We start from the raw sequence: 57,671 nt of genomic DNA, 5'->3' as shown, positions 1-57,671 counted from the left end.
GCGAAGACGCGCTGATCGTGTACGACGATCTGTCCAAGCAGGCCGTCGCCTACCGCCAGATCTCGCTGCTGCTCAAGCGCCCGCCGGGCCGCGAAGCCTACCCGGGCGACGTGTTCTACCTGCACTCGCGCCTGCTCGAGCGCGCCGCGCGCGTCTCGGAGGAGTACGTCGAGAAGTTCACCAATGGTGAAGTGAAGGGCAAGACCGGTTCGCTCACCGCGCTGCCGATCATCGAAACGCAGGCCGGCGACGTCTCGGCGTTCGTGCCGACCAACGTGATCTCGATCACCGACGGCCAGATCTTCCTGGAAACCGACCTGTTCAACGCCGGCATCCGCCCGGCCGTGAACGCCGGCATCTCGGTGTCGCGCGTCGGTGGTGCGGCCCAGACCAAGATCATCAAGAAGCTGTCGGGCGGCATCCGCATCGCGCTCGCCCAGTACCGTGAGCTGGCGGCGTTCGCGCAGTTCGCCTCCGACCTGGACGAAGCCACCCGCAAGCAGCTCGAGCGCGGCCAGCGCGTCACCGAGCTGATGAAGCAGAAGCAGTACGCGCCGATGTCGATCGCGCTGCAGGCGCTGTCGATCTACGCCGTCAACGAGGGTTACCTCGACGACGTGCCGGTCAACAAGATCCTCGCGTTCGAAGAGGGCCTGCACGCCCACTTCGTCAACACGCAGGGCGAGCTGATCAACACGATCAACGGCACCGGCAACTGGAACGACGAGATCGAGGCGACCTTCAAGAAGGGCATCGCCGAGTTCAAGCAGACGGGTACCTGGTAAGCAGGGAATCGATCGACGAGAGTCGGGAATCGTAGAAGCAGGCGCTCTCACGGTTCCCCATTCCCGGTTCCCCATTCCCGAAGCGAGCGAAGCGAGTAGAGCATGGCAGGCGGACGCGAAATCAAATCCAAGATCAAGAGCGTGCAGAACACCCGCAAGGTGACGCGCGCGCTCGAGATGGTCTCGGCTTCCAAGATCCGCAAGGCGCAGGAACGCATGAAGGTCTCGCGTCCGTACGCTCGCGTGATGAAGCAGGTGATCGGCCACCTGGCGCAGGCCAATTCCGATTACCAGCATCCGTACCTAGTCGAGCGCCAGGACGTGAAGCGCGTCGGCTACATCATCGTGTCGTCCGATCGCGGCCTCGCCGGCGGCCTCAACAACAACCTGTTCCGCAAGCTGCTGGGCGAATTCCGCAAGTGGCAGGAGCAGGGCGTCGAGATCGACGTGGTCACCATCGGCCAGAAGGCCTCGGTGTTCTTCCGTCGCATCAAGGTCAACATGGTCGGTTCGGTCACCCACCTGGGCGACCAGCCGAAGCTGGAGCAACTGGTCGGCGTCATCAAGGTGATGCTCGACGGCTACAGCGCCGGCAATCTCGACCGCGTGTTCGTCTGCTACAACGACTTCGTCAACACGATGACGCAGCGTGCGGCGTTCGACCAGCTGCTGCCGCTGCCGCCGGCGGAGACGCAGGTCGCCAAGCACGACTGGGACTACATCTACGAACCCGATGCGGCGACCGTGCTCGACCACGTGCTCAACCGCTACATCGAGTCGCTGGTGTACCAGGCGGTGCTCGAGAACGTCGCGTCGGAACATGCCGCGCGCATGGTCGCGATGAAGGCCGCCTCCGACAACGCCACCAAGCTGATCGGCACGCTGAACCTGGTCTACAACAAGGCCCGCCAGGCGGCGATCACGCAGGAAATCTCGGAAATCGTCGGCGGCGCCGCGGCGGTCTGACCGCGCAGAACACACAAACCGCGCGGGCGCGACATTCCGCGACCGCACAACAGATTCAAGTTAGAGGAAACCACCATGAGTCAGGGCAAGATCGTTCAGATCATCGGCGCCGTCGTCGACGTCGAGTTCCCGCGCGAGTCCGTGCCGAAGGTGTACGACGCGCTGAAGGTCGACAACACCGCCATCACGCTCGAAGTCCAGCAGCAGCTCGGTGACGGCGTCGTCCGCACCATCGCCCTGGGCTCCACCGACGGCCTGAAGCGCAACCTGGTCGCCACCAACACCGGTCGCGCGATCGCGGTGCCGGTCGGCGCCGGTACGCTGGGCCGCATCATGGACGTGCTGGGCAACGCCATCGACGAAGCCGGCCCGGTGCAGGCTGCGGACCATTGGGAAATCCACCGCGCGGCCCCGACGTACGAAGACCAGTCCTCGGCCAACGAGCTGCTGGAAACCGGCATCAAGGTCATCGACCTGATGTGCCCGTTCGCGAAGGGCGGCAAGGTCGGCCTGTTCGGCGGCGCCGGCGTGGGCAAGACCGTCAACATGATGGAGCTCATCAACAACATCGCGAAGGCGCACTCGGGTCTGTCCGTGTTCGCCGGCGTGGGCGAGCGTACCCGCGAGGGCAACGACTTCTACCACGAGATGAAGGACTCCAACGTCCTGGACAAGGTCGCGATGGTGTACGGCCAGATGAACGAGCCGCCGGGCAACCGCCTGCGCGTCGCGCTGACCGGCCTGACCATGGCCGAGTACTTCCGCGACGAGAAGGACGCCTCGGGCAAGGGCCGTGACGTGCTGCTGTTCGTGGACAACATCTACCGCTACACGCTGGCCGGTACCGAAGTGTCGGCGCTGCTGGGCCGCATGCCGTCGGCCGTGGGTTACCAGCCGACGCTGGCCGAGGAAATGGGCGTCCTGCAGGAGCGCATCACCTCGACCAAGACCGGTTCGATCACCTCGATCCAGGCCGTGTACGTGCCCGCGGACGACCTGACCGACCCGTCGCCGGCGACCACCTTCGCCCACCTCGACGCCACCGTCGTGCTGTCGCGAAACATCGCCTCGCTGGGCATCTACCCGGCCGTCGACCCGCTCGACTCCACCTCGCGCCAGCTCGATCCGAACGTGATCGGCCTGGAGCACTACGAGGTCGCGCGCAAGGTCCAGTCGACGCTCCAGAAGTACAAGGAGCTCAAGGACATCATCGCGATCCTCGGCATGGACGAGCTGTCCGAAGAAGACAAGCAGGCCGTGTCGCGCGCCCGCAAGATCGAGCGCTTCTTCTCGCAGCCGTTCCACGTGGCCGAAGTCTTCACCGGTTCGCCGGGCAAGTACGTGTCGCTGAAGGACACCATCCGCGGCTTCAAGGGCATCGTCGAAGGCGAGTACGACCACCTGCCGGAGCAGGCGTTCTACATGGTCGGCGGCATCGAGGAAGCGGTCGAGAAGGCCAAGAAGATCACGGGCTGATCCGTCGGTCTTGCTCCCTCTCTCGCGTGCGGGAGAGGGTCAGGATGAGGGCCCGGCCCGCATCCGCATTCCAACCCTCCGTCGCGCGCGGCGGAGGGGGACAAAGTACAAAGGCGTTACTACATGGCATCCACGATTCGTTGCGACATCGTCAGCGCCGAGCAGGAAATCTTCCACGGCGAGGCCGAGCTGGTGGTCGCCACCGGTGAGATCGGCGAGCTCGGCATCGCGCCGAAGCACGCGCCGCTGATCACCCGCCTCAAGCCGGGCAAGGTCGTGGTGACCCTGCCGGGTGGCGAGCAACTCGACTTCGCGATCTCGGGCGGCATCCTCGAAGTGCAGCCGACGGTGGTCACCGTGCTGGCCGACACCGCCGTGCGCGCCCAGGACATCGACGAAGCCGCCGTTCGCGCCGCGAAGGAAGAGGCCGAGCGCATCCTGTCGAAGAAGGACCCGCAGATGAGCATGGAAGAAGCCCAGGCCCAGCTGGCCATGAGCATCGCCCAGCTCAGCGCGCTGGAGCGTCTGCGCAAGAACATGAAGCACTAAACGCGGGAGCGGAGTCGCGATTCGGGATTCGATATTCGAAGAGCGAACCTCCAGCACTGCGGAAGAAGGCGACGGCGAACCCGTCGCCTTTTTTGTTTGTGGAGATTTTGAGCCCTCTCTCACTGGGTGAGGGTCGGCGGAGGGCCGACGCTCGCACTCGCCATGCACGCTTCCCGCGTTGCTACAGGCAGGTACGCATCCTTCTGCTGTCAGCGCATCTGTTTCAGAGGGCGGACGCGCATGCGCCGGGGCTCCCACGAAAGAGCGAAGATCAGGATGGGTTCCAGCCTTCGCTGGACCGACGGCGCAATGTGGGAACCGTCAGGGAGTGCCCATCGGCTGCGCGCCCTTGTCCCGGCCCGCACCGGGATGACGCACTGTTCGGCGCCAGATCGCCGACCTACCGCCGATACACCCAGTGCCGCGACAGCACGAAGCCGATCGCGCTCACCGCCACGTCGATCGCCGGCTTCGCCAGCCATGCCCACTTCAAGCCCACCGTATCGTCGATATGGCCCACGGCCCACGTGCTGATCGCCGTGGTCGCCAGCCACATCACCGCGAAGCGCGCGAACTGCCGGCCGCCCAGCGCGGTGTCGTCGCTTGCGAACGTGAATCGTCCGTTCGCCCAGAAGCCGATCGCCGCGCCGCTGATGCGTCCGACGATGTTCGCCGGTTCCACCAGCACGCCGGCCGCGCTGAGGGCGACGAAGACCGCCCAGTCCACGAGCAGCTGCACCGCGCCGACCGCGATGTAGCGGCTGCCATGCCGGGCCAGGCTGGAATGGTTGGGACGTCGGCGCATGCGTGAATTCTAGTCGCCCGGCGGAACGCCACCCTGCACGCGACCCACACGCACGGCGCATTCCGGTTCACGTTGATAAGATCCTGCGGTCACGCCCACGAGTCGTCCCACCGCATGAATCCACTCCACGTCGTCATCCTCGCCGCCGGCGAGGGCAAGCGCATGAAGTCCGTCACGGCCAAGGTGCTGCAGAAGATCGCCGGCAAGCCGATGCTCGGTCACGTGATCGACACCGCGCGCCAACTTGGCGCGGCCGGTATCCATGTCGTGTACGGGCACGGCGGCGAGCAGGTCCGCGCCGCGTTCGCCGACCAGGCCGACCTGCACTGGACCGAACAGGAGCAGCGTCTGGGCACGGGGCATGCCGTCCAGCAGGCGATGCCGTCCGTGCCGGTCGATGCGCGCGTGCTCGTGCTCTACGGCGACGTGCCGCTCATCACCGCCGAAACACTGCAGCGTCTGCTCGCCGCGCCGGGCCGCATCGCGGTGCTGGTCGCCGACCTGGAAGACCCCACCGGTTACGGCCGCATCGTGCGCGATCCTCAGGGCCGCGTCGGTCGCATCGTCGAGCACAAGGACGCCGACGACGAGCAGCGCGAGATCCGCACGGTGAACACCGGCATCCTCGTCGCGGACGGCGAGGCGTTGCGTCGCTGGTTGCAGCACCTGGGCAACGACAACGCGCAGGGCGAGTACTACCTCACCGACGTCTTCGCATCGGCCGCCGCCGAGTTCAACGCGGCCGAGATGGTGCACGTGCAGGACCCCATCGAAGTCGAAGGCGCGAACGATTCGTGGCAGCTCGCGCAGCTCGAACGCGCGTTCCAGCGGCGCGCGGCGCGCGCGCTGTGCGTGCAGGGCGCACGACTGGCCGATCCGGCACGCTTCGATCAGCGTGGCGAGGTGCGCGTGGGGCATGACGTCGAGATCGACGTGGACGTGGTGCTCGAAGGCAAAGTCGTGCTCGGCGATGGCGTGCGTATCGGACCGTTCTGCCGGCTCAAGGACGTGACCCTGGGCCCTGGCACCGAAGTGCGCGCGCATTGCGACCTGGACGGCGTCATCGTCGAAGGCGCTGCGCAGATCGGCCCGTATTCGCGACTGCGCCCGGGCACCGTGCTCGCCGACGGCGTGCACGTCGGCAACTTCGTCGAGACCAAGAACGCGCGCATCGGCGTCACCAGCAAGGCCAACCACCTCACGTACCTGGGCGACACCGTGATCGGCGCGGGCGTCAACGTCGGGGCGGGCACGATCACCTGCAACTACGACGGCGTGAACAAGTCGACGACGACGATCGAGGACGGCGCGTTCATCGGTTCGAACTCCTCGCTCGTGGCACCGGTGACCATCGGCCGCGAAGCGACGATCGCCGCCGGTTCGGTGGTCACGCGCGATGCACCGGAAGGCCAGCTCACCGTGGCGCGTGCGCGGCAATCGACGATCGCGGGCTGGCAGCGGCCGAAGAAGAAGCCGAAGGTTTGATGGTTTTCGTAGCCGCATCGCGCGCGGTGCGTTGACGTGCGCAGCTCGTTCGTCCACTCAACCCGTCGTCCCGGCGAAGGCCGGGACCCAGGCCCGTTCGGCTGACGTTTGCAGTGCCTCGCCTTACGCGATGAAACCGTCGGCGACGGACGCCTTGCCAGCCTGGATCCCGGCCTTCGCCGGGATGACGGATAAACAAGGCGACGGCAAAAGAAGGTGACGGCAAAAGAAGGCGCCGGCGAAAGAAGGCGACGGAAGAGAAGTTGACGAGCGCTGTAGGGATGGCGAGCACGACCGCGCTCGTAACACGCCTCACTCCACCGGCAACGTCAAACTCACCGTCAAGCCGCCGCCATCGCGGTTCGCCAGCCCGATCCGTCCGCCATGCGCCTCGCAGATCTCGCGCGCGAGCGCCAGCCCGAGGCCGCTCCCGCTGCGCTTGGTCGAATAGAAGGGCACCAGCGCATTCGCGAGTACCGCGTCCGACATGCCGGGCCCGCGATCGCTCACCTCCACGCGCACGACGCGGCCAATCTGCCGCACCGTCAGCGTGACCTCGTCTTCCTTCGATCCGGACTCGTGCGCGTTCTTCAGCACGTTGATCAACGCCTGCTCGACCTGCGCCGGATCGAAGCGCGCAGGCTCCGACGGGATCGGGCCGCGCTCGAACCCGTAATGCTGCTGCAGGCGCGACAGGAACGGCGCCCATTCCACCGATTCGAGTTCCGGGACCGGCAGTTTCGCGACGCTCGAATAGCCGCGCAGGAAGCCGTGCAGGTGCCGCGCGCGTTCCTCGATGGTTTCGAAGATGCGGCCGAGCTTCTCGTGGTCTCCGCGCCGCAACAGTTCCGCGCCCGAGTGCGCCAGCGACGTGATCGGCGCCAGCGAGTTGTTGAGCTCGTGGCTGATCACGCGGATGACCTTCTTCCACGTCGCCACTTCCTGGCGGTTCAACTCCGCCGTCAGCCGCTTGAACATGAAAAGCGTATGCACGCGGCCGTTGAGATGGAAATCGCGGCGCGCGAGGTGGTACGTCTCTTCCTGCCCCGCGTGTTCGAAGCTGAAAAGGCGGTCGCGACCTTCGCCGAGTGCTTCGCGCAACGGCGCCGGCGTGTTCTCCATCAACTGCGGGAACTTCAGTCCTTCGACCTTGCGGCCGTCGTGAAACAGCTGGCGCGCCGCGACGTTCCCGTACACGATCGCGCCGCGGCTCTCGATCAGCAACAACGCGGTCGGCGTGTTCTGCACGACGGTGTCGAGCAGCAGTTCGCGCTGGAACAGCGACTGGCGCTCATCGCGCAACACGCGGCCCAGTTCGTTATGCGCTTCGACCAGGTCGTCGAGTTCGTCGTGCGAGCGGCGCGTGACGCTGAAGCTGAAATCGCCGTCGCGGAAACTCGCGACCGATCCAGACAACGCGCGGAACAGGCTCAGCTGCCGCGCCAGATAGCGTTGCGCGATCAGCGGCGCGACGATCGCACAGACCACCAGCGTCAGGCTCGCGCCGAGCAGCGCGTTGCCGAGCCAGTCGATCAGCAGCGCGCAGAGCCCGACCGCCGCGAGCATCGCCGCGAACAGCAGCAGCGCGAGCTTTCCGGCCATCGAGAAGTGGCGCTTGTGCGCGTCCATCGCATCACCGCGCGATGCCGAGCTTGTCGAGGCGTCGATACAGCGCCTGCCGGCTCATTCCGAGGTCCGCCGCGGCCTGGCTCATCACGCCACCCGCGCGTTGCAGCGCCGCTTCGATCGCCTCGCGATCGGGCTCGCCTTCGTGCGCGCGAGGCGCCGCTGATGTCGGAACAAGCCCGAGTTCCTCCGCATCGATGACGTCCGCCGAGCCCAGCAGCAATGCGCGCTGGATGGCGTTCTTCATCTCACGCACGTTGCCGGGCCACGCATGCCGCAGCAGCGCGCCGCGCGCCGCGTCGCTGAGGCGACGGCGACCTTCGAGGAAATGCTCGGCAAGCGGCAGGATGTCGCCGCGTCGCTCCGCCAGCGGCGGCACGCGCAGTTCGATCACGTTGAGGCGGTAGTAGAGGTCTTCGCGGAACGTGCCGGCGCGGATCATCGCCGGAATGTCGGCGTTGGTCGCGGCGATCACGCGCACCTTCACCTGTCGCTCGCGATTGGAACCCAGGCGCTGGAAGCGACCGGTTTCCAGCACGCGCAGCAGTTTCATCTGCCCGGCGGGCGGAAGGTTGCCGATCTCGTCCAGCAGCAGCGTGCCACCGTCGGCCGCTTCGAACTTGCCGTCGCGCGACTTGTTGGCGCCGGTGTATGCGCCGGCTTCGGCGCCGAACAGCTCGGCCTCGATCAGCTCCGACGGCAACGCACCGCAGTTGAGCGTCACGTACGGGCCGTCGCGCACCGACGAATTGGCCTGGATGATCTCGGCGATGCGCTCCTTGCCCGCGCCATTGGGGCCGGCAATGAGCACGGGCACGTCCGCGCGCGCGACATGGCAGGCAAGGCTCACGACGCGTTCGCTCGCCGGATCGGCGAACACCACGCCGCGAAGATCGTACTGGCGCTCCAGTTCCTGCCGGCGACGGCGCTCGCCGTCGCGATGCTCCGCGAGCGCGCGGTTCGCCTCGCCAAGCTCCAGCAGGTTGGTGACCGTGGTCATCAGCTTGTGGTCGTCCCACGGCTTGCCGAGGTAATCGGCGGCGCCGGCCTTCACCAGCGCGACGGCCGACTCCAGCCGCGTCCACGCGGTGAGCAGGATGATCGGCAGGTCCGGGAAGCGGTCGCGGATCGTGCGGAACAACGCGATGCCTTCCTCACCGGACGTGGTGTCCGCGGTGAAGTTCATGTCCTGGATCACCAGGTCGATGGTTTCGCGCTCCAGCAGCTGCAGGCCTTCCTCCGGCGATTCCGCGCTGAGCACGCGCAGGTCGGCCAGCGAGAACAGCACGTCCAGCGCGACGTGGACGGCATGGTTGTCGTCGATGACGAGGATGGTCCGCATGGGCGCCTAGGGTAGCAGCGGGGCAGGGCGGCGGCCGTTCCGGAGAGAGAGGGGAACGGCCACCGCCGGTTACGCGAACTCGTCGTCCCCGCTCACCCGGGGGACGACGCTGGAGGGCAGTGCGATCAGACCGTGCGGGTCGCCACCGCGGGCGACACGCGCGAGGCGCGCGTGGCCGGGCCGAACACCGCGAGCTGGCCGAGCATCAGCACCGTCAGTGCGCCGAGCGGCGCGTAGTACCACGCCAGGCGCGGCAGCTCGTAATGCTTCATCAGCCACAGGTTGAAGCCGTAGGTGAGGAGCAGGCCGATCACGATGCCCACGCCCACCACGATCACGTTCTCGACCATGAAATAGCGGCGGATATCGAAACGGCGGGCGCCCAGTGCGCGACGCGTGCCGATCTGCTTCACGCGGCGCGTCACCCAGAAGCTGACCATGCCGACGATGCCCAGGCCCGTGACCGCGAGCAGCGAGAAGATCACCGTAGTCAGCACGACGGTCATCGCGCGATCCTGGCGATAGCTGTCGCCACGCACTTCCTCCACAGAACGCAAACCGCGCACGATGCGGCCGGTGTTGATCTCGCCGAGCTTGCGTTCGGCTTCCTTCATGATCTCGTCGCGTCGGCTCGCTTCGGTACGCACGAGGTAACGCGCGGAGCTGTCGAACTCGCCGATCTGGTACTGCGGCACGAGCATCGCGTGCTCGACCTTGTCCCAGCCCACCCACGGCGCCTGCAACCGTTCCAGGACGCCGACGATCGTGCTCGACGAGCCCTTGCCGCCCAGGCCGCTGTAGACCGGCTTGCCGAGGGCATTGCCGTCCGGGTACAGCTGGTCGGCCAGCGCCTGGGTGACGATGACGGAATTCGGCGTTCCCTTGTCGTCGCGACTGCGATAGCTGACGTCGTCGGCGGTGAAGTTGCGCCCCGCAACGAGGTGCGCGCCCAGCGTGTTCACGCCGTGGTCGTCGAGGATGTAGATCGCCGTCGGCGTGTTCTTGCGCTGGTCTTCCGGCACGCTTTCGGGAAGCGTCGAGATGCCTTCGCTCCAGCCGCCGTTGGACAACGGCACGGAGTTGATCGTGGTCGCATCGATCACGCCGGGAATGGAGCGCAGCGCCTCGAGGTCCTGGCGCAGGCTGCCGCGCAGGTCGAAGTCCTGCGCGAAGCCGAGGCTGGTGATGGTGAACAGCGCCTTCTCGTCCATGCCGCTGGGACGGTTCACCTTCTCGATGCGCTGCAGGATGATGAAGACGCTGTTGCACACGATGGCCAGCGTGATGGCGACTTGCAGCGCGATCAACAGCAGGCCGGTCTTGTTGCGCATGAGCGCATTGAGGATCGGACGGAATTCCATGATGGGGTCCTCGACGTTACTGCGTCTTCAACTGCGTGGCCGGCTGCACCTGGCAGGCGCGCCACGTCGGATACAGCCCGGCGATCAGGCTGGCGGTCAACGCGATCAGCAACGACAGCCCGACCATGACCCAGTCGAGTTCGGCGAGCCGTTCGATCGACGTGCCGGCGTAGAGCTTGCGCAGCGCGAGCAATCCCAGCCCCGTGAGCACCAGCCCGAGCAGCCCGCCCGCGATGCCGACCAGGCCCGATTCGGTCAGGTACTGCGCGAACACCGCCGGCTTGCTCGCACCCACCGCGCGGCGCAGGCCGATTTCCGGCGCCTTGCCCATGAACTTCGCCAGCAGCAGGCCCACGGTGTTGATCAGGCACACGGCGAAGAACGCGAACGCCAGCCACACCTGCGTGCGGACGTCGCGGCCGACCACGCGCTGCGCCTCGAGGAACTCCGACACGCTGTAGACGCGGTTGTTCAACGGGCGCGCGAAACGGCCGGACTTCTTCTGCTCGTTGACGTAATCGTTGAGGAAGCCCAGGTAACGCTGTGCGTCGGCCTCGTCCTTGACCTGCACCCACATATCGATCCAGATGCAATCCGACGCCAGCAGGCCCTCGTAGCCCGGCTCGGAATCCTTGTAGCAGCTGTTGTTCGAATTGCTGTTGAGCTTCTTCTCGATGCCGAAAGAGAACGGCACGAACACCGACTGCGGATCGTCGAACGCGTCGTTGGCGACGTGGTAGACGCGCGGCGTGGGGCGCCATTTCGCGAGCACGCCGACGATCGTGAAGTCCTCGCCACCCAGGCGCACCTTGCGGCCGACGCTGTTCTCGCCGCCGAAGAGTTTGTCGTTGGTTTCAGCATCGATGACCGCCACGCGCGCGGCGCTGCGGTCCTCGGCCGGCGTCCAGCCGGTGCCGTAGCGGAACGGCGGCTCGAAGATCGGGAAGAAGCCCGCCGTGGTGAACAGCGCCTCGACCATGTACGGCTTGATCTCGCGCTTTTCCGGTTCCAGCGGCAGCACGTTCGGGAAGAACGCCGCCTCGTGCTCGGCCTTGTGCGCGTTCACGAGGTTGTTGGCGTCCTGGTAGGTCATCAGATCCGGCGGCTCGGTCGGATAGTCCTCGTCCCAGGGCTCGTTGATGTCCCAGTTGTCCAGCTGCACGCGGCGCACCTGCTCGTCCTTGTAGGACAGCGGGTTGCTTCCCATCATGTGCAGCACGGTCATCGAAGTCATCGACATGCCGATGCCCAGCGCGATGGCCGCGACCATGAGCGCGGTGAGGATGCGGTTGCGCTTGAGCGAGATCGCCGCCAGCCGCAGGTAGTAGGTGAACATGGGTGCGCTCCTCAGCCGGCCGTCGCGGCGGCGGCGGCGTGCGTGGCGTGGACGTCGCCGCCAAGGCGCGGCGCGTCGTCGAGGTCGGTCACCTGGCCGTCGATGATGTGCACGTTGCGCTGCGCGCGTGCGGCGAGTTCGGGATCGTGCGTGACCATCACGATGGTGGTGCCCTGCGCGTGGATCTCCTCCAGAAGTTCCATCACGCCGCGTGCCATCAGCGAGTCGAGGTTGCCGGTGGGTTCGTCCGCGAGCAGCAGGCGCGGCGAACCGGCCAGCGCACGCGCGATCGCCACGCGCTGCTGCTGGCCGCCGGAAAGCTCGGACGGGTAATGCTTCATGCGCGAGGACAGGCCGACGCGACCCAGTGCATGCTCGATGCGCTCCTTGCGTTCGGCCGAACCCATGCGGCGATAGCGCAGCGGCACGTCGACGTTGTCGAACAGGTTCAGGTCGGGAATCAGGTTGAAGCCCTGGAAGATGAAACCGATCTTCTCGTTGCGCAGCTTCGAGCGCGCGTTGTCGTCCAGGCCCTTCACCGACACGCCATCGAGCAGGTAATCGCCGTCGTTGAAGTCCTCCAGCAGGCCGGCGATGTTCAGAAACGTCGTCTTGCCCGAGCCCGACGGCCCGGTGACGGCGACGAACTCGCCCTCGCGCACGTGGATGTCGAAGCTGCGCAGCGCGTGCGTCTCGATCATGTGCGTGCGGTAAACCTTGCTCAGGTGGGTCATCTTCAACATGGCGGTGCTCCTGGAGGGTGCGTTCTCGTAGTGCGGCGGAATGCGGGGGCGTCTTGTGGATGCGGTGCGGCGGCTATGGGTTGCGCGGTCAGTCGTTGACCATCACCTGGTCCGCGCCGTTGAACGCGGTGGTATCGGAAATCACGATGCGGTCGCCGGGCTTGAGGCCGGAAAGCACCTCGACGTCGGACAGGCTGCTGGCGCCGGTGGTGATCGCGGTCTTGATCGCGGTGTCGCCGTCGAGCTTGTAGGCGACGCGGCCGCCGCCGGTGTCGAGGAACGGACCGCGCTGCACCATCAGCACGTTCGGCTTTTCCTCGATCATCACGCGCGTGCTCACGCGCTGGTTCTGGCGCAGCCCGGTCGGGCGCTTGTTGTCGGGCTGGTTGTCGGCGAAGCGCAGTCGCGCCATCACCTGGCCGTTCACCACCTCAGGCGACACCGACTGCAGCACGCCGTTGTACTTCTGCCCGCCGTAGCTGATCTCCGCGCCCATGCCCAGTCGCAGGTCGTCGGCGTAGCTTTCCGGCACGGGCAGCTCCACTTCCAGTTCGCGCAGGTCGACCACCACCAGCAGCGGCTGGTTGATCGGCACCACCGTGCGGTCGGTGATGTTCACCGTGCCGACCATGCCGTCCACCGGCGAGCGGATGTTGAGCTCGTCCACCTGGCGCTGCAGGTCGTCGACGATCGCCTGCTGGCGCTGCGCGAGCAGGTGCTTGTTGCGCGTGTCCAGCCCCGCGCCGCGGTCCTGCAGACCGTAGTCGTGCTGCGCGTGCGACAGGCCGATGTCGGCTTTCTTCAGCGTGTCCTGCGCGCGGGCGACCTCGATGCTCGACACCGCGCCGCCTTCGAAGCCCTTCTGGCTGCGTTCCAGGTCGCGCATCGCCGCGGTGCGGTCGATCTCCGCCTGGTCGAGCGCCTTCTGCGCGGTGGAGCGCGCCAGCTGCGCATCGAGCGCGGCGCGGCTGGCTTCGGCCTGCAGGCTCGCCAGCGTGGACTGCTCCTGCACCAGCTTGCTGCGCAGCTCGGGGCTGTCGATCACCGCCAGCGGCTGGCCCTGCTTGATCGTGTCGCCGGCGCGCACCTTCAGCGTCACCGTGCCGGCGGCCGGCGCGTACAGCGTCGGGCTGACGGCGGCGACCATGCGGCCCTGCACCGACACGTCGCGCACCAGCGTGCCGCGATGCACCTCGGCCGTGCGCAGGCGCTCGCCGCTGACCGACTGCCCGGCGCCCAGCCAGCGCCCCAGCGTGGGCACGCTCAGCGCCACCAGCAGCAGGGCCGCCACGCCGCCGCCGATGAGCAGTTGCTTGCGGCGCGGGTTCGCGGGGGGCGCGGCGATGACGCGGTCTTGGGCGGAGGTGTCGCGGATCATGCGGTCGTCGGGTGATGGGGAACTCACCTGAATACGCAGGAGGCGTGCCAAGTCCATCGCCTATTGATTTCAACGACTTGCGCGTGCGTGGCAGTGTCCGGAGTGTCCGCGCGGACGCGTGCGTGTCCGCCGTACAGCCGCCTTCGCGTAGCTCCCGCTAGACTGTCCGCCTTCCCTCGTTAGGAGTGCCGCTGCATGTGCGGAATTGTGGGTGCGATCGCCGATCGCGACGTGGTGCCGGTGCTGATCGAAGGCCTCAAGCGCCTGGAATACCGCGGCTACGACTCCGCCGGCATTGCCGTCCTCGACGGCCCCGACGTCCGCCGCGTGCGCCGGACGGGGCGCGTGTCGGAGATGGAATCGGCCGCGCAGGCTGAGGGCTTCCACGCCCAGCTCGGCATCGGCCATACCCGCTGGGCCACGCACGGGGGCGTCACCGAAGCCAACGCGCACCCGCACATCTCCTTCGGCGAGCTGGCGGTGGTGCACAACGGCATCATCGAGAACCATGACGAGCAGCGCGAAGTCCTGCGCGCCAAGGGCTACGTGTTCGAGTCGCAGACCGACACCGAGGTCATCGCGCACCTGATCCACTTCCACCAGGCCCGCGGCGCCGACCTGTTGAGTGCCGTGCAGAAGGCCGTGCACGAACTCGTGGGTGCCTACGCCATCGCCGTGGTCAGCAAGCGCGACCCCGGCCGTCTCATCGCCGCGCGGATGGGCTGCCCGCTGCTGGTGGGCCTGGGCGAAGGCGAGAACTTCATCGCCAGCGACGTGTCCGCCATCCTGCAGGCCACGCGCCAGGTGATCTTCCTGGAGGAAGGCGACACCGCCGACATCACGCGCGACGCGGTCCGCGTGTTCGACGCCACCGGCGCCACCGTCGAGCGCGAAGTGCACGTGTCCGACGTCTCGCTCGCCTCGCTGGAGCTGGGCCCGTACCGCCACTTCATGCAGAAGGAAATCCACGAGCAGCCGCGCGCCATCGCCGACACCATCGAGGCGGTGATGGACGCCAACGCGTTCAACCCGCTGCTGTTCGGCGCGAATGCGGAAGACGTCCTGCGCGACGTGGAAGGCGTGCAGATCCTCGCCTGCGGCACCAGCTATTACGCCGGCCTCACCGCGCGTTACTGGATCGAAGCGATTTCCGGCCTGCCGTGTTCGGTCGAGATCGCCAGCGAATACCGCTACCGCAAGGCCGTCGCCAACCCGAAGCACCTCATCGTCACCATCTCGCAGTCGGGCGAAACGCTCGACACCATGGAAGCGCTGAAGTACGCCAAGTCGCTGGGCCACGACCGCACGCTGTCCATCTGCAACGTGCCCGAAAGCGCCATCCCGCGCGCCAGCAAGCTGGTGTACTACACGCGCGCCGGTGCGGAGATCGGCGTGGCGTCCACCAAGGCCTTCACCACGCAGCTGGTGGCGCTGTTCACGCTAGCCGCCACGCTGGCCAAGTTGAACGACCGCCTGAGCGTCGAACAGGAAGGCCAGTACCTGGACGCGCTGCGCTTCCTGCCCGGCAGCGTGCAGCACGCGCTGAACCTGGAACCGCAGATCACCGCGTGGGCCGAGCGCTTCGCGCCGAAGCAGCACGCGCTGTTCCTCGGCCGCGGCGTGCATTACCCCATCGCCCTGGAAGGCGCGCTCAAGCTCAAGGAAATCTCCTACATCCACGCCGAGGCCTACCCGGCGGGCGAACTCAAGCATGGCCCGCTCGCGCTGGTGGACGCCGCCATGCCGGTGGTGGTCATCGCGCCCAACGACACGCTGCTGGAGAAGGTGAAGTCCAACATGCAGGAAGTGCGCGCGCGCGGCGGCGAGCTGTTCGTCTTCACCGACGAAGACAGCCAATTCGGCCCGTCCGAAGGCGTGCACGTCATCCGCGCCCCGCGCCACGTCGGCGTGCTGTCGCCGGTGGTGCATGCGATTCCCGTGCAGCTGCTGGCGTACCACGCCGCACTGGCGCGCGGTACCGACGTGGACAAGCCGCGGAATCTGGCGAAGTCAGTGACGGTGGAGTAAGCGTCCACTCAACTTGCTTCGGATAACGGCCCTCCTGTGTGAGGGCCGTTTTGCTTTGGAGCGTCCGCAAGAGGGGAGCCACTCGGGTACCCTCATACCTTTCAGACGGTTCAATGTTGGCGGGGGGCGCATGCCAGAGTTGATCGACGCAATTAAGAGCACGCCGTATTACGCGATCGTGCTTTTCGTTGGTTCCTCCCGCCGTGGCTACTAGTCAGTAGCCTGCACCACCAGACGCCGGGCTAGTCCCGGCGTCTTCTGTCGGGAGCGATCGAGTCCTGATCCGCCCGACTCGGCACAGCGCGAAGGCCACAGCGCCAGCGGACACGACCCAGCGCACACTTCCGCCCCTGCGCCGCCTTACGACCATCGCCTATAGCCCGTTCGTCACTTGACGGCCCCCGAGCCCCCCACACACAGTCGGTGCGATTTTGTCTCGATCGCCTGCCCGTCCGCCGCCCCGGCGTCCGCGGGCCCACTCCGGGGGTAATACAACAGTGGATAGACGTTCCTTTCTCACCATGTCCGGCATTGGTGTCGCCGGGCTGATGCTGCCGTTCGGCCGCGCCATCGCCGCCGAAGAGCTGCTCACCACCCTCGACGTGGCCAAGAAGAAGCAGCTGGCCGACGCCGCGCTGCAGGCCGCCACGTCCGCCGGCGCCACCTATTCCGACGTCCGCATCGGCCGGTACCTGCGCCAGTTCGTCATCACGCGCGAGGACAAGGTCCAGAACGTGGTCAACACCGAGTCCACCGGCATCGGCGTGCGCGTGCTGGTCAACGGGGCCTGGGGCTTCGCCGCCACCAACTCGCTGAACACGCAGGGCGTGGTGAAGGCCGCGCAGCAGGCCGCCGCCATCGCCAAGGCCAACGCCAAGATGCAGACCACGCCCGTCCAGCTGGCCAAGGCGCCGGGCGTGGGCGAGGTGTCGTGGAAGACGCCCATCAAGAAGAACGCGATGGAAGTCCCGCTGAAGGACAAGGCCGACCTGCTGCTGGGCGTCAACGCCGCGGCCATCAATGCCGGCGCCAACTTCGTCAACTCCATGCTGTTCCTGGTGAACGAGCAGAAGTACTTCGCGTCCACCGACGGCAGCTACATCGACCAGGACGTGCACCGCATCTGGGCGCCGATGACGGTCACCGCCATCGACCAGGCCACCGGCAAGTTCCGCACGCGCGACGGCCTGTCCTCGCCGATGGGCCTGGGGTTCGAATACCTGGACGGCGCGCAGTCGGGCAAGGTCGTCTCGCCCAATGGGGTCGTGAACTACGGCCTGTCCTACGACATGAAGGAAGACGCCATCGCCGCGGCCAAGCAGGCCAAGGCCAAGCTCACCGCGCCGTCGGTCAAGCCGGGCAAGTACGACCTGGTGCTCGACCCGTCGCACACCTGGCTCACCATCCACGAGTCCGTCGGCCACCCGCTCGAACTCGACCGCGTGCTCGGCTACGAGGCCAACTACGCCGGCACCAGCTTCGCCACGCTGGACAAGCAGAAGGAGCGCTTCCAGTACGGCAGCGGCAACGTCAACATCTTCGCCGACAAGATCCAGCCGGGCAGCCTCGGCGCCGTGGGTTACGACGACGAAGGCGTGAAGACCAAGAAGTGGGACCTCATCAGCAACGGCAAGCTGGTGGACTACCAGACCATCCGCGACCAGGCCCACATCCTGGGCAAGACCGAATCCGACGGCTGCTGCTACGCCGACTCGTGGTCCAGCGTGCAGTTCCAGCGCATGGCCAACGTGTCGCTGGCGCCGGGCAAGAACAAGCTGTCGGTCGCCGACATGATCAAGGACGTCGAGAACGGCATCTACATCATCGGTGATGGCTCCTTCTCCATCGACCAGCAGCGCTACAACGCGCAGTTCGGCGGCCAGCTGTTCTACGAGATCAAGAACGGGCAGATCACCAAGCAGATCGAGGACGTGGCCTACCAGATCCGCACGCCGGAATTCTGGAACGCCTGCGTCGCCGTCTGCGACGAAAGCGACTACCGCCTCGGCGGTTCGTTCTTCGACGGCAAGGGCCAGCCGGGCCAGGTCTCGGCGGTCTCGCACGGTTCGAGCACGGCGCGCTTCAACGGCATCAACGTCATCAACACCGCCCGCAGCCTCGGCTGATCGCGCGCTGGAGAAACCAGAGAATGAGCATCTTCACCGAAGAACAGTCCAAGGCCATCCTGGACAAGGTCATCAAGCTGTCCAAGGCCGACCAGATCACCGCCACGCTGGCCGGTTCGGTCGACGGCAACATCCGTTTCGCGCTGAACAACATCTCCACCAGCGGCATCGTCGACAACACCGAACTCGCGGTGGAGGTCGCCTTCGGCAACCGCGTGGGCACGGCGACCATCAACGAGTTTGACGACGCCTCACTTGAACGCGTGGTGCGTCGCGCCGAAGACCTTGCGCGCCTGGCGCCGGAAAACCCGGAGTTCATGCCGGCCATCGAGAAGCAGACCTACAAGCCCAGCCCGACCTTCAGCGAATCCACGGCGGCCATCACGCCCGAATACCGCGCCAAGGTGGCGGCCGACTCCATCGGTCCGTGCAAGGGCGAGAAGCTGATCGCGGCGGGCTTCCTGGAAGACGGCCAGAACTTCGTGGCCATCGCCAACAGCAACGGCAACTTCGCCTACCAGCGCGGCGCGAACTTCAACTACACCTGCACCGTGCGCACCGAAGACGGCCGCGGTTCGGGCTGGGTCGGCCGCAACCTCAAGGACGCGTCCGACTTCAAGGCCGACGCCGACATCCGCACCGCCATGCGCAAGGCCACCGAATCGGCCGAAGCCAAGGCGCTGGAGCCGGGCAAGTACACCGTGATCCTGGAACCGGCCGCGGCCGCGGGCCTGATCTCGTTCATGATGAATTTCTTCGATGCGCGCCAGGCCGATGAAGGCCGCAGCTTCCTGTCGAAGAAGGGCGGCGGCAACAAGCTGGGCGAGCAGGTCTACGACCCGCGCGTCAATATTTCCGCCGATCCGTGGGATCCGCGCGCCCCGGTGCTTCCGTGGGACTCCGAGGGCCTGCCGCGCGAGAAGATGAACATCGTCGAGAACGGCAAGGTCGTCGCGCTCAACTACTCGCGCTACTGGGCGAAGAAGCAGGGCAAGCGCGCCGTGGGCGAGCCGGGCAACCTGCTGGTGGCCGGCGGCGACAAGTCCACCGCCGACCTCGTCCGCGGTACGCAGAAGGGCATCCTCGTCACGCGCACCTGGTACATCCGCATGGTCGATCCGCAGACCGTGCTGCTGACCGGCCTCACGCGCGACGGCACCTTCTACATCGAGAACGGCCAGATCAAGCACCCGGTGAAGAACTTCCGCTTCAACGAGTCGCCGGTGATCATGCTCAACAACATCGAGGAACTCGGCCGTCCGGTGCGCGTGGCCGGCGACGAATCCTCGTTCGTGATGATGATCCCGCCGATGAAGCTGCGCGATTTCACCTTCACCTCGCTGTCGGACGCGGTGTGACGGGGAAGTTCGATCGTGCAACGTCGTGATTTCCTCAGCTTCACCGGCCTGACGACCGCCGGCGCGCTGCTCCCGTTCGGGCGCAGCGTCGCCGCCGAGGCGCTCCTGGAACCGGTCGACAACGCGCGTCGTCGGCAGCTCGCCGACGCCGCGCTCAACACCGCACGCGCGGGCGGCGCGCAGTACTGCGACGTCCGCGTGGGCCGTTACCTGCGCCAGTCGGTCATCACGCGCGAGGCGCGCGTGGAAAACGTCGTCAACGGCGAATCCTCCGGCGTCGGCGTGCGCGTGCTCGCCGACGGCGCATGGGGTTTCGCCGCGACCAACGTGCAGACGCCCGATGCCGTGGCGCAGGCCACGCGCACCGCGCTGTCCATCGCCAAGGCCAACGCGCGCAACCAGACGCGCAAGGTCGAACTCGCGCCGACGCCGGGCCTGGGCGAAGTGCGCTGGGCCACGCCGATCCGCAAGAACGGCATGGAAGTGCCGATCAAGGACAAGGTCGACCTGCTGCTGTCGGTCAATGCCGCGGCGATGAAGGCCGGCGCGGACTTCTTCAACTCCACGCTGTTCCTGATCAACGAACAGAAATATTTCGCGTCCACCGACGGTAGCTACGTCGACCAGGACATCCACCGCATCTGGTTGCCGGTGACGGCCACCGCGGTGGACAAGGCGAGCGGCAAGTTCCGCACGCGCAACGGGTTGTCCGCGCCGATGGGCATGGGCTACGAATACCTCGATGGCGCGGCGGCGGGCAAGCGCGCGCTGCCGGGCGGCATCACCGCGTACGCCACCAGCTACGACGTGATGGAAGACGCCGTGCAGGCCGCGCGCGACGCACGCGCCAAGCTCAAGGCGCCGTCGGTGAAGCCGGGCAAGTACGATCTCGTCATCGACCCAACCAACCTGTTCCTCACCATCCACGAGAACGTCGGCCATCCGCTCGAACTCGACCGCGTGCTTGGTTATGAAGCCAACTACGCCGGCACCAGCTTCGCCACGCTCGACAAGCGCGACGAGGGCTATCGCTGGGGCAGCGAGATCGTCAACTTCGTCGCCGACAAGACCCGGCCGGGCAGCCTGGGCGCGGTCGGTTACGACGATGAAGGCGTGAAGACCAAACAGTGGGACCTGGTGCGCGACGGCATCCTCGTCGACTACCAGGCCACGCGCGATGAAGCGCACATCCTCGGCCACACGCAATCGCACGGCTGCAGTTATGCCGACTCATGGTCGAGCGTGCAGTTCCAGCGCATGGCGAACGTCTCGCTGATGCCGGGCAAGACGCCGCTCAGCGTCGCCGACATGGTCAAGGACGTCGAAAACGGTCTGTACGTGCACGGCCGCGGTTCGTACTCCATCGACCAGCAGCGCTACAACGCGCAGTTCGGCGGCCAGCTGTTCTACGAAATCAAGAACGGCAAGGTGACCGGACTCGTCGAAGACGCCGCGTACCAGATCCGCACGCCGGAGTTCTGGAACGCGTGCGTGGCGATCTGCGACGAGCGCGATTTCCGCCTCAACGGTTCGTTCTTCGACGGCAAGGGCCAGCCGAGCCAGGTGTCGGCCGTGTCGCACGGCGCGGCGACGGCACGATTCAACGGGGTCAACGTCATCAATACCGCGCGGTCGATATGAACCGCGCGCAGTTCCTCCGCCTGATGCTGGGAAGCGCGGCAGCCGCGATGCTGCCGCCTCTCGCTCACGCGGCGGCTGCGGACTACGACTTCTGGCTCACGCGCCTGAAATACGACTCCGGCGATTGGGACGTCGACCAGCGCATGCCGGCAAACCTCATCACGTCCCTGATCGACTACACCAACCTGCGCGTGGACCCGAAGGAACACGTGCTGGCGCTGGCCGATCCGAAGATGCTCACCGCGCCGTTCTGCTACCTCGCCGGCCACAAGCTGGTGGAGTTCAACCCGGCCGAACGTCGCAATTTCGAGCAGTACGTGCGCAACGGCGGATTCGTTTTCGTCGACGACTGCAACCACGACATCGACGGGCTGTTCGCCAAGTCGTTCGAGGAGCAGATGGCGAAGATCTTCGGTGCGCAGGCGCTGAAGAAGCTCCCGAACAACCATGCGCTGTACCGCAGCTTCTTCGAATTCAAGGACGGCCCGCCGGCGACCACGTTCGAACTCAACGGCTGGGGCGACGATCTGGTGCACGACTATTTGAAAGGCATCGAGATCGACGGCCGCCTCGGCGTGCTCTACAGCAACAAGGATTACGGTTGCGAGTGGGACTACGACTGGCGCAACAAGCGTTTCCTCGCCGAGGACAACACGAAGTTCGCGGTCAATATCGTGATGTACGCGCTTAACAGCTGACGGGCAGCGGGTCGTCGTCGCTGCGAAAGCGGGGCTCACGCCACCCTCCCGCCGCAAAGACACTGGATTCCCGCCTGCGCGGGAATGACGAGCAAAGAGAAGCCATGAACGACATCCTCACCGAAGCGCAACTCAAGTCCCAGCTCGAACGCCTCGGCACGCTGCGCAATGCGATCGCGCAGGCCATCGTCGGCCAGGAATCCGTGGTCGAACAACTTCTCATCGGTTTGCTCGCCGGCGGCCACTGCCTGCTGGAAGGCGTGCCGGGCCTGGGCAAGACGCTGCTGGTGCGCTCGCTCGGGCAGGCGCTGGAACTGCAGTTCCGCCGCGTGCAGTTCACGCCCGACCTGATGCCCAGCGACATCCTCGGCACCGAGCTGCTGGAAGAAGACCACGGCACCGGGCATCGTCATTTCCGCTTCCAGCCGGGCCCCATCTTCACCAACCTGCTGCTCGCCGACGAACTCAACCGCACGCCGCCCAAGACGCAGGCCGCGCTGCTGGAAGCGATGCAGGAGCGCACCGTCAGCTATGCCGGCGTGACGCATTCCCTGCCGGCGCCGTTCTTCGTGCTGGCGACGCAGAACCCGATCGAACAGGCCGGCACGTATCCGTTGCCCGAAGCGCAGCTCGACCGCTTCCTGCTGCACATCCGCGTGGATTACCCGACCGAGCGCGAGGAGCGCGACATCCTCGCGCAGACCACCGGCACGCACAGCGCGCACGTGCCCAGCGTGATGCACGGCGAGGAAGTGCTCGCGTTGCAGGCGCTGGTGCGCGAGGTGCATTTCGGCGACGACCTGCTTGCGTGGGTCACGCGACTGGTGCGCGCCACGCGTCCGGGCAGCGACGTGCCCGACGAAGTGAAGCAGTGGGTGAAGTGGGGCGCGGGTCCGCGTGCGGGCCAGTCGCTGGTGCTCGCCGCGAAGGCGCGCGCCCTGTTGCACGGGCGCCTGGCCGCAACGCGCGAGGACATCGCCGCGCTCGCCGCACCGGTCATGCGTCACCGCCTGCTGCTCTCGTTCGCCGCCGAAGCCGAGCAGAAGAGCGCCGACGACGTGATCGCCGCGCTGCTGCGCGCGGTGCCCTTCAACGGTTGATCGCGACGCGCCAGTGAACGCGCCCGGCACCCGCATCGCCGACTTCATCCCGCCCGCCGTGCGCGCGCGGTTGAAGGACCTGCGCCTGACCTCGCGACGCGCGGTCGGGCTGCAGGGGCTCGGGCTGCATCACAGCCGCAGTCGCGGCGCAGGCCTGGAGTTCGCGCAGTACCGCGCGTACGAACCCGGCGACGAGCTGCGCCAGATCGACTGGAAACTCTACGCGCGATCGGACCGCTTCTTCGTGCGCGAAGCCGAGCGCGAAAGCCCGCTTGCGGCGTGGCTGCTGATCGACGCGAGCGCGTCGATGGCGCAGGAGGACAAGGCGCGCCCCGGGTGGTCGCGTCTGGCCGCCGCGAAAGGCCTCGCCGCGTGCATCGCGGAACTCGCATTGCGACAGGGCGACCGCTTTGGTCTTGTCGCCCTGCGCGACGATGGCGTGCGCCTGCTCGCGCCCGGCGCGGGTTTGCGTCAGCGCGACCGCTTCCTGCTCGAACTCCATGGCCTGGAAGCGCGCGGCCAATGGCCATCGCCGGAAAAGCTGCGCCCGTTGTGGGAGCGCATCGGCGCCGGCGATCTCGTCGTGCTGCTGAGCGACGGCTTCGACGATGGCAGCATCGAGGTGATGACGCGCCTCGCGGCGGCGCGTCGCGAACTGCTCACCGTGCGCATCCTCACGGCGGAAGAGCGCGATTTCCCGTTCAGCGGCGGGCATCGCTTCCACGATCCGGAGACCGGCGAGGAGCTGCTCGGCGACGGTGCCGCGATGCGTGCGGAGTTCCTCGCGCGTTTCACGCAGGCGCGTCGTGAGCTGGACGCGCGGCTCGATGCGAGCGGCATCCGCCACGCCGAGTACGTGCTCGACCAGCCGCTCGACCTGCCGCTGCGCCGGCTGTTCGGCGCGCGCGACGCCGCGGAGTACGCGTGAGCCTCGCGTTCCTGATTCCCGCCGCGCTGGCCGCACTCGCGGCCCTGCTGATCCCGCTGGCGATCCACCTGGCGCGACGCAGCGAGCAGCGCCCCACGGAGTTCGCCGCGCTGCGCTGGTTGCGCCAGAAGCCGAAGCCGCGCCATCGCATCCGCTTCGACGAATGGCCGCTGCTCATCGTGCGCCTGTTGCTGGTGGCGCTGATGGCGCTGTTGCTCGCGCGCCCCGTGTTGCACGGCGGGCAGGCGCACACGCCGTACGTCGCCGTCGCGCCGGGCGTCGATCTTTCGAGGGCCCGTGCCACGCTCGCGTCGGAGCCGGCGCGCTGGCATTGGCTGGCGCCGGGGTTCCCTTCGGTGGATGCGTCGCCCGTCGCGTCGGACACATCGGTGTCGAGCTTGTTGCGCGAACTCGACGCGACCCTGCCCGACGACGTCGCGCTGACGGTGTTCGTGCCCGAACGCCTTGAGCATGCGGACGGCCGGCGCATCGTGCTCTCGCGCGAAGTCGACTGGCGCATCGTGCCCGGCGCGCTGCCGGCCGATGCCGCGCAGAAGGCGCCCGCGCCACCCGCGCTGGTCGTTCGTCATGCGGCCGATCGCGCCTCCGCCGCACGCTTCCTCCGCGCGGCCGCGCTCGCGTGGCGGACGGATCCCGCGGCGAAGGTGGATACCGCATCGAGCGAACAACCGTTGCCGACGAGTGCGAAACATCTCGCCTGGCTCGCACCGGGCAACGTGCCGACGCAGGTTCGCGAATGGACCCGCAATGGCGGCACGTTGTTGCTCGACACGGATGCGAAGCTGGCGGACGCGACCGCATGGGCGCCACTCTGGCGCGACGAAGCCGGTTCTGTGCTGATCGAGGCGGCGGCCTACGGGCGCGGCCGCGTGCTGCGTTTCACGCGTACGCTCGCGCCGCAGGCGATGCCTGAACTGCTCGATGCCACCTTCCCGCAGCATCTGCGCGCCGCGCTTGAGCCCCCGGCTGCGATGCCGTCGCGCGTCGCGACGGCAGAGCACGCACCGCTCACGGGTGGCGCGACGTATCCGATCGCGCCGCGCGATCTCCAGCCGTGGCTCGCGCTGCTGATCGCGCTCGTCTTCCTGCTGGAACGCTGGCTCGCGACGTCCTCGCGACGCGGGGCCGCGCCATGAACGCGACCACGCAGCTGCGCGAAAGCCTGCAACGCGCCCGCATGCGCGTCGCGCTGGACGTCATCGCGCGCACGGCGCCGTGGGCGCTTGCGGCCGCGGCGATCGCGTGGCGATGGCAGGGCGCAGGCCTCGCCATCGCGGTGCTCGCCATCGCGGCAGCGCTCGCGATCTCCTATGCCATCCATCGCGCACGCCAGCTCGATACGCGCTGGCTGGTGCAACGTCTGGATGCATCGCGCTCCGACATGGAGGACAGCAGCGACCTGCTGTTCGCGCCCGAGTCGTCGATGACGACGCTCGAGCGCCTGCAACGCAGCCGCTTGCAGGAACGCCTCGAGCGCGGCGCGACGCCGGATCTGCGGCCGCGCTGGTCCTCGCGGGCCATCGCACTGGCCGTCGTGATCGCGGCGGTGGTGATCGCAGGCGCGTTGCTTTGGCCGAACCGGCCGGCGCAGGCGTTCGACGATGTCGTCGCGCAACTCAGTGGCGAAGCCGCGAAGCCGACGCACACGCGCATCGTCGAGCAGAACCTGCGCGTCGCGCCGCCGGCGTACACGCGCCAGGCCGCGCGCGATGAACCCTCGCTCGACACCCGCGCGCCGCACGGCACGCGGCTCGCGTGGACCTTCCGTCTTGCGCCGCAACCGGCGGCGGCCGATCTCGTCTTCCACGATGGCCGCCGCGTCGCGCTGCGTCGCGACGGCGACCTCTGGCACGGCGAGCACGTGCTGACGCGCGCCGCGCTGTATCGCCTGGAACTGAAGGACGCGCCGCCACTGCGCGATGCCAAGCCGCATCGGCTCGACGTCGTCGCCGATCGCCCGCCGCAGGTGCGCGTGATCGAGCCCGATCGCAGCCTGAGCCTTGCCACCGCGAACCAGAAGGCGTGGACGCTGGCGTTCGAAGCCAGCGACGATTACGGCATCGCCGGCACCGCGAAGCTGCGCGTGACGCTCGCGCAGGGCAGCGGCGAGAACATCACGTTCCGCGAGCAGACGATGACGCTGCGCGGGACAGGCAGCGCGACGACGAAACGTTTCGCGCAATCCCTCGACCTTCGCGCGCTCGGCTTCGCCGTCGGCGACGACCTGATCGCGCAACTCGAAGTGGAAGACAACCGCACGCCCTCGCCGCAGAACGCGCGCAGCGCGAGCCTGATCCTGCGCTGGCCCTCGGACCTCGGCACGGAGACCAGCGACATGGAAGGCATGGTCCGCAAGGTCATGCCGGCGTACTTCCGCAGCCAGCGCCAGATCATCATCGACGCCGAAGCGCTGCTGAAGGAGAAGCGACGCCTCGACGCCGCCGAATACCTGCGCCGCAGCGATGCGATCGGCGTCGACCAGCGCATTCTGCGACTGCGCTACGGCCAGTTCCTTGGCGAAGAAGCCGAAGGCGAACCCAAGCCGCCGCCGACGTCGGACGACGTGTCCGCGGTGACCGAATCGGCGACGGAAGCCGACGCACACGACCACGCGAGCGAGCCGGCCACCGACGACCACGCACATGAAACGGCCACGACGCCGTCGACGTTCGGACAGGAAGGCGCGGTGCTGGAGGAATACGGCCACACGCACGATCACGCCGAAGCGGCGACGCTGCTCGATCCGGAAACGCGCGCGACGCTCAAGCTCGCGCTGGATGCGATGTGGCAGTCCGAAGGCCACCTGCGCCAGGGCCATCCGGACCTCGCGCTGCCCTACGCGTACACGGCGCTCAAGCACATCAAGCGGGTGCAGCAGGCCGGCCGCATTTACCTCGCGCGCGTGGGCCCGGAGCTTCCGCCCATCGACGAGTCGCGCCGCATGACCGGCGATCGCGCCGGCATCGCGCGCCGCGGGGACGGCCTGGTCGCGGCGACGGCGCCCGATCCCGCGCTGACGCAGCTGTGGCAGACGTTGGACGATGCGCGGTCGAACGGCGCCGACGGGATCGACTTCAGCGCGCTCGATCGCTGGCTGCGGGCTAACGAATCGCGCGTGGCCGATCCGCTGTCGCTCATCGCGGCCATCGATGCCTTGCGCGCGGAGCCGGCGTGCGAAGCGTGCCGTCGCGAGCTGCGTGCGCAGTTGTGGCCGCTGCTGTCGCGCCCGCCCGCTGCCGTGCCGCGTCGAGACGACGGCGATGCGGCGGGCCGACGCTACCTCGACGCCTTGCGCCAGGGGAACGCGCGATGACGCCTTGGTTCACGCCGACGACGACCGCATGGGTGCTCGCGCTTGCGGTTGCGATCGCGATCGTTCGGCTGATCGTCCGACATCTGCGCGCGGAACCGTCGCCGCGATCGCACGGCGCGCGCATGGCCGCCTTGCTCATCGCGCAACCCGTCTGCGCCGCGCTGCTGTACTTCGCGCTGTGGCCGCCGTCGGTGCCCGGACGCGCGGGCACGCTGGTCGTCGCCACGGCGGGCGCGCAGCGTACGCAGGTCGGGGCCGGCGATACGCTCATCGCGCTGCCTGAAGCGCCGGTGTGGTCGGGCGTCGAGCGCGCGCCGGACCTTGCGACCGCGTTGCGCCGGCATCCGGGTACGCAGCGCGTGCGCGTGATCGGAGAAGGCCTCGATGCACGCGATCGCGATGCGGCATCGAACGTCGCGATCGAGTTCGCCGCGCAGCCGCTGCCGCGCGGCCTGCTCGAGCTGCACGTGGCCGAGCGGATCGCCGTTGGCGATGAATTCAACGTCGCGGGCCGCGCCGGCGGGCTGGACGGTGGCGCCGTCGAACTGCTCGATCCCGCGCGTCGCCGCATCGATCGCGTGGCGCTTTCCCGGGACGGTCGATTCGCGCTTTCCGCCACGGCGCGCGGCGAGGGCAGCGCGGTGTTCCGCATCCGTCTGCTCGATTCGCGTCAGCGCGTGGTCGAGGAGATCGACGTGCCGGTGCAGGTCGAAGCACAGGCGCCGCCGCGCGTGCTGGTGATCGCCGGCGCGCCCAATCCGGAAGTGAAATACCTGCGCCGCTGGCTGGAAGACGCCGGGTTACCGTCGCAGGCGCAGATGACCGTTGGCGGCGGCGTGCAGCTTGGCGATGCGCCGGTCGCGATCGACGCTGCCACGCTCGCACGCCACGACGTCGCGATCATCGACGACCGTGCGTGGTCCTCACTCGGCGAAGCGCAGCGCAATGCGCTCGATGCCGCGGTGCGCGACGGCCTCGGCCTGCTCGTGCGCGTGACCGGCGCGCCGTCGGCCAACGAACGTGCCCGCCTGCGCGCGCTGGGTTTCGCGATCGACGGCGGCCGGGATTCGACGGCAACGAAGCTGGCGCAGCCGGCGCGCGACGACGCAGCCGAGCGCGCGCGCCTGGGACCCGGCACGCAGGACGCGCCGCGCTCGCACGAGGAACCGCCTGCACCGCTGCCCGAACTCACGCGTCGCGACGCGAAGCTCGCCGCGCCCGACGGCGTGCCGCTGCTGCGCGATGCCGACGGTGCGACGCTCGCGATGTGGCGCGCACACGGCCGCGGTCGCGTGGGCGTGTGGCTGCTCACCGACAGCTTCCGTCTGGTGCTGGGCGGTCGCGGCGATCGGCACGCGCAACTGTGGAGCGACGCGGTCGCGACGCTGGCGCGTGCGCGCCCGCACGCCGCGTTCGACATCGACGCGAACGCGTGGGAAGGCCAGCGCATGGCGTTGTGCGGCGTGGCCGACGGCGCGTCCATCATCGCGCCCAATGGCGTCGCGCATCCGGTCCTGCGCGATCCGGCGGCGAGCAACTGCGCGGCGTTCTGGCCGCGTTCGGCGGGCTGGCACCGGTTGCGTTCGGGCGATCGCGAACAGGCATTCTTCGTGCGTGCGCACGATGCGACGCCGGCCTTGCGCGCGCAGGCGACGCGCGACGCGACGTCGCGTTTTGCCGCCGCTTCGACTGGACATGCGGCGGATGAGGCGGCAGCGCAGGCCCCCGACGTTCCGGGTGCGCGCTGGCCGTGGTGGTTCGGCTGGCTGCTGGCGAGCGCCGCGTTGTGGTGGTTCGAACGCTCCCGCGCGGGGCGTCGCGTCAGCGCAACGTGATCGAACGCGACGGCCGCGTATCGGCCTGCAGCGAATCGCGCAGCAGTTTCAGCGACGCCGTGCGACGGCCCGGCGTTTCGGACGCGACGCAGTCGGACGGCACGAAGAGCTTGAAGCCGTGCATGTCGGCATCGGTGGCGGTGGCGAACACGCACACGTCGAGCGCGACGCCGGTGAGGATGAGCGTCTTCGCGCCGAGCTTGCCCAGCAGCATGCGCAGCGGCGTGTCGCGGAAACCGCTGCGTTCGGGCTTCAGGACGAAGAAGTCGTCGTCGTCCGGATGCAGCAGTTTCACCAGCGGCGCGCCGAGCGAATCCTCAGCGGCGCAACGCGCGACGACCTGCTTGAAGTCCGAACGCCACTGCCCGTAATTGTCGTTGACGTAGATCGTCGGCACGCCGCGCGGCTTCAACCGCTGCTTCAAGCGCGCGATGTTGCGCGCGGCGGGTAGTGCCGTGCTCAACAGTTTGTCGCCATCGGGGAAATCGAGGGCATTGATCATGTCGACGATGAGGAGAGCGTGGCCTTTCACGTCGCGCGCGCGTGGGAACGGAAGGCTAGGATCGCGACGCGGTCGTGATCGCCGCGTCGCGGGATGAACCCTTCCCATGCGGGGAAGGGTTCATGCGGAGCACTCAGTTCACGGGCGCATAGCGCAGCGTGAGGAACCACTCCCGTCCAGCCTGGTTGTAGAACGCGACGGTTTCGTAATCGCGGTCGAACACGTTCGCCACGCGGGCCTGCAGCGTCAGCGACGAGGTGATCGCGTACTCGGCGCGCAGGTCGAGCGTGCCGTATCCGCCGAGGCGTCGCGTGTTGGCGACGTCGTCGAAACGCGAGCCTTCGCCCACCGCCGTGGCGCCGACGCGGAACTTGCCGAACGCGCGGTCCACGTCGATGCGCGCGCTGTTCTTCGCGCGACGCGCTAGGTCGTTGCCTTCGTAGAAGCCGCTGCGGTTCTCGGTATCCAGATAACTGATGGCGCCGTTTATGGTCCACTCGGCCACGGTCGTGTCCACGCCGAGCTCCGCACCGCGCATGCGCGCGCGCTCGACATTGTTCGGCAGGCTGATGGCGGCGTCGAACGCGATCAGGTCGTCGACGTCGGTGTCGAAGGTGTCCAGGCGCACGTTGAAGGTATCGCCGCGCCAGGCGACGCCGAGTTCCCAGGTTTCGGAGTCTTCCGGGCGCAGGTCGGCGTTGCCGAAGAACGGGTAGTACAGCTCGTTGAACGTCGGCGCCTTGAACGCGCTGCCGTAGCCGGCGGTGATGCGCCAGTTCTGCGCGAATTCGATGCCCCATGCCGCGCTGCCGGTGGTGTGTCCGCCGAACTGCGCGTTGTCGTCGCGACGCACGCTGGCCTCCAGCGACTGCGCGCCCATGCGGCCCTGGTACTGCACGAAGGCCGCCTTGTTGTTGCGCGAGAGCTCGTCGTACGGCGTGGTGCTGCTCACGCTGTCGTCCAGCCAGTCCAGGCCGACGCTGAGCAGGTGCTTCTCGGCCAGGCCAAAATCGCCCTGCAAGGTCGCGCTGTCGCGGTAGGTGCTGAAGTAGTCGAGGTAGGTGTCGCCGAGGTAGTTGTCCGACGCATCGATGTTGCGGCCCGCGGTGAGGTGCAGGTCGACGCGGTCGTTCGGGTGCCAGCGCAGCTTGCCGCCGACGACCTGCTGCACGGTCTTCGCGCGATCGGTGAAGTCGCCGTCGAATTCGTTGTCGCCTTCGTTGCGCAGGCCGTGGCCTTCCAGGCTCCACTGTTCGTTGAACTGAATGCCGCCGCGCACCGACAGCGAGTCGCGCGTGTAGCCGTCGCGATCGGGCTGCGAATCGGTGGCGATGAAGCAGCCGGCGCCGTCGAAGGTCACCGGGTCGAAATAGCCGCGGCACGCGTTGATGCCCTGCGTGTGGCTGTGCGAGTAGTCCGCGCCGAACCACGTGCGACCGCTGCGGCCGCCGAAGCCGGTGGCGAATTCGTTGAGCCCGTTGGACCCGCCGCCGACGGTGACGCGCGGCGCGAAGCCTTCGCGGTCGCGGCGCGTGAACACCTGGATGACACCGCCGATGGCGTCGGCGCCGTAGAGGCTCGAACGCGGGCCGCGCACGATTTCCACGCGATCGATCAGGTCCACCGGCAGGTCCTGGAGCGAGGCGAGCCCCGAGGTCGCCGACCCGATGCGGATGCCGTCGACGAGCACGAGCACGTGGTCGGACTCCGCGCCGCGCAGGAAGAGCGTGGTGAGCTTGCCGGCGCCGCCCTGGTTGGACAGCGAAATGCCGGCGCGGCCGCGCAGCAGGTCGGGCAGCGAACGCGCCTGGCTGCGGCGGATCTGTTCGGCGTCGATCACTTCCACCGGCGCGAGCGCGTCGTTGACGGTGACGGCGGTGCGGTTGGCGGTGACGACGACTTCGTCCAGGTCGGTGGCCTGCGGCGCGGCATGCGCGAGGCTGGGCAGGGCGAGCGCGCAGGCGAAGGCGAGCGCATGGACGTGGACGGTGCTGCGGAAGGACATCGGGGTTCTCCGGCGCGGGATCGCGCCAACGGCAAAGGGAACGGTTGCCGGGAGAATCGAGGCTGCACACGTGGCGCGGGGCGCCGACGTCGCCGCCGCGACGCCCTCCGCATCGCAACCAGGGGTGGTCCGTCCTGTCGCCAGGCGGTCCATGCTGCGGGGCCGGTCTCCGGACTTGCGAACGAGGACGGGTGTCCTCCGGCTGCGGCGCCTTCCCGTGCGTGCGCACAGTGGCGGTGTGCCGAGCCCGGATCCGGGTGGATCCACGTTCGCTTACCGTTGCGGGGGCAGTGCCGGAATGGCCGCGTGCGGCGTCACCGGCTTCCCGTTTCAACCCGTGGGCGCAACGCCGCCGGGTCACCTCGAAGCGGGGCGAAGTCTACGGCATTTTCGGGTTGTGCTTGATTGGGACTTCTGGAAGCTCGCGTGCGCTGTCGCCCCTCTCCCAACGGAGGGGTTGGGGTGAGGGGCAACGGAGCGAGCGCGGCAAACGACTGCTGCGGTGCTGCAGGTTGCGCTTCCGTGGCGAATCCCGGCATTCGCCGGGGAAGGAGCTTGAAGGCCGGCGCGTTGCGCTCAGTCCCGATCCGCTGGCTCGTCGAACAGCGTCGGCACCGGCATCGTGTCTTCCTCGCGCGCCATCTGCGTGGTGGTGACGGGCGCGGCGGCCGGCTTGTAGCGCGGCGGCGGAAGCAGTGCGGTGGCGGCGTCGGCGGCGAGGATCAACTCGCTGCGGCGCTCGTCGGAGATTTCCTGCCAGTGGCAGTCCTGCAGCGCGCCCTCGATGGCGTACAGCAGGTTCAACGTCGGCTTGAAGCCCGCGCGCTTGACGCGCATGAACGCTTCCACCGTGCCCGCCGCGGCCAAGTCCTCGCGCGTGCGCAGCCCGACCTGGCGCAGCCAGGCGGCGGACTTGGGGCCGATGTTGCGCAGTTTGTCGGCCTGCTTCGGGTCGAGCTTGTCCGTCATTCCAGTGACTCCACGAATGCCCGCGCGATCGCCTCCAGGCCGTGCTGGTCTTCAACGTCGAAACGATCCTGAACCGGACTGTCGAGGTCGAACACGCCGATCAGTTCGCCCTTCGACGAGACCAGCGGGACGACCAGTTCGGAGTTGGACGCCGAGTCGCAGGCGATGTGGCCGGGGAAGGCATGCACGTCGGCGATGCGCTGGGTCTGGCGCGAGGACGCCGCGGCGCCGCACACGCCCTTGTCCAGCGGGATGCGCACGCAGGCCGGCAGGCCCTGGAACGGGCCGACGACCAGTTCGGTGCCGTCGAAGAAATAGAATCCCGCCCAGTTGAGCTGCGGCAGCGCGTGGTAGACCAGCGCCGACAGGTTGGCGGCGTTGGCGATGCGATCGCGCTCGCCGTGCACCAGCGCCCGTGCCTGCGCAAGCAGCTGTTCGTACTGTTCCGGCTTGCTGCCGCTTAGACTTTCGCTGGTGAACATGATCGCCTCGTTCCTGCCGTCGCATAGTGCCTCAGATGCCAGTGTAGATGGGGCCGTCCGCCATCGCCGCAACCGCCGGCGCCAGCCCGGGGCATCGCGATGAATCGCGGCTGGTTCGTCACCGGCACCGACACCGGCATCGGCAAATCGCTCGCCAGCGCGACGCTGCTGCACGCGTTGCGTGCGCGCGGGCTGCGTGCGGTGGGCATGAAGCCGCTCGCGAGCGGTTGCGAGTCCACGCCGGAGGGCTGGCGCAACGAGGACGCGCTCGCGCTGCAGGCGGCGAGCGATCCGCGACCGGCTTACGACGAGGTCAATCCGCTCGCGCTGCCCAATCCGCTGGCACCGGAACTGGCGGCCGCCGACGCCGGCATTCGCGTTACCCTTGCGCCCATCGTGTCCGCGTTCCAGCGCCTGCATGCCCAGGCCGACGCGGTGGTGGTGGAAGGCGTGGGCGGCTGGGCCGCGCCGCTGTCGTCGGACCTCGATCAGGCCGACCTCGTGCGCGCGCTGGACCTGCCGGTGGTGATGGTCGTGGGCCTGCGGCTGGGCTGCATCAACCACGCGCGCCTGACCGCACGTGCGATAGAACACGACGGGCTGCACCTGGCGGGCTGGATCGCCAACGACATCGACCCGGCGATGGCCCGCGCCGACGACAACTTCGAGCTGCTCAGGCAGCGGCTCCCGGTGGCGTGCTGGGGACGGCTTCCGTTCCGCGAGAAGCCCGATCCCGCACAACTGCGGTCTTTGCTGCAAACGGCCTGATCGTCGATAGGCGTGACCAATGGGAGATGGGCCGCTCCCGGCGAATGCTAGACTGAGCGGTATAGGAATTCGAACCCATCCGGGCTTCTACGCTCGTAATGAAGGAACTGGAGTCTTCCCCCATGGTCAAGAACCCGCGCACGGTGGCGATCGCCGCCGCGTTGGCCCTCGCACTGTCCGCCTGCGTCGGCAAGGATCAAGCCCAGCCCGGTGGCGGCATGCCGCCGCCGGAAGTCGGCGTGGTCAAGGTGCAGCCGGGCGACGTGCCGTTGCAGAAGGATCTGGTGGGCCGCCTGGCCGCGTTCCGCAGCGCCGACGTGCGCGCCCGCGTGCCGGGCGTGCTCCAGCGCCGCGTGTACGAGGAAGGCAGCGACGTGAAGGCCGGCCAGGTGCTGTTCCTGATCGATCCCGCACCCCTGCAGGCCGAAGTGGGCCAGGCGCAGGCGTCGCTCGCCTCCGCGCAGGCCAACTACGCCAACTCGAAGGCCGCCGCCGACCGCGCGCGTCGCCTCGCGCCGGACAAGTTCGTCTCGCAGTCCGACCTGGACAACGCGCTCGCCGCCGAGCGCAGCGCCGGTGCGTCGGTGAAGCAGGCCGAGGCCGCGCTCGCCAACGCCCGCATCAACCTGGGCTACGCGACGGTCACCGCGCCGATCAGCGGCCGCGCGAACCAGCAGCAGGTCACCGAAGGCGCGCTCGTCGGCCAGGGCACGGCGACGCTGCTCACCACCGTCGACCAGATCGACCAGCTGTACGTGAACTTCTCCCTCAGCGTCAGCGAGCTGGAGCAGGTGCGCCGCGCGCAGTCGATCGCCGGCGACGCGAAGGTGCAGGTGATCCTGCCCGACGGCACGCCGTACGAGCATCCGGGCAAGCTGGACTTCTCCGGCGACGTGGTCGATCCGACCACCGGCGCGATCGCGCTGCGCGCGCTGATCCCGAATCCGGAGAAGAACCTGCTGCCGGGCACCTTCGTGACTCTGCAGGCGACGCTCGGCATCCAGCCGAACTCCTACCTCGTCCCGCAGGCGGGCCTGCAGCGCGATGCCAAGAGCGCTTTCGTGCTGGTCGTCGGCAGCGACGGCAAGGTCGCGCGCAAGGACGTCCGCGCCGATCGCCAGCAGGGCGGCAACTGGGTCGTGACGCAGGGCCTGTCGCCCAACGACCAGGTGATCGTCTCGGGCGTGCAGCGCGCGCAGCCGGGTTCGCCGGCGACGGCCAAGCCGGCCGATGCGGCGGCAAAGCCGGGCGCGGCCGCCGCGCCGGGCGCCGCCGCGCAGGGACAGGCCGGCCAGAAGCCGGCCGACAAGGCCGCCGGTCAGGAACCGGCCAAGAAGGACTAACCCCCCGCCATGTCCAGATTCTTCATCAACCACCCGGTCTTCGCCTGGGTCATCGCGATCCTGATCTCGCTTTGCGGCGTGCTCGCGATCCTGAACCTCGGCGTTGAGTCGTATCCCTCCATCGCGCCGCCGCAGGTGACGGTGTCCGCGTCCTATCCCGGCGCGAGCGCCGAGACGGCCGAAGGCGCGGTCACGCAGGTGATCGAGCAGCAGCTGACGGGCATCGACAACCTCGTCTACTTCTCCTCGTCGTCCAGCTCCAGCGGCGGCTCGAACATCACGCTGACCTTCGCACCGGGCACCGATCCGGACATCGCGCAGGTGCAGGTGCAGAACAAGGTCGCACTCGCCACGCCGCGCCTGCCGACCGAAGTGACGCAGCAGGGCGTGGTCGTGGCGAAGGCGAACGCCGGCTTCCTGAAGGTCGTCGCGCTGCGCTCGGACGACGAGTCGATGGACCGCGACGCGCTCAGCGACATCATCGCCTCGCGCGTGCTCGACCAGATCGCGCGCGTGCCGGGCGTGGGCAGCACGCAGCTGTTCGGCAGCGAATATGCGATGAACATCTGGCTGAATCCCGATCGCCTGCGCGGCTTCGGGTTGTCGGCCACGCAGGTGCTGCAGGCGGTGCGCTCGCAGAACGTGCAGTTCGCCGCAGGCAAGATCGGTGCCGACCCGGCGCCGGTGGAGCAGGGCTTCACCGCGACGGTGTCCGCCGAAGGCCGCTTCAGCACGCCCGAGCAGTTCGGCAACATCATCCTGCGCACCAATACCGACGGTACGTCGGTGCGCTTGCGCGACGTGGCGCGCGTTGGCCTGGGTGCGACGTCCTACGGCTTCGACAGCCGCTGGGACGGCAAGCCCGCGGCCGGTTTCGCGATCCAGCTGGCGCCTGGCGCCAACGCGCTGGGCGTGGCCGAGGCCGTCACCCAGCGCATGAACGAGCTGCAGGCCACGTTCCCGAAGGGCGTGACCTGGTTCTCGCCGTACGACAGCTCGACCTTCGTCGCCGTCTCGATCAAGGAAGTGATCAAGACGCTGTTCGAAGCGATCGTGCTCGTGTTCCTGGTGATGCTGATCTTCCTGCAGAACCTGCGCGCGACGCTGATCCCGACGCTGGTCATCCCGATCGCGCTGCTCGGCACGTTCCTGGGGATGTACTTCATCGGCTTCACGATCAACCAGCTCAGCCTGTTCGGCATGGTGCTGGCGATCGGCATCGTGGTGGACGACGCGATCGTGGTGATCGAGAACGTCGAACGCATCATGACCGAGGAAGGCCTGTCGCCGAAGGCCGCCACGCGCAAGTCGATGTCCCAGATCAGCGGCGCGGTGGTGGCGATCACCGTCGTGCTGGCGGCGGTGTTCATTCCGTCGGCGTTCCAGGGCGGTTCGGCCGGTGAGATCTACAAGCAGTTCGCCATCACCATCGCCATGGCGATGTTCTTCTCGGCGTTCCTCGCGCTGGGCTTCACGCCCGCACTGTGCGCGACGCTGCTCAAGCCCACCGCCGACCACCACCGCGACAACATCGTCTTCCGCACGTTCAACAAGTACTACGACAAGGTCGCCAGGACCTACGTCGGCCACATCGGCAGCGCGATCAGCCATGCGCCGCGCTGGATGATGGTGTTCGGCGTGCTCGTGGTGCTCGCGGGCTTCCTGTTCACGCGCATGCCGGGCAGCTTCCTCCCCGAGGAAGACCAGGGCTACGCCATCGCGCTCATCAACCTGCCGGCCGGCGCGACGATCAACCGCACCAACGCCGTGCTGGACCAGGTCCGCGAGACGATGGCGAAGGACGAGGCGTTCGACGGCATCTTCACCGTCGCCGGCTTCAGCTTCGTCGGCCAGGGCGAGAACGTGGGCATCGCGTTCATCCGCCTCAAGCCGTGGGACGACCGCGACGTCACGGCTTCGGAGTTCATCCAGAAGGCGAACATGGCGCTGTTCGGCATCCGCGATGCGCAGATCTTCGTGATCAACCTGCCGACGGTGTCGGGCCTGGGCCAGTTCGGCGGCTTCGACATGTACCTGCAGGATCGCAGCGGCCAGGGCCGCGCCGCCCTGACCGAAGCGCGCAACACGCTGCTCGGCAAGGCCGCGCAGGACAAGGCGCTGACCGGCGTGCGTCCGAACGAACTGGAAGCCGCGCCGCAGTTGCGACTGGACGTGGACCGCGTGCAGGCGCAGTCGATGGGCCTGTCGGTGGGCGACATCTACAGCGCGATCCAGCTGATGCTGGCGCCGGTGTACGTCAACGACTTCGTCGACGAAGGCCGCGTGAAGCGCGTGACCATGCAGGCCGACGCGCCGTACCGCACGGGCCCGGAATCGCTCGCGCGCTTCTACACGCCCAGCCCGCTCACGCAGGCCGCCCCGGGCGAAGCGGCGTCGATGGTGCCGCTGTCGAACATCGTGCGCAGCCACTGGATCACCGCGTCGCCGTCGCTCACGCGTTACAACGGCTACGCCGCGGTGGAAATCGTCGGTTCGCAGGCACCGGGGCACAGCTCGGGCGAGGCGATGACCGCGATGCAGAACATCGTCGAGAACGACCTGCCGCAGGGCTTCGGTTACGACTGGACGGGCCAGTCGTACCAGGAAATCCTGTCGGGCAACCAGGCGCCCGCGCTGCTCGCGCTGTCGATCCTCGTCGTCTTCCTGTGCCTTGCGGCGCTGTACGAAAGCTGGTCGGTGCCGGTCGCGGTGCTGCTGGTCGTGCCGCTGGGCGCGCTGGGTGCGGTGCTGTTCTCGCTGCTGCGCGGCCTGCCTAACGACATCTACTTCAAGATCGGCCTGATCACCGTGATTGGCCTGGCGGCCAAGAACGCGATCCTGATCGTGGAGTTCGCCATCGAGCAGCGCCAGCACGGCAAGACGCTGCGCGAGGCGACGATCGAAGCGGCGCACCTGCGTTTCCGCCCGATCCTGATGACGTCGTTCGCCTTCATCATGGGCGTGTTCCCGCTGGCGATTTCGAGCGGCGCAGGCGCGAACTCGCGTCACGCGATCGGCACCGGCGTGATCGGCGGCATGATCTTCGCCACGTTCCTCGGCCTGCTGCTGATCCCGGTGTTCTATGTCGCGGTGCGTCGCCTGCTCGGCGACAAGATGGACGAGAAGCCGGTAATCGAGCACGACGACGAAGAGCCGACGCCGCGTCCTGCGACGTAACGGTCTTCGCAGCAACACGAAAAAGCCCGCCGATCGGCGGGCTTTTTCTTTGCGGCGGTCAGGCGTCGGCTTCGTTCAACTGCGTCAGGTCGCGCGTGTTCTTCTGCACCGTCACCGCGGCGAACAGGCTCAGCGCGAAGGTCATGCCGTAGAAGCCCTTCTCGCTCAGGCTCAGGCTGTCGGCGTTGAACAGTCCGACGACCAGCAGCGACAGCGCCAGCAGGATCGAGAACCACGACAAGCCGTAGTAGACGACCGTGACGGGAATGCCTTCCGCGCGATCGCGCACGCTCTTCTGCACCGATACGGCGGAGAACAGGCCGTACATCAGCACGGCGAAGTAATAGCCTTTTTCGTTGAGCGCCATGGTGGCGTTCCACAATCCCAGCACGAACGCGCCCATGCCCAACCCCAGGGCCGACCACGAAGCCGCCACGAAGGCGGCGGAAGGCTTGCGAAGATCCATCGATTCCATCCCTGTCGTTATGCGTGCGATGCACGAAGCAAGCGCGACGGCCTGCGCCGCGAGGCGATAACGTGCAGTGCAGGGAAGGGATCGGATAGCCGGAAAAATTCGTGCGACGCGATCAGTCGCGCGCGTCGTCCGCGTCGAGCCACGAACGCGCGTCGTCGGGCAGGCGATGGTCGGGATCGTGTACGCGCAGCATTCGCGCGGGCAGCTGGCTCGAATCGAACAACACCAGGTTGGTGCCGCCGGCATGGACGGATGACGGAAAGAGAATCCCGGCGGCGCCCGCATCCAGCGCCAAGTCGCCGAGCACCCAGCTCGGCGGTTCGCTGCGTTCGTCGAAGGCGAGGCGGCGCCAGTTGCAGGCGTAATCGGCCCAGATCGGCTCCCAGCGACCGCTTTCGAAACCGCCGGCGAAATCGACCACCGTCAGCGGCCCGACGAGGAACGTCACCAGCGTGCCCGGCGGCAGCAGCCGTTCGTGCTGGCGGTATTCCTCCACCGCGGTGATGGCGTCCTTCGACAGGTACAGCGCTTCCAGGCCCGGCCGGTTGAAGCGCCCGCCCTTGCGCGCCGCGCCCGCGCCGGACGTGGGCGCATGCGACCAGCGCGGGACGATGACGCGGTACAGCGCGTCGCCATCGCCCAGCGTGCGCAGGATCATCCGGTGGCGCCGCCGGCGATCGACTCGATGTAGTCGATCACGACCTGCGCCTTGCCCGCCTGCACCAGTGCGTCGGCGGTGAGGTAGTCGAATTCGGCCAGCGGATCGTTCATGAACCAGAAGATGGCGCGCGTGCGATCGCCACCGGCGGCATCTTCGGCAGCGGCGATGACGCGCACGACGTCGCGCAGGTATTGCTGGAGGTGTTCGTTCTGCGGGCGCGCGGTCGGCGTGTTGCGGCTGACCCGGGCGCGTTCGGCCAGGCTCTGGACCTGCAGGCCGAGCGCATCGCCAATGCGGCGCGGCGAGAGGTAGACCTGGTCGGGCTCGCGCAGGGTCTCGGCGAGGCTCGCACGGGGTTTCATGACGGCGTTCATGGGGAACTCCGGTCGATACATGCACGAATCATGCACGAAATGCGCACGGATTTCCAGCGCGGTCCAGGGGCGCGCTCAAAGAAAAACCCGACAGCATGGGCTGCCGGGTTCCATTCCGCCGGGAGGGGTTGGCGGAGATCGTTGGAAAAGAAGAGCTAAAGGAGAGAGATCAGCGGATCCGCGATGACGCGGGAATCATTTGGCGCTCGGCTTCGAAGCGGCGGCCGTGGCGGCCTGCACGGTCTTTTCGACCTCGCCCTGCACGCCGCGGGCGGCGGCTTCGAACTGGGACTTCGCCAGATCGGTGATCGCGCCCTGGGTCTTGAGCGTGCGGCCGAACACTTCCTGGCCGGTGGCGACGCCGCGCTCGAAATTCTCGCGGGCGACCTGCGAGCCCTTCGGCCACAGGTTCTTGAAGCCGTCGAAATCGCGGATTTCAGCCGCTTCGCCGAGGAAGGCGAAGGTGGCGTTGACGCGGTCCTCGATCGCCGAAAGCTGAAGGCCGAAGACGGCCTCGGCGTTGTCGAGGGCCAGGCGGTTGACCTGTGCGGCCGTGTCCGCGAACTGGCGCGTCGCGGCGGCGAACTGTTCGTTGAACGGCTGGTACATGGTGGTCTCCAGGCAATCCGGGGAGGGGAGGGAGTTCGGATTGTGCGGTGCAGCATAACCGAGGTCTTGTTGCGGTGCAACACGCGGCGGCACGGGACTCAGGTCCCATTGGGGGAGTTGAAGTCCGGTGGCAGAATCCCGCTGCAACGGGCTCTGCCCGCGCAGGATCGCCAACCAGGATGACCGGACGATGATGCAGGCCCGCCTCCCCTCCACGCCGCGCTGCCGGGGGCTGATGGCCCGCTTGGCGGTCCTCGTTGCCGTCCTGCTCGGAGCGGTCGCATCCCCGGCCATCGCCCAGACCGCGGCCCCGGATCCGGCCACCCCGGCCAACCCCGCCCATCTCCCCTGCGTCGGCCTGGTGCTCGGCGGCGGTGGGGCGCGCGGGTCGGCCCACGTCGGCGTGCTCAAGGTGCTCGAACGCGAGCGCATCCCGGTCTGCAAGGTCGCCGGCACCAGCATGGGCTCGATCGTCGGCGGCCTGTACGCCACCGGCTACACGCCGGCGGAGATGGAAAACCTGATCGACACCATCGACTGGGCGGACATGTTCGTCGACGACCCGCCGCGGCCCGGCCAGCCGATGCGCCGGAAGGACGCCGATTTCCGCTACCTGCTCGACCTGGAGATCGGCTACGTCGACGGCCGCGTCGTGCTGCCGGTCGGCATCGTGCAGGGGCAGAAGCTGTTGATGCTGATGCGCCGGCTGACGATCTCGACCTGGAACGTCAACGACTTCGACCAGCTGCCGATCCCGTTCCGCGCCGTCGCCGCCGACATCATCAACGGCGACAAGGTGGTGTTCGAAGACGGCGACCTCGCGCTGGCGATCCGGTCGAGCATGTCGGTGCCGGGCGCGTTCGCCCCGGTGCGCGTGGGTGACCGCCTGCTCGTCGACGGCGGCATGGTCGACAACGTGCCTGTCGATGTCGTGCGACAGATGGGCGCCGACCGCCTCATCGTCGTCGACGTCGGCTCGCCGCTGCACAAGGAAGAGGCGCTGACCAATCCGCTGGTGATCATGGACCAGATGATCTCGGCGCTGATGACCGAGAAGACCGAGGCGACGCTCGCCACGTTGCGCCCCGACGACGTGCTCATCCGCCCGGAACTGGGCGACATCACCGCGGCGGAATTCAACCGCGGTGCCGAAGCCATCGCCATCGGCGAACGCGCGGCCGAAGCGGCGCTGCCGCGGCTGCGCGCGCTGTCCGTGGACGAGGCGACGTACGCCGCCTATCGCGAGCGCCAGCGCAAGCGCGATTTCGATCCGAAGCTGGTGGCGTTCCTCGACGTCGTTGAAGGCCGCTCGCCATCGGCGACGCGCGAAGTCGAGCGTGCCGTCGCGCCGAACCTGGACGAGCCGTTCGACGCGGAGCGTCTGGAGAAGACCATCGGCACGGCGTACGGCGACGGCCGCTTCCAGCAGATCGACTACCGCCTGGTCGAACGCAACGGCGAACGCGGCCTGCAGATCATTCCGGCGGAAAAACCATGGTCGGCGTTCGGCAAGCTCGGCTTCCAGCTGGACGACAACTTCAACGGCCGCAACAGCTACATGGTCTCGGCGGAGCTGACGTTCAACGACGTCAATACGTTGGGCGCGGAATGGCGCAACGTGCTGCGACTGGGGCGCATCACCGGGCTGCTGTCGGAGTTCTACCAGCCGCTGGGCGAAACCGGCGCGTTCTACGTGAAGCCCGCGCTCGAATTGCGCAACGAATCCTTCCCGCTGTGGATCGAGGACGCGCAGCTCGCCGAATACCGCGTCAACCGGCGCCAGGTCGCGGTCGAAGCGGGCTGGTCGCCGCAACCGGAATGGCGCGTCAGCGCAGAGCTGGTGGCGGGCAAGGATCGCGGCGACCTGCTCATCGGCAATCCCGCCGACTTCACCAGCAGCCAGGAGAAATACGCGGGCGTGTTCTACAACGCGACCTGGGACACGCTGGACAACATCAACTTCCCCACGCGTGGCCTGCGTGTCAGCGCGGACGTGGAGACGTACCACGACGTCGCCGGCGCGAACGTCGAAGGCAATGTCGCGCGACTCACCGCCGACTGGGCGCAGGCCTGGGGGCGCTACCACCTGCTGCTCGGCGCGCACCTGAGCAGCGCGCTGGAGAACGACAGCTTCTTCCAGACGCAGGGATTCCTCGGCGGCTTCCTCAACCTGTCCGGCTTCGACGAACGCGCGCTGTTCGGTACGCAGACCGCACTCGCACGCGCGGTGATGTACCGGCGCACCGGCAACACGAGCCGGTTGTTCTCGTTGCCGATGTTCGTCGGTGCGAGCCTGGAAACGGGCAACGCGTGGGCGACGAAGGAGGACGTCGACGCCGACGACCTGATCCTCGCCGGCAGCCTCTTCATCGGGTTCAGCACGCCGCTGGGGCCGATGTTCCTGGCCTACGGCGGCAATGATGCGGGCGAGAACTCCTGGTACCTCACGTTCGGATCGCTGCTGCGTCCGCAGGTGAAGTGAGGTTCGCGAGCGCGCGTGCGTCGCGCGCCCGCTGGACGCATCAGGGCTTGTAGTGGCAGCCCGACGTGCAGGTCTCGTGCACGACGACTTCCGACAGCAGCGGCAGCGACGGCTTCAGGCGATCCCAGATCCACTTGGCCAGCACTTCGCTGGTCGGGTTTTCCAGGCCTTCGATGTCGTTGAGGTAGTGGTGGTCCAGTAGATCGTAGAGCGGCTTGAACGCCGCCTTCAGATCGGAGAAATCCATGACCCAGCCGTAGTGCGGGTCGATCTCGCCCTCGACGTGGATCTCGATGCGGAAACTGTGCCCGTGCAGGCGCGCGCACTTGTGGCCCTCGGGGACGTTGGGCAGGCGGTGCGCGGCTTCGAGCGTGAAGGCCTTGAAGATTTTCATGCGCGCAGTGTACCGCCGGGCCGCCGCCGTGGCGGTGCGACGCTTGCGGCCGCAGCGGCATCCAGAAGGAGAAACCGCCCGGGATTGCCTGCCATGTCGAAGCTGCTGCGCGTTGCCGCCGTATTGCTCCTGTCCACCTTCGCCGCGCAGGCCGCGCCGGTTCCGCGCGAACGTGTGGACGCCGTCGCCGATGCGATCGCCGCGAACTACTTCGATGCCGCGCGCGGCAAGGCGATCGCCGACGACCTGCGCCGCGACGCGGCCAGCGGGACGTTCGATGCGCTCGCACCGCAGGCGCTGGCCGAGACGCTGACCGCACGGCTGCGCCCGCTCGACCGCCACTTCCGCGTGCGCTGGGAAGGCGGCGTCGGCTCCGCCGCGCCGACGCCGGGCCCGCGCCGCCCGCCGCCGCCGGCGAACCACGGCATCGCCGTCGTGGAAACCCTGCCGGGCGACATCGGCCACCTTCGCCTGAGCCAGTTCGCGCACTTCGAGTTCGACGACGCCAACGCGCCGGAACGCGTCGCGATCGACGACGCACTCGCCAGGCTGTCGGGCACGCGCGCGATGATCGTCGACCTGCGCGGTTGCCGCGGCGGTTCGCCGAGCATGGTCGGCTACCTCGCCAGCGCGTTCGTCGAGCCGGGCGCGAACATCTACAACACCTTCCACACGCGCACACAGACCTTGAGCGAAGCGCCCCGGATGCCGTACGCGACGCCGCGCGCGCAGGTCCCGCTGTACGTGCTGGTCGATGGCGGCACGGCGTCGGCGGCGGAGTCCTTCGCCTACACGCTGCAGGGCGCCGGGCGCGCGACGGTGGTCGGCGAGCGCACCGCCGGCGCGGCGAATCCCGGTGCGATGATCGACATCGGCCAGGGCTTCAGCGTGTTCGTATCGGACGGCTCGCCGGTCAATCCGGTCACGCGGAGGAACTGGGAGGGCACCGGCATCGCGCCCGACGTCGCCGTCGCCTCCGACGACGCGCTCGACAAGGCGCTGCAGCTGGCGCGCGCCTCGCGCTGAACGACGCAACGGGTCTTACACGCAAAGTTCGCAACGGTGAACGAAGCCTTGCGCCGGATCGCGCGCATATCGCCGATTTCACGCGGCGATACGCAGGGGCGCAGAAAGCTGTCGGCACCTTTCCAACGGAGCCACGACATGAAGATCCGTACGCACACCTCGCTGTTCGCCGCCGTGTTCGGCGCGGCCGCGCTGGTCGCCGCGGTCCCGATGTCCGCCATGGCGCAGGACCGCACCCAGACCGAGGCCGAAGAGGAAGGCGATTCCGCCCAGCCGGTCAACGACACCTGGATCACCACCAAGGTGAAGGCCGACCTGATGGCGACCTCCGACGTCCCGGGCACCACGATCGACGTCGACACCACCAATGGCGTGGTGAAGCTGTCGGGCAACGTCGACAGCAAGGCGCAGCACGACAAGGCGATCTCGGTCGCCAAGGGCATCAAGGGCGTGAAGAGCGTCGATGCCAAGGGCCTGGCCGTCGCCAAGGGCGGCAAGAAGTAACCAGCACGGGTAGGGCGGCCCTCGGGGGCCGCGGGCGACGAACGCCCGGGTGTCCGCACCCGGGCGTTTTGTCGCCGGCAAGCAGGAGAACCAGCATGGCGACACAGAAGAAGCCGGCCTCGAAGGCTGATGCCACGGCGGCGAAGCAGCGCAGGATCCAGGCGCAGGTCGAGGCGAAGGAAGCGACCAAAAAGAAGGCCGCGAAGAAATCCGCATCGAAGAAGAAACCCGTGCAGGCCGGGACGCGCAAGCAGCCGGAGAATCCGCTGCCCGCGCAGAACCAGAAGAAGCCCGGACTCGAACACGAACTCGATCCGCGTCCGCGTTACGAGGCGCCGGATTACCAGGGCAGCGGAAAACTGCAGGACAAGGTGGCGCTGGTCACCGGCGGCGACTCGGGCATCGGTCGCGCGGTCGCGGTGCTGTTCGCGCGCGAAGGCGCGGACGTCGCGATCGTGTACCTCAACGAACACGAAGACGCGGAGGAAACGCGCGCCGCCGTCGAGAACGAAGGCCGGCGCTGCCTGCTCATCCCGGGCGACGTGAAGGACGCGACGTTCTGCGACGGCGCGGTCGCCGCCACCGTGCAGGCGTTCGGCGGGCTCGACGTCCTGGTCAACAACGCGGCCTTCCAGATGCACGCGCAGTCGCTGGAAGACCTCACCGACGAACACCTGCAGGAAACCCTGCAGACCAACATCGGCGGCTATTTCCACATGGCGCGCGCCGCGCTGCAGCACCTGCCGCGCGGCGGATGCATCATCAATTCCGGCTCGGAAACGGGCCTGTTCGGCTCCAAGCAACTGCTGGACTACTCGGCGACCAAGGGCGCGATCCACGCCTTCACCAAGTCGCTGGCGAGCAACCTGCTCGAACGCGGCATCCGCGTGAACTGCGTCGCGCCGGGCCCGGTGTGGACGCCGCTCAATCCAGCCGATCGCTCGGCGAAGGACGTCGCGAAGTTCGGCGAATCCAGCGACATGGGCCGCCCCGCGCAGCCGGAGGAAATCTCGCCGGCCTACGTGTTTCTGGCCTCGCCGGTGTGCTCGTCGTACGTCAACGGGATTGTGCTGCCGGTGATGGGTGGGCCGATGGGGTGAGGCGGGCCGCCTGCGCGATGTTGCCGCGCAAAGGTCATGGGCACTTTTCCTCGTCATTCCCGCCTTCGCGGGAATGACGGTGATGTGGTTTGCTCAGTCGGGAGTGCCCTTGCGTTTCGGGCCTGGGTCCCGGCTTTCGCCGGGATGACGGCCGACTGTTGCCGCCATGAGAGCGCCCGGGCGACGCGGGCCTGAGCGAACGGCTGCCCACCCTCAACCGCCCTCATCCTCCGCCACCTTCCGCTCCCGAAGCCGCGCCAGCGCGGCTTCCTCTCGCGCGCCCATGATCATCTCCGCGAGCCATTTGACCAGGATCGCCTGGTAGGCCTTCTGCGCGGATTTCTGCGAGAACGCGTGGTCCGCGCCTTCGATCACGCGCCGCGTCAGCGAACGCGTGTTGTGGAAGGCGTTGGCGTAGTTGTCGATCACCGGATGCGGCACCACCGTGTCGTGTTCAGCCGCGACGAGCAGCGCATGGTTGCGATACGCCGCGCACGCGCGCAGCACCGCGTTGTCCTGCCAGTCCAGGCGGCGCTTGCGGTATTGGACGAGGTCCGTGTCGATGTGCAGCTGCAGCTTCGGTCGTTCCCATCCCTCGTCCATGTAGATCGCCGGGGAACGCAGCGCGAGCCAGCGCACCGGACGCTGCGCCGTCATCAGCGCCGCGAGATAGCCGCCGTAGCTGATGCCCACCACCGCGATCGCATCGGGATCGACGTTCGGCCGTGCCGCGAGCCAGTCGTAGGCGGCGAGCAGGTCGGCGAGGTTCTGCGGGCGGTTGACCTTCTCCCAGTGGCGCGCGGTGCGCTCGTGCCCGCGCAGGTCGAAGGTAAGGCAGACGCAGCCGATGCCGGCCGCTTCGCGCGCGCGCACCAGGTCGTGTTCCTGGCTGCCCCCCCAGCCGTGCACGAACAGCACGCCCGGCAACTTCGAAGGCGGCGAGAGCACGGTGCCGCTGATGCGCTCCTGCTCGACCGCCAGTTCGATGGTTTCGAGGCTAACGTCCATGCGCATCGTCCTGCGCGTCGAGCATGGCGTACTTCGTCATCGGGCCCACGTTTGGATCATCGCCGCGGAACGACACCTGCGCGCCGAGCGGAGGGTCCACCAGTTCGTGGAATTCGTGCGTGGACACGTGCACGCGCGACAATAGCGGATCGCGATGCATCGCTTCCAGCGCGAGGATTTCCGCCGGCGTCGCGCCGCCCACGCGCCAGGACTGTTCGAGCACGCCCGTGCGCGGAACGCCCGACGGGTCCACACCGAGGGCCACGTCGTAATTGCGCCGCGACGCGAAGAACGCCGGATACGCGTGCGACACTTCCGCGTCGTAGCGGATCGCGCAACGCAGCACGCGGCGTTCGGCTTCGTCCTCCAGCGTCGCCAGCAGATCGTTCAGGTCGCCGCGGATGCACGCGAGCGACGAGCCGCCGTACACCGCCACGCCCGAACGGCTGCGTGTGAGCCGCTGCATGCCGAAGTACGCGATGCGGTGCGGACCGACCGCGACGGTGCCGATGCTGTAGGTCTTCACCGGCTTGAGGTTGAGTTCGACCACCGCGCCCACGCGCGCGAGCGAGTGCGGATCCAGGTGCGCGAGCGCGGCCTCGAGCGACTTGCGATCGGTCGCGACCGACTGCCCCAGCCCGCCGATGCCATCGGCGCGCTTGATCCGCGCCGGCAGGCCCTGGTCGAGCAGCGTGCGCGCCGCGCGGCCGACATCCTCCACGCTGAAGGCCGCAAAGCCGGGCAGGGTGACCTCGTCCAGTGCGAGGCCGAGTGCGTCCGACCAGCCGTCCGGTTTCGCGCGCGCCCCGTCGACCAGCGGATGCGTGATCGTTTTCGTGGCGACGAACTCGTGCGGCACCACGCCGCCCAGCAGCGCGTGCGGGCCGGTGATGCCCAGTTCGCGTGCGTCCGACGCCAGCAGCGTGACGTCGGGGACGAACAGCGGTGGCGCGTCGTAGCGAACGCCGTCCGCGTGCACGCCGCCGTACTCGAATCCGAGCAGCGCGGCGAGACGTTCGCCGATCCAGCGGCCGGTGGCCGCCTCGTGTTCGCTGCGACGATCGCGCCACAGCAGTTCCACCACGCAGCCGGAACCGTCGGCGCAGGGCGCGCGTCCGGTGTCGGGTGCGGTCGAGGTCCAGACTCCGCCGGCCGCCATCGTGCGGTCAGTCCGGTGCCTTGGCGGGCACGAACGGCGACACGGGATCGCTCGCCGGGAAGGTTTCCTCCAGCGCCTGGTCCTGGTTCTCGCTTTCGTGCTGCTTGCGCTTCTCGCGGTCGCGGGCGTCTTCGGGTTTGCCCTGCGGCGTCTTCTTGTCGTCGTGCAGCGGCGGGTCTTTACGATCCTGCGACATGGCTTGCCTCCGAGCGTCGGTGTCGGTGTTGCATCGACGATACGACCGCGCCCGGGTAACGCTGCGTGATGGCGCGCGGGGCGTGCAGAAGTCACGCAATCGCGCTGTTCACGTGGATTTTCCCGGCCCCGGCGGATGGTTTCGTCGCGGCGATCCGCCGCGCGACGGCGCAGCGTATGAACTGGCACGCGAAGTTCGCCAAGGCCGCGGCCCGCTGGACCGGCAACGCGTCGTGCTTCGGCCTGGCGGTGCTGATCGTGGTGGTGTGGCTGGTGAGCGGGCCGCTGTTCGGCTTCAGCGACACGTGGCAGCTGGTGATCAACACCGGCACGACCATCATCACCTTCCTCATGGTGTTCCTGATCCAGAACACGCAGAACCGCGACACCGAAGCGATGCAGATCAAGCTGGACGAGCTCATCCGCGCGACGCGACTGGCGGAGAACACGCTGCTGGACCTGGAGGAACTCGACCAGGCCGAGCTGGACCGCATGCGCCAGCGCTACGAGGAACTCGCGCGGCTGGCGCGTGAACATAGCGAGACGCGCAGGCGCGGCTCGGCCGTGCACGAGGATGCGCGCAAGGCACGCTCCGCACAGCGGGAACAAAGCGACGACGGCGATCGCGGCCCGGCACCGCGCACGGAGTGACGCGAGCGCTCAGCGCCAGGCGCTGCCGACCTGGAAGTAGAGCGTTTCGTCTTCTGGGCCCCAGGCGTAATCGACGCCCGCGTAGAGGCCGAGCACGCTGGCGATCTTGTAGCGCACGCCGGCGCCTTTCGCGACCTGGCTCGGCGCTTCGCCGAAATCGTTGTGGCGTCCCCAGGTGCGGCCCGCGCCGATGAAGCCGATCAGCGCCCAGCGCGGCGTGGTGTTCCAGCGCAGTTCGGTTTCCAGCGTCGCCGCGCGCGTGTCGGCGTAGCGCGCCGAGCCGACGCCGCGCAGGTCGATGAAAGGCAGGCGGTAGAACGGGATGTCGCCGTTCGCCCAGCGCACGTCGGCGCGGCCGCCGAGCACGAAGCGGTCGCCGCCCAGCGGCAGGTACGCGAAGACGTGCGAGCGGTAGCTCTGGAACGTGGTGTCGCTGCCGAGTGCATCGTCGTAGAAGTTGCCTTCGATCTGCCCGAGCCAGCCGCTGTTGGGCGTGAAGGTGTTGTCGCGCTGGTCGTACTGCAGCGACACGCCCAGCCCCGAAGTGACCTGCGCACGCTCCTTCGGCGTGAAGCGCTGAGCGTCGTCGTCGACGTCGAAGCTCAGGTCCAGGTCCATGTACGTCCACGACACGCCGAGGTAGAGGCTCTCATCGCCCAGGCGCCGCGCGATCTTCTGGAACGAGACCAGCCCGTCGGCGTTGTAGCCGATCGCCAACGGCTCGGTGAAACGCCCGGGCGTGTAGAAATCGAGGTTCACCGACGCCTTCGCGACGCCGCCGGTGTAACGCCAACGATCGTCCTTGAAGTGCAGCATCGCGCCGCCGCCGTAGGCATGCGTGCCGTTCTCGGTCTTCATCGCCATGCCGCCGAAGATGTTGGGCGGCACGAGTTGCTGGCGGCCATCGTCGGTCGTGCGCGTCGTCGCGGCGCCGGCGGGGCGATGGAAGAACACCGCCGCCAGCCCGCCGCCGTAGCCGACGGCCGGATCGCTGATGACGATCGGCACCGGCAGGAAGCCCTTGTGGTCGAGCAGCCAGCGCGACATGTCGAACTTGCCGTCCTTCGGATCGTGGAGCAGGGCGCGCATGCCCGGCTTTTCGGCGGGCAGTGCTTCGGCGCGCGGTTCGTCGCGCGCCTGCGATGTTTCCGCCTGCGATTGCGCCGCGGCGCCGCCGCAGCCCAGCGCGCCCGCGAGCACCAGGGCGCACGTCGTCGCCGGGCGTCGCATCAGTGCTCCGGCACGAGGAAGGTGACCACCAGCCGCACGCCCCAGTCGGGACCGCCGCGCGGCGCATCGGCATAGCCGCGAAGGCCGCCGGCGAAGCTCATCGTCTGTCCGCCGATGCGCGTGACCTTCGAGTACACGACGTTGATCGGCACCGTCCACTGCTGGTTTTCCCAGTCGTAGGTGGATTCGGAATTGAACGTCAGCGTGCGCCCGCCCGGGAACTGCCGCGCGAAGAACGGTTGCAGGAACGTGTTGCTGATATCCGGATCGTTAGCAGAACCGCCGACGGACCAGATGTGGTTGGCGAGCGTGCCGACCGTCCAGTGCTTGCCCTGCCGCAGCACCAGCACGCTCGGGCCCGCGCCCCATTCGTCCGCGCCGAGCAGGTCGTTGCTGGCGGTGGGCAGCAGGAACACCGGCCCGACGCCCCACGTCACGCCGCCTGCGGTGGGTTGCTTGGGCGAGAAGAAGAACGTCGGCGTGATGTCGCCCAAGCCGAACTGGCTGCCGGATTTGCCGGCGATGTCGTCCTGGTAGATCACCGGCGCGATGACGCGCGTGATCAGGTTCCATTTCTCCGATAGCGACGCGGGGATCACCGGCTGGATGTTGAGCGTCTGCTTCGTGCCGTCCTCGCTGCCGTAACCGAAATCGGCGTTGTACTGCAGCGGGACGCTGATCATCGAGGCGACGGGATTGGACAGCTTCTTTGCCAACTCGTCGGCGCTCTCGTCCGCGAGCGCCGCGACGGGCGCCGCGATGGCGGCGAGGAAACAGGCGGACAGCACACGCGTGCGGAGCATGCTCGAATCTCCCTTTCGCATCAGAACGCGATGGTCGCGGTGACCATCAGCGGGTCGCCTTTCAGGCGGCGCTTCACGTCGAACTCGGTGAGCCAACGTGCGGCGAACTCGACCTGCCCGCCGTCCCACTTCTTCGTATAGTTGACGGTGGGCCCCAGCGCGAACGAGCGGCCCTTGAAGCCATTCAGGCGGTCGGCCGTCGGGCCCTCGTCGTCTTCCAGCTGCTCGATCCAGCCGCCGATGCCGCCCGCGCCCCAACCGTTGGGAAATCGCTTGACCAGTTGCGCATCGAGGCGCAACACCGCGCCGTTCTGGTAATCGGTGGCGTCGTTCTCGGTGTAGAAGTCGACCGCGCCAACGGCGGTGAATTCCAGCGTGCCCTGCTGCATCAGTTGCGTGTAGGCGACGGTAGGCGAGTAGGTCCAGTTGTTGAGGCTCAGGTTCGCCAGCCGGTCGGGGTCGTAATCGCCCCAGTCGGTGTAGACGTACAGCGCCAGGCTCATGTGCTTGGTCTGGTCGAAGTGATAGCCGGCGATGATCGGCGCGAAGAACGGATCGAACACGCCCCAGCTGGCTTCGTCGTTCACCCGGCCCGTGCGCGAGCCGATCGACACGTCGGCGGTGACGTCGACTTCCGCGACGGGCAACGTGGCCATCGAGGCGAAGTTCCAGCGGCCCTCGCCGGTGTCCCACACGTACAGGCCGGTGACGCTGAGCATGTCGAAGGTCGCATCCAGGCCGAGCGTCACCTGGTTGGCCACCGGCACTTCGCGCGAGCCGCTGATTTCGCCGTTGTAGTGCACGTAGCCGATGGCGGCGTTGAAGCCCGGCGTCGGCGGCACCACGCCGGCGAACGACTGCACGCTCGTGCCGGTGATGGTGCGGCCGAGCGCGCCTTCGGTGGCAAAGGCGGGCGGCGCGAGCGACGCGCAGCCCAGCGCGATGCCGATCGCGAGCAGGTGACGGATGTTCATCGTGTTGTTTCTCCAGACGTGTCGCGTCGCCACGCGCGTGCGGCGACGCATAAGCGAGCGCGGCGACAGCCTCATCGCCGCGCGGTTGATCGATCAGCGACGACGGAAGCCGCCGCCGCGGAAACCGCCGCCGCCGAGGCCGGGGCGGAAGCCGCCGACAGGGCGTTGCATCCCGCCGGCCGGTCGCTGCATGCCGCCGCCGCGTTCGAATCCGCCGGTGCGCTCCATGGCGCCGCCCTGGCGCTGGAACGCGCCGGGATTCAACGAACCGCCATCGCCGCGGACACGCTGGTCGCCGCGTTCGCGCGCGAAACGGTCGCCATCGAGCGCGGCTGGATCGACGTTCTGCCGCGTCTGTCCCGACAGGTTCCGCGAGCGGTCGGGGCGATGGACCTGCGTCCAGCCGTTCTCGTCGTGCTTGTAGACGTTGCCGTCGCGACCGGCATAGACGTTGTCGTTCACCTGCACCACGCCGCCGCGATTCAACGTGCCGGTGTCGGCGTTGTAGTGGAACCCGCCGGCGCCGCGCGCGTCGCCGCCGTTGGGTCCCTGCGTGTTGAACGCGCCGGCCGCGCCCGCGCCGTTGGGTCCGATGGCCGCGCCGCCCGCGGCTTCCGTCACGCGGCCGGTATTGGTGTTCACGACGGTGCGTTCGCCCGCCCGCGCTGCCTGCCCGGTGTAGGGATTCACCGCCGCGGCCGATCCACCGGCGACGACCCGCCCGGTTTCGGGGTTGTAGCGGATACCCTGCCCGCCCGCGCTGGTGGTGCCGGTGTAGACGTTGGTGTTCACGCCCGCGCGCCCGATGCCGCGACCGCCGGTGGCCTCGTTGTAGTAGCCGCCGCGCGCGCCGCGCCCGACGTTGCCGGTCCACGGATCGGCCCACGCGGCTGCCGTGCCGCGCACCGCCGCGTTGCCCCAGTGGCCGTAGACGTTCCATGCGGCCGCGCCGCCGCCCCACCAGCCGTACGGGTAGGCCGGGCCGTACCACGGGCCCCACCACGGGCTGTACGGGCCGTACCAGCCGTCGTACCAGCCCCAGCCCCAGCCGAAGCTCCAGCCCACCCACGGGTTCCAGCCGAAGTACGCGCCCATGCCGTACGTCGCCGGGCAGCCGTACCAGTACGCGCCGACCCACGGCGTGCATGCGTAGCCGGTGCCGTACACCACGACGTTGTCGGTGACGACCGTGCCGTAGTAGCCCGGCGTGTAGCCGACATACACCTCGTCGCCGTCGGTGCCGTACACGCGGACGTAGGTGACGTAGTGCAGCGGCGAGCTCGTCGGAATGCCGTAGATCGCGGCTGGAACACTCGTCGCCACTGCCCACGGACCCGTCGGCGACGAAGCGCTGAACCAGATGCCCTTGTCGACGGCGTAATAGCTGTCGTTCGCCACGCGGATCACCGGCACCGCCGTGTTGCGTGCGTATTGCAGCGACGTGCCTTCGATGTTTGCGAACTGCGGCGCACCGTCGTACGCGACGCTGAGCTTCGCCTGCGCCTTCTTCACCGTCGCGGTTTGCGGGATGTCATTGGCGATCAGCGCTTCCTTGGATTCCGGCGTGCCGGGAATCGACGCGAGCACGCCGCTCTTCGGGCTGTCGGGCGGAATCTTCGCGAAGTCCGCCGGCAGGCGGTTCGGCGCGACGTACGTCCACGGCCCCTTGCTGCCCGGCGCGGTGAACCAGCGACCGGATACGAGCACGTACCACGCGTTGCCCGCGCCGGCATCGACGAACACGTCCGCGCCGGTGTTGGCGATGTAGCTCAGACTCGTGCCCGGCACGGCCGCGAACTGCGGATCGCCTTGCACCGTGATCAGTTCGGCGGGATGCGTGCGCACGTACAGCTGCGGCATGCCGCCGTTGGCGAACGCCTGCGCCAGCGCCTGCGGCGGCTTGTCGAGCGTGTCGACTTGCTTCGAAGCAACCGCCTGCTGCATCACCTGCGTGAGCTTCGCATCGACCGACGGCGCCGCCGACCACGGGCCGTCGAGCGACGCGGCCTTCGCCCAGTGACCGCCGATGTACGTGTAGTACTGCCCGCCCTGCTGCAACAGCAGCGATCGGCTGTTGATGACGCGCTGCACGCCGGCGACGCCAGTGGGTTTCAGTGCGGGGGCGCCGTCGACCAGGATCAGCACCGACGGCTGCGTGCTGAACAGGATTTCCGGCGGATCGTTGCGAACCGGCAGGGAGGCCGGCGCCTTCGCGTCCACCGCAGCGATGGCCAGCGCCGATTCGAGCTGGTCGAGCGAGACGGTGAGCGTGGATTTCTGCTTCAGCTGCGCGCGCGCCAGTTCGAGGTATTGCGCCTGCTTCGCGCTGGCCGTCGGGAAGCTCGCACCCGTCAGTTGCATGTCGCTCAGCACGACCGCGCGCGCGTCCTTGTCGATCTGCGTGCGCGCCTGGAACGTCACCACGCCGTAATCGGCGGTCTGCTCGGTCTTTCCGTCCGCTCCGCTACGGGTGCCGGTGTTCACCGACATCGCGAAGCGTCCCTTGAGCTGATTGTCCTTCCAGCTGTCGTACTGCGGCTGGTGGACGCTGAAGGTCGTTCCGTCGCGCGTGAATTCGCGCGGGAAGGGGCGCGCGTCGATGGCGACGGCCGCGCCCGCGGTGGAGGCCTGTGCAACGAGCCGATCGACCTGCGCCGCCGCCGGTGTGGCGATGGAGAACGCGAGGGTCGCGGCGATCATCAGCGAACGCAATGGCATGGGCACTCCTTGCTCGGATCGGCGTTGCGGTAGTCGTTCGCGAACAGCGACTGAACGACAAGGCGACGGATGGTGACAGGGAACGTGAATCGCCAAAGGCCAGAAAAATTCAGCAACGAATCGTCAGTTCGGTGGATTAACCACGATGTATTGCACCGTCGTTCCTGCGTATTGCGGCTGGTACCAGGTGTTGCCGCATTGCTGGTACGGCACGCCGTTGACGACGGTGGTGACGCAGCTGGGCGGCACCGAATGCACGATCGACCCGATGGCCGCCGCAGTCACCGCGGCCGCCGTGGTCACCGCAGCGGCGGTGGCAACGGGATGATCGTCGTACCAGTCGTCGTGCCAGCGGTTGTCGATGTCGATGTCGTTGTGCACGTCGATGCTGGTGTTGCGGTTCACGCTCGTGCTGCGGCTTGCCGATGTGCGGCTGGCGTCGTGCTGCACGCTTCGATTCGCCACCGCCGCGTGGTTTCCGGACGCACCCGCGTGATTGACGCTGGTCCGCGCGGCACCTCGCGCGCGCGGCCCGGCCTGCGCGTCGCTGGTGACGGCGAGCACGGCGATCGCACCGGCGAGCAGCCCGATGCCCAAGCCGATGGCGATCGCGCGTCGATGCGGCGGCGCGGCGTTGCGCACGAGGTGGCGTCGGGGTTCGTGGCGTTTCATCGGGAGCCCTCCTGCGTCGCGACGACGTCGACTTCGACGAACTCGATGCGATGCGCATCCTTCGGCGGCACGAAGGCGAAGTCGGCATCGCGCACTTTCGCGTTCGTGTTCCAGGTGAGCGTGCTGGCGTACTGCGGCTGCGCGGGATCGGCCGTGGTGGTGATCACCAGCCGCCGCGGCAAAGGCTTGTCGCCGGCTTCGATCCAGATCTGCCAGTCCACGCCGTCCTGCCGGAAGGCGTACTGGTCGGTGACGCTGCCGTCGATGCGCGCCGGACCGACGTACGCGGCCGATCGCAGCGACGACGTCGGCGCCTTCGCGGTGCCCCACAAAAACAGGTCGGCCAACGGCAACTCGATGCCGTATCGGTCTTCCGCGGCGCCGAGCAGCGCCGCGATCGTGGGTGGCGCCGGCGTCTGCGCATAGAGCTTGTTGCGCGGCCCGTACACCGTGAGCGTCTTTCCGTCGTAGAACAGCTCGCGTTCCTTGCGGTCGGTCTTCATGCCGATGTACAGGCGATCGGGCGCGCGCACCTTGTAATCGAGCGTGCCGGGAAACTGCAGCTTCTGTTCGTCGTCCGTCACCAGGTCGATCGTGGTGTCGGCGTGCAGGCCAAACTGTTTCAACCCGCGCAGGTACGCCGACATGCGTTCCAGCGCCGCGACGGCCTCGGGTTGCACGGCAGGGGCGGTGGCGATGGCGGAGCTCGCCGCATCGCGTCGTTCACGGGTCTGCGCACAGGCCAATGCCGGCGCGACGATGCAGGCGATCGCGACAACGAACAACGAAGAACGACGCATTGCGCACCTCCTCGATGTGACGGCGGCCGACGATGCGCCGCCGTTTGGCCGCGATGCGGCCAGGGCGACGCGTCAGCGGTCCGGACCGGACGCCGATGCGTGCGTGGTTGTGCGGCTGTGAACGTCGGCGTAGGAAGGACGCGCGCTGCGGCGCGTCGGTTGCGCGATCGCGCCGCCCCGGCTAGGCGATGAATGCCTGCTCGACATCGTCCCTCCCTCCCGACAGTCCCATTGCCCGGTGGTGCGTGACGCGTGCGGTCGGGTTGCGATGGTGTCGCGAAGTCGGACCGCGGCCACCATTTCCGGAAATGTGGCGTGAAACCGTCGTGACGAGCGCGCGAACGCGGGTGGGTTCAGGCTGAACCGAGATGGCGCGTCAGTGGGGGCGTCGCGAAGAATTCAAGGCAGCGAGTGGCTCAGCTCCGCGGTGCCGGTGATGCGATGCAGGTGCTGCTCCAGTTCGCCGATGCGTTCAGCCAGCCGGCGCGTCTGTTCGTCGTCCAGATGCTGCATGTCGCCCAGCATCGCGGCCAGGCGCGACAGGCGCTCGCTTTCGCCGCGCACGTGCCGCCGCAGCCGCAGCGCGAACTGTTCCTCGGCATTCACGGTGCTGCGCCGATGCAGGTCGATGAGAACGTCATACAGGCGTTCTGCGATGCGGCGGTCGCTGTCGCTCCATTGCACGCTTTCCCCGCGCACGGTTTCGCGCCAGGCGGCGAAACTGCGGCGCGGCGCGATGCGCTGGCCATCGTCGGTCGGCACCGTGGCCTTGTGCGGATGCCCGGCCCAGGTGACTTCCTCGATCTGCTCCTTGCGGAAGCAGTACACGCCGTCGCCATCGCGGCCGAAGGCCATCGACAGCACGCCGGCCAGCCCGTCGGCGGGACGCGTCTGGCTGCGCCATTCCTCCCGACGATGCGTGGACGCGACGGCGCCGGCGCGCGCGGCGCCCCACGCGCACAGTTCGGAGAACGATTCGCCGCCCGGCACGGTGCCTATGCTCATCTGCCGGTTGCCCAGCACCATCATCGCGCCGTCGGCATCGAGCAGCTTCACGATGACGCGCAGGTACGTGGGCAGCACGTCCGCGAAGGGTCGCGACTGCGTCGCGTCGCGCAATACGTCGCCCAGCTGTTGGCTCTGGTCGTACAGCGCCATTGCGGTGGCCTGCTCGTGGCCGGCCACGCGCATCGAGACGTACATGCCGAACAGATCCGCGGTGGCGCGAACGCCCGGCGGCATCAGTCGCGCGGTGCGATGGTGGCAGGCGATCAGGCCCCACAGGCGGCCGCCGCTGACGATCGAAATGGACATCGACGCGCCCACGCCCATGTTGCGCAGGTATTCCAGGTGCATCGGCGACACGCTGCGCAGCGCGTGGTGCGACAGATCGAGCGCGGCGCCGCCGGCATGGCGCTGCGGCTCGATCGCCACCGGCGTGTAGCCCGCATCCGGGATCACGCGCAGGCGGTTCATGAGATACAGGTTCCGCGCCTGCACAGGGATGTCCGTCGCCGGATACCGCAGGCCTAGGTATGGCTCCATGTCCTGCGCGTGGTCTTCGGCGATCACCTCGCCCGCGTCGTCCGCGCGGAACCGGTAGACCATCACGCGGTCGTAGCCGGTCAGTTCTCGCACCAGGCTTGCGACCTGCTGGAAGAACGCCGGGCCCGGATCCTGCCCGGCGATC

49 protein-coding genes and 1 riboswitch (2 of these 50 only partly in view) are annotated in these 57,671 nt (G+C 68.0%); of the genes, 23 read left to right on the top strand and 26 right to left on the bottom strand.

Translation table 11 applies throughout. The features are described from left to right. From atpA to LA521A_RS17260, 4 genes are all read left to right on the top strand, one after another. Window positions 1-785, top strand: the 3' portion of a protein-coding gene (atpA, locus tag LA521A_RS17275; protein WP_281780077.1) for a F0F1 ATP synthase subunit alpha. 766 nt of this gene lie to the left of the window's left edge; only the last 785 of its 1,551 coding nucleotides appear in the window; the start codon falls outside the window, past its left edge; it ends in the stop codon at window positions 783-785. Window positions 786-887: 102 nt separating this feature from the next. After that, complete coding sequence (gene atpG, locus LA521A_RS17270) at window positions 888-1,751, top strand: F0F1 ATP synthase subunit gamma (RefSeq protein ID WP_281780076.1); 864 nt, start codon at window positions 888-890, stop codon at window positions 1,749-1,751. 75 nt (window positions 1,752-1,826) lie between these two features. Next, window positions 1,827-3,227: a F0F1 ATP synthase subunit beta gene (gene atpD, locus LA521A_RS17265; RefSeq protein WP_115841919.1), complete on the top strand. Its 1,401-nt coding sequence runs from the start codon at window positions 1,827-1,829 to the stop codon at window positions 3,225-3,227. Window positions 3,228-3,350: 123 nt separating this feature from the next. Next, entirely contained in the window at window positions 3,351-3,776 is a 426-nt protein-coding gene (locus tag LA521A_RS17260; protein ID WP_281780075.1) for a F0F1 ATP synthase subunit epsilon, read from the top strand. 400 nt (window positions 3,777-4,176) lie between these two features. On the opposite strand, the gene LA521A_RS17255 is transcribed toward LA521A_RS17260, so the two are convergent. Further along, entirely contained in the window at window positions 4,177-4,581 is a 405-nt protein-coding gene (locus LA521A_RS17255) for a GtrA family protein (protein WP_281780074.1), read from the bottom strand. A gap of 114 nt (window positions 4,582-4,695) precedes the next feature. Here LA521A_RS17255 and glmU point away from each other — a divergent pair, with 114 nt between their 5' ends. Further along, a complete protein-coding gene (glmU, locus tag LA521A_RS17250) occupies window positions 4,696-6,066 on the top strand; it encodes a bifunctional UDP-N-acetylglucosamine diphosphorylase/glucosamine-1-phosphate N-acetyltransferase GlmU (protein WP_281780073.1) in 1,371 nt (456 codons plus the stop codon). 312 nt (window positions 6,067-6,378) lie between these two features. On the opposite strand, the gene LA521A_RS17245 is transcribed toward glmU, so the two are convergent. The 6 genes from LA521A_RS17245 to LA521A_RS17220 form a co-directional block, all read right to left on the bottom strand. After that, complete coding sequence (locus tag LA521A_RS17245) at window positions 6,379-7,695, bottom strand: sensor histidine kinase (RefSeq protein ID WP_281780072.1); 1,317 nt, start codon at window positions 7,693-7,695, stop codon at window positions 6,379-6,381. Window positions 7,696-7,699: 4 nt separating this feature from the next. Further along, entirely contained in the window at window positions 7,700-9,034 is a 1,335-nt protein-coding gene (locus LA521A_RS17240; protein WP_281780071.1) for a sigma-54-dependent transcriptional regulator, read from the bottom strand. Between the two features lie 125 nt (window positions 9,035-9,159). Further along, the gene (locus LA521A_RS17235; protein ID WP_281780070.1) at window positions 9,160-10,395 is read right to left on the bottom strand and encodes an ABC transporter permease; all 1,236 of its coding nucleotides are present in this window, start codon (window positions 10,393-10,395) and stop codon (window positions 9,160-9,162) included. A gap of 16 nt (window positions 10,396-10,411) precedes the next feature. Further along, on the bottom strand, window positions 10,412-11,731 hold the full coding sequence (locus LA521A_RS17230) for an ABC transporter permease (RefSeq protein ID WP_281780069.1): 1,320 nt from the start codon (window positions 11,729-11,731) through the stop codon (window positions 10,412-10,414). Window positions 11,732-11,742: 11 nt separating this feature from the next. Next, window positions 11,743-12,474 (bottom strand): ABC transporter ATP-binding protein, encoded by a 732-nt coding sequence (locus LA521A_RS17225; RefSeq protein WP_281780068.1) that lies wholly within the window; start codon window positions 12,472-12,474, stop codon window positions 11,743-11,745. An 88-nt stretch (window positions 12,475-12,562) separates the two neighbouring features. Next, complete coding sequence (locus tag LA521A_RS17220; RefSeq protein ID WP_281780067.1) at window positions 12,563-13,852, bottom strand: efflux RND transporter periplasmic adaptor subunit; 1,290 nt, start codon at window positions 13,850-13,852, stop codon at window positions 12,563-12,565. Between the two features lie 195 nt (window positions 13,853-14,047). On the opposite strand from LA521A_RS17220, the gene glmS reads away from it, so the two are divergent. From glmS to LA521A_RS17170, 10 genes are all read left to right on the top strand, one after another. Beyond that, complete coding sequence (gene glmS, locus LA521A_RS17215; protein ID WP_281780066.1) at window positions 14,048-15,880, top strand: glutamine--fructose-6-phosphate transaminase (isomerizing); 1,833 nt, start codon at window positions 14,048-14,050, stop codon at window positions 15,878-15,880. A 497-nt stretch (window positions 15,881-16,377) separates the two neighbouring features. Further along, complete coding sequence (locus LA521A_RS17210) at window positions 16,378-18,006, top strand: TldD/PmbA family protein (protein WP_281780065.1); 1,629 nt, start codon at window positions 16,378-16,380, stop codon at window positions 18,004-18,006. A 23-nt stretch (window positions 18,007-18,029) separates the two neighbouring features. Further along, window positions 18,030-19,364 (top strand): TldD/PmbA family protein, encoded by a 1,335-nt coding sequence (locus LA521A_RS17205; protein WP_281780064.1) that lies wholly within the window; start codon window positions 18,030-18,032, stop codon window positions 19,362-19,364. Between the two features lie 15 nt (window positions 19,365-19,379). Then, the gene (locus LA521A_RS17200) at window positions 19,380-21,005 is read left to right on the top strand and encodes a TldD/PmbA family protein (protein ID WP_281780063.1); all 1,626 of its coding nucleotides are present in this window, start codon (window positions 19,380-19,382) and stop codon (window positions 21,003-21,005) included. Then, window positions 21,002-21,703 (top strand): DUF4159 domain-containing protein, encoded by a 702-nt coding sequence (locus LA521A_RS17195; RefSeq protein WP_281780062.1) that lies wholly within the window; start codon window positions 21,002-21,004, stop codon window positions 21,701-21,703. Before LA521A_RS17200 ends, LA521A_RS17195 begins: the two co-directional genes overlap by 4 nt. Before the next feature lie 104 nt (window positions 21,704-21,807). Then, window positions 21,808-22,803: an AAA family ATPase gene (locus LA521A_RS17190; protein WP_281780061.1), complete on the top strand. Its 996-nt coding sequence runs from the start codon at window positions 21,808-21,810 to the stop codon at window positions 22,801-22,803. Between the two features lie 13 nt (window positions 22,804-22,816). Next, window positions 22,817-23,731, top strand: a complete 915-nt coding sequence (locus LA521A_RS17185) for a DUF58 domain-containing protein (RefSeq protein WP_281780060.1) — start codon at window positions 22,817-22,819, stop codon at window positions 23,729-23,731. Further along, window positions 23,728-24,888 (top strand): N-terminal double-transmembrane domain-containing protein, encoded by a 1,161-nt coding sequence (locus LA521A_RS17180; RefSeq protein WP_281780059.1) that lies wholly within the window; start codon window positions 23,728-23,730, stop codon window positions 24,886-24,888. Before LA521A_RS17185 ends, LA521A_RS17180 begins: the two co-directional genes overlap by 4 nt. Further along, the gene (locus LA521A_RS17175; protein ID WP_281780058.1) at window positions 24,885-27,065 is read left to right on the top strand and encodes a hypothetical protein; all 2,181 of its coding nucleotides are present in this window, start codon (window positions 24,885-24,887) and stop codon (window positions 27,063-27,065) included. Before LA521A_RS17180 ends, LA521A_RS17175 begins: the two co-directional genes overlap by 4 nt. Before the next feature lie 122 nt (window positions 27,066-27,187). Next, on the top strand, window positions 27,188-28,900 hold the full coding sequence (locus LA521A_RS17170) for a carboxypeptidase regulatory-like domain-containing protein (protein ID WP_281780057.1): 1,713 nt from the start codon (window positions 27,188-27,190) through the stop codon (window positions 28,898-28,900). Here the strand turns inward: LA521A_RS17170 and LA521A_RS17165 are convergent. The 4 genes from LA521A_RS17165 to LA521A_RS17150 form a co-directional block, all read right to left on the bottom strand. Beyond that, a complete protein-coding gene (locus LA521A_RS17165; RefSeq protein ID WP_281780056.1) occupies window positions 28,887-29,432 on the bottom strand; it encodes a cysteine hydrolase family protein in 546 nt (181 codons plus the stop codon). The genes LA521A_RS17170 and LA521A_RS17165 overlap by 14 nt on opposite strands. A gap of 103 nt (window positions 29,433-29,535) precedes the next feature. Next, on the bottom strand, window positions 29,536-31,407 hold the full coding sequence (gene btuB, locus LA521A_RS17160) for a TonB-dependent vitamin B12 receptor (protein ID WP_281780055.1): 1,872 nt from the start codon (window positions 31,405-31,407) through the stop codon (window positions 29,536-29,538). Window positions 31,408-31,550: 143 nt separating this feature from the next. Further along, a riboswitch (cobalamin riboswitch) is annotated at window positions 31,551-31,787 on the bottom strand. A gap of 196 nt (window positions 31,788-31,983) precedes the next feature. Continuing rightward, window positions 31,984-32,376 carry a TfoX/Sxy family protein gene (locus LA521A_RS17155; RefSeq protein WP_281780054.1) on the bottom strand — a complete coding sequence of 131 codons (393 nt, stop codon included), beginning with the start codon at window positions 32,374-32,376 and terminating at the stop codon, window positions 31,984-31,986. Continuing rightward, on the bottom strand, window positions 32,373-32,858 hold the full coding sequence (locus LA521A_RS17150) for a free L-methionine (R)-S-oxide reductase MsrC (RefSeq protein WP_281780053.1): 486 nt from the start codon (window positions 32,856-32,858) through the stop codon (window positions 32,373-32,375). The genes LA521A_RS17155 and LA521A_RS17150 overlap by 4 nt, the downstream gene beginning before the upstream one ends. A gap of 99 nt (window positions 32,859-32,957) precedes the next feature. On the opposite strand from LA521A_RS17150, the gene bioD reads away from it, so the two are divergent. The 3 genes from bioD to LA521A_RS17135 all read left to right on the top strand — a co-directional run bounded on the left by bioD (window position 32,958) and on the right by LA521A_RS17135 (window position 38,146). Beyond that, entirely contained in the window at window positions 32,958-33,626 is a 669-nt protein-coding gene (gene bioD, locus LA521A_RS17145; protein ID WP_281780052.1) for a dethiobiotin synthase, read from the top strand. A 122-nt stretch (window positions 33,627-33,748) separates the two neighbouring features. Beyond that, window positions 33,749-34,969 carry an efflux RND transporter periplasmic adaptor subunit gene (locus tag LA521A_RS17140; protein WP_281780051.1) on the top strand — a complete coding sequence of 407 codons (1,221 nt, stop codon included), beginning with the start codon at window positions 33,749-33,751 and terminating at the stop codon, window positions 34,967-34,969. A gap of 9 nt (window positions 34,970-34,978) precedes the next feature. Further along, window positions 34,979-38,146, top strand: a complete 3,168-nt coding sequence (locus tag LA521A_RS17135) for a multidrug efflux RND transporter permease subunit (RefSeq protein ID WP_281780050.1) — start codon at window positions 34,979-34,981, stop codon at window positions 38,144-38,146. 58 nt (window positions 38,147-38,204) lie between these two features. Here LA521A_RS17135 and yiaA read toward each other — a convergent pair whose 3' ends face one another. From yiaA to LA521A_RS17115, 4 genes are all read right to left on the bottom strand, one after another. Next, entirely contained in the window at window positions 38,205-38,612 is a 408-nt protein-coding gene (gene yiaA / locus LA521A_RS17130) for an inner membrane protein YiaA (protein ID WP_281780049.1), read from the bottom strand. A 121-nt stretch (window positions 38,613-38,733) separates the two neighbouring features. Continuing rightward, window positions 38,734-39,279: an RES family NAD+ phosphorylase gene (locus LA521A_RS17125; RefSeq protein WP_281780048.1), complete on the bottom strand. Its 546-nt coding sequence runs from the start codon at window positions 39,277-39,279 to the stop codon at window positions 38,734-38,736. Further along, a complete protein-coding gene (locus tag LA521A_RS17120; RefSeq protein ID WP_281780047.1) occupies window positions 39,276-39,656 on the bottom strand; it encodes a hypothetical protein in 381 nt (126 codons plus the stop codon). Before LA521A_RS17120 ends, LA521A_RS17125 begins: the two co-directional genes overlap by 4 nt. 195 nt (window positions 39,657-39,851) lie before the next feature. Continuing rightward, window positions 39,852-40,439, bottom strand: coding sequence for a phasin family protein (locus LA521A_RS17115; RefSeq protein ID WP_281780046.1), 588 nt, complete (start codon window positions 40,437-40,439; stop codon window positions 39,852-39,854). 16 nt (window positions 40,440-40,455) lie between these two features. On the opposite strand from LA521A_RS17115, the gene LA521A_RS17110 reads away from it, so the two are divergent. Next, window positions 40,456-42,747 carry a patatin-like phospholipase family protein gene (locus LA521A_RS17110; protein WP_281780045.1) on the top strand — a complete coding sequence of 764 codons (2,292 nt, stop codon included), beginning with the start codon at window positions 40,456-40,458 and terminating at the stop codon, window positions 42,745-42,747. Between the two features lie 40 nt (window positions 42,748-42,787). On the opposite strand, the gene queD is transcribed toward LA521A_RS17110, so the two are convergent. Beyond that, entirely contained in the window at window positions 42,788-43,141 is a 354-nt protein-coding gene (gene queD / locus LA521A_RS17105; RefSeq protein WP_281780044.1) for a 6-carboxytetrahydropterin synthase QueD, read from the bottom strand. Between the two features lie 93 nt (window positions 43,142-43,234). Between queD and LA521A_RS17100 the strand changes: the two genes are divergently transcribed. From LA521A_RS17100 to LA521A_RS17090, 3 genes are all read left to right on the top strand, one after another. Then, window positions 43,235-44,167 (top strand): S41 family peptidase, encoded by a 933-nt coding sequence (locus tag LA521A_RS17100; RefSeq protein WP_281780043.1) that lies wholly within the window; start codon window positions 43,235-43,237, stop codon window positions 44,165-44,167. Window positions 44,168-44,377: 210 nt separating this feature from the next. Then, window positions 44,378-44,671: a BON domain-containing protein gene (locus tag LA521A_RS17095; RefSeq protein WP_425494609.1), complete on the top strand. Its 294-nt coding sequence runs from the start codon at window positions 44,378-44,380 to the stop codon at window positions 44,669-44,671. Between the two features lie 95 nt (window positions 44,672-44,766). After that, window positions 44,767-45,771 (top strand): SDR family oxidoreductase, encoded by a 1,005-nt coding sequence (locus tag LA521A_RS17090; protein ID WP_281780041.1) that lies wholly within the window; start codon window positions 44,767-44,769, stop codon window positions 45,769-45,771. A 213-nt stretch (window positions 45,772-45,984) separates the two neighbouring features. Here the strand turns inward: LA521A_RS17090 and LA521A_RS17085 are convergent, their stop codons facing one another. From LA521A_RS17085 to LA521A_RS17075, 3 genes are read right to left on the bottom strand one after another with little or no spacing between them, the layout of a single operon-like run. Beyond that, complete coding sequence (locus tag LA521A_RS17085) at window positions 45,985-46,779, bottom strand: alpha/beta hydrolase family protein (protein ID WP_281780040.1); 795 nt, start codon at window positions 46,777-46,779, stop codon at window positions 45,985-45,987. Beyond that, window positions 46,769-47,938, bottom strand: a complete 1,170-nt coding sequence (locus LA521A_RS17080; protein WP_281780039.1) for a DUF3182 family protein — start codon at window positions 47,936-47,938, stop codon at window positions 46,769-46,771. The genes LA521A_RS17085 and LA521A_RS17080 overlap by 11 nt, the downstream gene beginning before the upstream one ends. A 7-nt stretch (window positions 47,939-47,945) precedes the next feature. Further along, the gene (locus LA521A_RS17075; protein WP_281780038.1) at window positions 47,946-48,134 is read right to left on the bottom strand and encodes a hypothetical protein; all 189 of its coding nucleotides are present in this window, start codon (window positions 48,132-48,134) and stop codon (window positions 47,946-47,948) included. A 176-nt stretch (window positions 48,135-48,310) separates the two neighbouring features. On the opposite strand from LA521A_RS17075, the gene LA521A_RS17070 reads away from it, so the two are divergent. Beyond that, window positions 48,311-48,784 (top strand): low affinity iron permease family protein, encoded by a 474-nt coding sequence (locus LA521A_RS17070; protein ID WP_281780037.1) that lies wholly within the window; start codon window positions 48,311-48,313, stop codon window positions 48,782-48,784. Window positions 48,785-48,793: 9 nt separating this feature from the next. Here the strand turns inward: LA521A_RS17070 and LA521A_RS17065 are convergent, their stop codons facing one another. The 7 genes from LA521A_RS17065 to LA521A_RS17035 all read right to left on the bottom strand — a co-directional run. Beyond that, on the bottom strand, window positions 48,794-50,014 hold the full coding sequence (locus tag LA521A_RS17065) for a BamA/TamA family outer membrane protein (RefSeq protein ID WP_281780036.1): 1,221 nt from the start codon (window positions 50,012-50,014) through the stop codon (window positions 48,794-48,796). Further along, entirely contained in the window at window positions 50,014-50,817 is an 804-nt protein-coding gene (locus LA521A_RS17060) for a transporter (RefSeq protein ID WP_281780035.1), read from the bottom strand. Before LA521A_RS17060 ends, LA521A_RS17065 begins: the two co-directional genes overlap by 1 nt. Before the next feature lie 20 nt (window positions 50,818-50,837). Continuing rightward, window positions 50,838-51,791: a SphA family protein gene (locus LA521A_RS17055; protein ID WP_281780034.1), complete on the bottom strand. Its 954-nt coding sequence runs from the start codon at window positions 51,789-51,791 to the stop codon at window positions 50,838-50,840. Window positions 51,792-51,884: 93 nt separating this feature from the next. Beyond that, window positions 51,885-54,509 (bottom strand): hypothetical protein, encoded by a 2,625-nt coding sequence (locus tag LA521A_RS17050; RefSeq protein ID WP_281780033.1) that lies wholly within the window; start codon window positions 54,507-54,509, stop codon window positions 51,885-51,887. Between the two features lie 123 nt (window positions 54,510-54,632). Next, window positions 54,633-55,181 (bottom strand): hypothetical protein, encoded by a 549-nt coding sequence (locus LA521A_RS17045; protein WP_281780032.1) that lies wholly within the window; start codon window positions 55,179-55,181, stop codon window positions 54,633-54,635. Further along, a complete protein-coding gene (locus LA521A_RS17040) occupies window positions 55,178-55,981 on the bottom strand; it encodes a DUF2092 domain-containing protein (protein WP_281780031.1) in 804 nt (267 codons plus the stop codon). Before LA521A_RS17040 ends, LA521A_RS17045 begins: the two co-directional genes overlap by 4 nt. Before the next feature lie 399 nt (window positions 55,982-56,380). Beyond that, a protein-coding gene (locus tag LA521A_RS17035) for a GAF domain-containing protein (RefSeq protein WP_281780030.1) crosses the window boundary here: on the bottom strand, window positions 56,381-57,671 show its 3' portion. It continues 413 nt past the right edge of the window; only the last 1,291 of its 1,704 coding nucleotides appear in the window; its start codon lies beyond the right edge, outside the window — the gene reads right to left on this strand; it ends in the stop codon at window positions 56,381-56,383.

The organism is Lysobacter auxotrophicus (assembly GCF_027924565.1).
GTDB lineage: Bacteria > Pseudomonadota > Gammaproteobacteria > Xanthomonadales > Xanthomonadaceae > Lysobacter_J > Lysobacter_J auxotrophicus.
Note: the sequence above shows the minus strand (reverse complement) of the source record. Positions and strands in the feature narration are given on the sequence as shown.

Coding starts and splice junctions, on each gene's coding strand:
- LA521A_RS17155 (WP_281780054.1), bottom strand. CDS start 32,376: ATGACGGACAAGCTCGACCCGAAGCAGGCCGACAAACTGCGCAACATC.
- LA521A_RS17140 (WP_281780051.1), top strand. CDS start 33,749: ATGGTCAAGAACCCGCGCACGGTGGCGATCGCCGCCGCGTTGGCCCTC.
- LA521A_RS17055 (WP_281780034.1), bottom strand. CDS start 51,791: ATGAACATCCGTCACCTGCTCGCGATCGGCATCGCGCTGGGCTGCGCG.
- LA521A_RS17040 (WP_281780031.1), bottom strand. CDS start 55,981: ATGCGTCGTTCTTCGTTGTTCGTTGTCGCGATCGCCTGCATCGTCGCG.
- LA521A_RS17060 (WP_281780035.1), bottom strand. CDS start 50,817: ATGCTCCGCACGCGTGTGCTGTCCGCCTGTTTCCTCGCCGCCATCGCG.
- LA521A_RS17150 (WP_281780053.1), bottom strand. CDS start 32,858: ATGTTCACCAGCGAAAGTCTAAGCGGCAGCAAGCCGGAACAGTACGAA.
- LA521A_RS17245 (WP_281780072.1), bottom strand. CDS start 7,695: ATGGACGCGCACAAGCGCCACTTCTCGATGGCCGGAAAGCTCGCGCTG.
- LA521A_RS17175 (WP_281780058.1), top strand. CDS start 24,885: ATGAACGCGACCACGCAGCTGCGCGAAAGCCTGCAACGCGCCCGCATG.
- LA521A_RS17240 (WP_281780071.1), bottom strand. CDS start 9,034: ATGCGGACCATCCTCGTCATCGACGACAACCATGCCGTCCACGTCGCG.
- LA521A_RS17120 (WP_281780047.1), bottom strand. CDS start 39,656: ATGAACGCCGTCATGAAACCCCGTGCGAGCCTCGCCGAGACCCTGCGC.
- LA521A_RS17110 (WP_281780045.1), top strand. CDS start 40,456: ATGATGCAGGCCCGCCTCCCCTCCACGCCGCGCTGCCGGGGGCTGATG.
- LA521A_RS17045 (WP_281780032.1), bottom strand. CDS start 55,181: ATGAAACGCCACGAACCCCGACGCCACCTCGTGCGCAACGCCGCGCCG.
- LA521A_RS17255 (WP_281780074.1), bottom strand. CDS start 4,581: ATGCGCCGACGTCCCAACCATTCCAGCCTGGCCCGGCATGGCAGCCGC.
- LA521A_RS17125 (WP_281780048.1), bottom strand. CDS start 39,279: ATGATCCTGCGCACGCTGGGCGATGGCGACGCGCTGTACCGCGTCATC.
- LA521A_RS17065 (WP_281780036.1), bottom strand. CDS start 50,014: ATGCGACGCCCGGCGACGACGTGCGCCCTGGTGCTCGCGGGCGCGCTG.
- LA521A_RS17235 (WP_281780070.1), bottom strand. CDS start 10,395: ATGGAATTCCGTCCGATCCTCAATGCGCTCATGCGCAACAAGACCGGC.
- LA521A_RS17195 (WP_281780062.1), top strand. CDS start 21,002: ATGAACCGCGCGCAGTTCCTCCGCCTGATGCTGGGAAGCGCGGCAGCC.
- glmS (WP_281780066.1), top strand. CDS start 14,048: ATGTGCGGAATTGTGGGTGCGATCGCCGATCGCGACGTGGTGCCGGTG.
- LA521A_RS17135 (WP_281780050.1), top strand. CDS start 34,979: ATGTCCAGATTCTTCATCAACCACCCGGTCTTCGCCTGGGTCATCGCG.
- LA521A_RS17220 (WP_281780067.1), bottom strand. CDS start 13,852: ATGATCCGCGACACCTCCGCCCAAGACCGCGTCATCGCCGCGCCCCCC.
- atpD (WP_115841919.1), top strand. CDS start 1,827: ATGAGTCAGGGCAAGATCGTTCAGATCATCGGCGCCGTCGTCGACGTC.
- glmU (WP_281780073.1), top strand. CDS start 4,696: ATGAATCCACTCCACGTCGTCATCCTCGCCGCCGGCGAGGGCAAGCGC.
- LA521A_RS17225 (WP_281780068.1), bottom strand. CDS start 12,474: ATGTTGAAGATGACCCACCTGAGCAAGGTTTACCGCACGCACATGATC.
- LA521A_RS17085 (WP_281780040.1), bottom strand. CDS start 46,779: ATGGACGTTAGCCTCGAAACCATCGAACTGGCGGTCGAGCAGGAGCGC.
- atpG (WP_281780076.1), top strand. CDS start 888: ATGGCAGGCGGACGCGAAATCAAATCCAAGATCAAGAGCGTGCAGAAC.
- LA521A_RS17070 (WP_281780037.1), top strand. CDS start 48,311: ATGAACTGGCACGCGAAGTTCGCCAAGGCCGCGGCCCGCTGGACCGGC.
- LA521A_RS17205 (WP_281780064.1), top strand. CDS start 18,030: ATGAGCATCTTCACCGAAGAACAGTCCAAGGCCATCCTGGACAAGGTC.
- LA521A_RS17100 (WP_281780043.1), top strand. CDS start 43,235: ATGTCGAAGCTGCTGCGCGTTGCCGCCGTATTGCTCCTGTCCACCTTC.
- bioD (WP_281780052.1), top strand. CDS start 32,958: ATGAATCGCGGCTGGTTCGTCACCGGCACCGACACCGGCATCGGCAAA.
- LA521A_RS17095 (WP_425494609.1), top strand. CDS start 44,378: ATGTCCGCCATGGCGCAGGACCGCACCCAGACCGAGGCCGAAGAGGAA.
- LA521A_RS17050 (WP_281780033.1), bottom strand. CDS start 54,509: ATGCCATTGCGTTCGCTGATGATCGCCGCGACCCTCGCGTTCTCCATC.
- yiaA (WP_281780049.1), bottom strand. CDS start 38,612: ATGGATCTTCGCAAGCCTTCCGCCGCCTTCGTGGCGGCTTCGTGGTCG.
- LA521A_RS17230 (WP_281780069.1), bottom strand. CDS start 11,731: ATGTTCACCTACTACCTGCGGCTGGCGGCGATCTCGCTCAAGCGCAAC.
- LA521A_RS17170 (WP_281780057.1), top strand. CDS start 27,188: ATGGCCGCCTTGCTCATCGCGCAACCCGTCTGCGCCGCGCTGCTGTAC.
- queD (WP_281780044.1), bottom strand. CDS start 43,141: ATGAAAATCTTCAAGGCCTTCACGCTCGAAGCCGCGCACCGCCTGCCC.
- LA521A_RS17090 (WP_281780041.1), top strand. CDS start 44,767: ATGGCGACACAGAAGAAGCCGGCCTCGAAGGCTGATGCCACGGCGGCG.
- LA521A_RS17260 (WP_281780075.1), top strand. CDS start 3,351: ATGGCATCCACGATTCGTTGCGACATCGTCAGCGCCGAGCAGGAAATC.
- LA521A_RS17080 (WP_281780039.1), bottom strand. CDS start 47,938: ATGGCGGCCGGCGGAGTCTGGACCTCGACCGCACCCGACACCGGACGC.
- LA521A_RS17190 (WP_281780061.1), top strand. CDS start 21,808: ATGAACGACATCCTCACCGAAGCGCAACTCAAGTCCCAGCTCGAACGC.
- btuB (WP_281780055.1), bottom strand. CDS start 31,407: ATGTCCTTCCGCAGCACCGTCCACGTCCATGCGCTCGCCTTCGCCTGC.
- LA521A_RS17075 (WP_281780038.1), bottom strand. CDS start 48,134: ATGTCGCAGGATCGTAAAGACCCGCCGCTGCACGACGACAAGAAGACG.